The sequence below is a fragment of the Pseudoprimorskyibacter insulae genome (assembly GCF_900302505.1).
Lineage (GTDB): Bacteria > Pseudomonadota > Alphaproteobacteria > Rhodobacterales > Rhodobacteraceae > Pseudoprimorskyibacter > Pseudoprimorskyibacter insulae.
The window spans coordinates 56,143-112,651 of record NZ_OMOJ01000005.1; the positions used below are offsets into that span (position 1 = coordinate 56,143).

Here is a 56,509-nt window from a genome sequence, read left to right on the forward strand (position 1 = left end):
ATATCGGCGCCAGCTTCAGCAGCAGCCTGAATCTGGGCAATTGTGCCTTTGATGTCAGTCGTTACCGTATTGGTCATAGTCTGAACAGTGATCGGCGCATCGCCGCCAACCGGCACATTGCCCACCATGATCTGACGCGATTTGCGGCGATAAATATTGCGCCACGGGCGCACGTGGTTCAGAGACATGGCGATTTCCTGTCAGAAACAAATCTATGGTGCCAAAGCGCAGCGCCCGGCGTGCGTCACCCTAGCCAAATATCGCGGGGGTTCAATGCGCCGAGGTCAATCAGCCGCAGGGGAGACCAGAGATGCGTCCAAATTGGCAAGCACACGCTGCAAATCGCCATCGGCGGTGATATCGGCAACCTGATAACTTTGCTGCAAAGTGTCCGGCCCAAGCGCAATGTTCTTGGTAACCACACCGCTTGGCCCAGCCGGTCCAAACACACGACCATTCACGGCAAAATAAATCGCGCCGGATTCTCCCACGCGCAAGGCGGCAGGTTCTTCGGTCGCAGGCGCGATCCATGTGTCGCCGGCATTCATGATGCCTTCGTAGATCACGGATCCATCAGCGCCGCGCACCCGCACCCACGCCGGGCGCACCGCAACCATCATCACACCCTGCGCACCGTCTTGCAGCACTTTCGGCTGCGCCGGCGCATGCGCATCAGTGTTGCGCAGATCGGCCAAGACGCCGGACAGCGCCTCATCCTTGGTGACATCTGCCGGACGGTAGGCCGCAGCGAGAACGTAAGGATCAAGTTTCAGATCGGTGATCGATTGACCGCTGCGACCGGCAGGACCGTAGGTCTGACCGTTCATCGCAAAATAGAGCGCGCCGGATTCGCCAACACTCAGCCGCGGGGTGCCCAGTTCGGCCGGAACCGTCCAGGTATCACCCGGCTGCATGGTCGCCTCATAGACAACGGCGTTGTTGGCGTCGCGCACACGCACCCAAGCGGGACGGGCCGCAACCAATGTCAGCTTGTCGCCATCCAGAACCGAGGTGCCGGCAACCGCAGCCGAGGCGAGATCAACCTCAGGCAAGCCGGGAGTTTTGGCCGCAGCAAAAGAGCCGACAGAATTCGGGTCCAAGGTCGAAATCGGGGCATCCCGCGCGACCAAAACCGGCACATCCAAGGCCTGCGGGCGATACAGGCGATCCATCATATCACTGCGCGGCGGCGTAAACACACCGCTGGCGGCAATCGCATCATCGGCGGCAGGTTCGGCAACCACGGTGGTCAGCGGATCAAGATCGGACAGAACAATCGGCGTCTGTTCCACCGGCGACACCTGAACGCGCTGAACTTCCTTCAGCACGGACCAGCCGCCATAGCCAATGCCAACAATCAACCCGATCAGAACCAAAGACGACCCAATCGCCCCCGGTTCAATCGAGGAAAAAAAGCCATCATTGGCAGGCGTAAACGGCATGCGCGGATCCATCAACGGATCGCGCGGGCCTTTGTTGGACTTGATCCCTTGCGCCGGAACAACCGCCTTACGGCTAGAGGCCTTGTCGGACATGCCATGCGCGGTTGAAAAACCGCTTTCGGCACAAAAAGCCGCGAAGGTTTCGTCCGCGTCAAGGTTGAGGTAGCGCGCATAGGATCGCACGTAACCTGCGATAAACCCTGGCGTTTCAAAAACGTCAGGGTCGCAATTTTCAATCGCAGCGATGTAAGTGGCCTTGATCCGCAAATCACGCTGAACGTCCAGAAGGGACTTGCCCATCGTGGCCCGTTCACCGCGCATGATGTCGCCGAGTCGGAGTTCAAAATCGTCAAAGCTTTTCGGCTCTGCGATATCTTCCTTAACCTCGCGCTGGGTTTTCCACCCGATCACCATGCCAGCTGCCCCATTTCCACCAACTGTCGATACGTGCCTGTTTTACGCGGCCCGCTTCGATTCGTGCTGCGCTTGTTATTTACAACACCCTAGCACATCGCAAGAAACTTTGTAGCGTTCGGCGGTTTAGGCACTCAGTTCGGCACGATTCAGCGCACAGTGGCTCCAAAGCTCGTCCATAGCGCGAATAAGATGGTCAATCTCAGCCGGGCCGTGAACGGGCGACGGGGTAAAGCGCAGCCGCTCAGTGCCACGCGGAACCGTTGGAAAGTTGATCGGTTGGACATAAATGCCGTAGCCTTCCAGCATCATATCCGACAACTTCTTGGTGTGCTTCGGATCGCCAACGATCACCGGCACAATATGCGAGCCGTGGTCGATGATCGGCAGGCCCATGCCCTTGAGGCGGGTCTTCAGGATCTTGGCTTGGGTCTGGTGCCTATCGCGCAGCTTTTGTCCTTCGGAGGTCTTCAGGAAGGCAACCGAGGCCGCCGCCCCAGCCGCAACCGCAGGCGGCAGCGAGGTGGTGAAGATGAACCCCGGCGCATAAGACCTGATCGCGTCACACATTTTTTCAGATGCCGCAATATAGCCGCCCATCACGCCATAGGCCTTGGCCAGCGTGGCGTTGATGATGTCGATGCGGTGCATCAAGCGGTCACGTTCGGCCACGCCCGCGCCGCGGGGGCCGTACATGCCAACGGCGTGCACTTCGTCGATATAGGTCAGCGCGCCGAATTCATCGGCCAGATCACAGATTTCTTCGATCGGACCAAAATCGCCGTCCATCGAATAGACCGATTCAAAGGCGATCAGCTTGGGCGCGTTCGGATCGTCGGCCTCCAGCTTGGCGCGCAGATCGGCGATATCGTTGTGCTTGAAGATACGCTTGGCCCCACCGTTGCGGCGGATGCCTTCGATCATCGAAGCGTGGTTCAGCTCATCCGAATAGATGATCAGACCGGGGAAAAGTTTCGGCAATGTGCTAAGGGTCGCATCATTGGCGATATAGGCAGAGGTGAACAGAAGCGCCGCTTCCTTGCCGTGCAAGTCGGCCAGTTCGGCCTCGAGGCGCTTGTGATACACCGTGGTGCCCGAAATGTTGCGCGTCCCGCCCGAGCCCGCGCCCGTGGCGTCAATCGCTTCGTGCATGGCGGCCAGAACAACCGGATGCTGGCCCATGCCCAGATAGTCGTTGCCGCACCAAACGGTGATCGGCTTTTCGTCGCCCTTAGCGGTGCGCCAAGTTGCGTGAGGGAACTGACCCTTCTTACGCTCGATATCAATGAACGTGCGATAACGGCCTTCTTTGTGAAGGGCGTTCAGGGCGTCGTCGAGTTTCGCGGTGTAGTCCACCGTACTCCTCCTGTGCTTAGGGCTGTCCCTCAGGCAGCGATCAGCGGATTGTGTCCGCATTCAATTTTATGAATGGATACTAAAGGTGCATCCTCATGGCAACTCTTTTGGTGCGGACCAAGCGTCGCATCTTTGATCTCGGTCAAATGGCGGCAATAGGCAACTGCGACTTTCGCGGCAATCCGAAAAATTCCCGCCTCGGCGTCGCTTATCGGAAACTCGCGTTTCTGTCCCATCACATCCTCTTGATCCCATGCGTCTCTTGCCGCACCGCAGCAGAACACGCAAAACCAACCGGCGGTTTGGCGCCCCTGCAGGTCATAGGTACGGATGCAATGCCCAAAGATTGAACAGATCGGGCGAAATTCGCCATTTCCGAATGCACAAAATGGGCGGAAATGCCCCCCATAGGCAGGAGTTCCATACTCGACGCGGACGCAAAATGCCTCAAATCTGACATCAGACGTTTTTTACATCACATTCATTTTTCGGGATTTTTCATGTTTGACACCTTGGGACATGCCAACGCGCCCCCGGTCCTGTTGATGGTCGCCACAATCGGGCACATCATAATGGTCCTGGGCATGCGCCATAGCACGCGCGGCTTTGGATTTCTGGGCGCGGCCGTCGCGGCCATCGGGTTCGGCCTCGCCTTTCTGGCGGAAATCCGGCTGCTGCACAGCACCGAAATCGCGCAGCTCTATATTCTGGCGATCTGCGCTGAGACCTTCGTGGTTCTGGGGTTTGCCGCATGGGTCGGGGATGAGGCAAAGCCGCGCCGGGATCTGGCCGCCTGCGTGGTGATGGCCGGATTGATCGCTGCCACAACGTGACCGGCTGGACAGCGCCAAGGGCCGTGATACGGTCGGATCATCAAACGAACGGAGATCCGAATGTCGCTCGACGCCACCCTTGCCCGCATCGATTCTGACCTGCCACAGGCCACCGAACGCCTGTTCGAGCTGTTGCGAATCCCGTCCATCTCAACCGATCCGGCCTATAAGGACGATTGCCAAACCGCCGCCGATTGGCTGGTCGCCGATCTTGAATCCATCGGCGCGACTGTCAGCAAACGGCATACCCCCGGCCATCCGATGGTCGTCGGCCACATCGACGGCAAAGGCCCGCACGTTCTGTTCTATGGTCACTACGATGTGCAGCCAGTCGATCCGCTGGACCTATGGGACCGTGATCCGTTTGACCCTGAATTGCAGGACACCCCGAACGGCAAAGTGATCCGCGCGCGCGGTTCCAGTGATGACAAGGGCCAGCTGATGACCTTTGTTGAAGCCTGCCGCGCCTGGAAAGCGGTCAATGGCACCCTTCCCTGCAAGATCACCTTCTTCTTTGAAGGCGAAGAGGAATCGGGCTCGCCCTCGCTGATCCCGTTCATGAAGGACAACGCGGACGAGCTGACCGCCGATATCGCCCTGATCTGCGACACCGGCCTGTTTGACAGCCGTGTTCCGGGCATTGTCACCATGCTGCGCGGGCTGCTGGGCGAAGAGATCACCATCACCGGCCCATCCAAAGACCTGCATTCCGGCATGTACGGCGGTGCGGCGATGAACCCGGTCCGCGTTCTGTCGAAAATCATCGCCAGCCTGCATGACGACACGGGGCGCGTCACCGTTCCGGGCTTTTATGACGGCGTGCCGGACCTGCCCGAAGACGTGGCCGCGCAATGGGAGGGACTGGGCTTTGACCATACGGCATTTCTGGGCGATGTCGGCCTGAGCCATCCGGCGGGCGAACAGGACCGCACCGCGCTCGAGATGATCTGGTCGCGCCCCACCTGCGAAGTGAACGGCATCAAGGGCGGCTACACCGGCGACGGGTTCAAGACCGTTCTGCCGTCAAAAGCCAGCGCCAAGATCAGCTTCCGCCTTGTTGGCACCCAAGACCCGCACAAGATCCGCGAAAGCTTCCGCGCCTATGTCAAATCCATGCTGCCCCCCGATTGCGAGGTCAGTTTCCATGGCCACGGCGCTTCGCCTGCCTCGCAAATGCAGACGGACAACCCCACCTTCCCCAAGGCGCTAGAGGCGCTGAGCGAAGAATACGGGATGGCGGCGGCCTATATCGGCTGCGGCGGTTCGATCCCGATTGCGGGCTATTTCAAGAACTACCTTGGGATGGATGCGCTTTTGGCGGGGTTCGGCAAAGACGACGACCAAATCCATTCCCCGAATGAAAAATACGATCTGGAAAGCTTCCATAAGGGCATCCGCAGCTGGGCTCGGTTGCTGGCGCGGCTCTGATGCGCTTTACGTAAAGTCAAAAGTAGCGCCTATTCTATCGAAGGGTGGATGGGCGCCTTTTGATTACACCATATAAGGAAAATTTTAACCTTTACGGCAAGTTCCGCGTGCTTGCCGCAATCTGACCACATTCCAATTTCATAGATTCGCGCATGGGACGGTCATTTCGCAAACAGACACGCGCGGATTTTGCTGTGCGGTTGGACAAGGTAGAGCGGCGTTTTGAAGCGCAGCTGCCCCGTCGCATGCGTCGTGATCGTGGCGGCAATCACATGCGCCTTTACACCACCGCCAGCTTTGTCTGGACTTGGGTTGTGTTGAAGACGGCGGGTGATCCGGCCGGGACCAAGGCATGGTTGATGGATCGCGGCGTGCCGCAGGATGATCTGCAACTGGGCATGGCCGCGATTGCCGCAGCACTGACCGTGTCCTTTGTTCTGCTGATCAAGCACATCCTGACCGGACTTCTGCGCGCGCGCGGGTACTATGACAGCGGCGCAATCCTGATGGGCTTTGCCGTGGCGCTGACGCTGCAAACAATCCCAACCGACACTTATCGTGCAGGCTACAACCTGATAGGCGACGACGCACAAGAGGCCCTGTCCCGCGTTCAGACCCGCGCCCGCGATATTGATTGGACCACGGTCATCAACACCGCATCAGACGTCACCACGCAGGCAAACTTGCGCGGTGGGTCGCAAGAGGTCAAAAAGGTACGGCTGGACTAATTCGAAAGGCCCGCCATGACCGACGCTGCCTCTTTGACATTTGCCAATGGCGATCAAACCGTCGCCTATGACGTTTCAGGTAATGGCCCGCCTGTTTTGCTGCTCCACGGGTTCCCGCAGACCCGCGCCATGTGGCGGCCCATCGCGGCGCAGCTTCGAACCCGCTTCACCGTGATCACCGCCGATCTGCGCGGCTATGGCGATAGCAGTGCGCCGCCCCGGATGGAGGACATGAGCTTTCGCGCCATGAGCGATGACATGATCGCCCTGATGGCGCATCTGGGGCATGACAGGTTTCATCTGGTTGGCCATGATCGCGGCGCACGAACCGCGCACCGGATGGCGCTGGATCATGCCGGGGCCATTCAGACTCTGACCGTGATGGACATCGTGCCGACGCATCTTCTGTTGGACCAAATGACCACGCCCATTGCCCGCGCCTATTACCACTGGTTCTTTCTGGCCCAGCCCGCGCCCTTGCCCGAAACCATGATCGGCCATGACCCAGACGCCTATTTCGAGCGCTGTCTTTTGGGCTTTGGCAAAGCCGAACTGAGCGATTTTGACCCCGTGCTGTTGGACGACTATCGCCGGGCATGGCGCGACCCGCGGAAAATCGCCGCGATGTGCAATGATTATAGGGCGGCGATTGATGTGGATTTCGCGCTGGATGCCGCCGACCTGAACCGCCGCGTCACCTGTCCGTCGCTGGTGCTGTTCGGCAAGGATGGCGCAGTGGCCCGCACATTGGACGTGGGCGCGACATGGCTGGACCGGCTGACCGAGATGCAGGCAAAGCCCATACCCGGCGGTCATTTCTTTCCCGATCAATACCCAGATGAAACCGCGCAGGCGCTGCTGGACTTTTTGCCCGGCTGATCACTGATCGGACAGCACCATCGACACCGGCACCATGGCGATGGTGCCTGCCCGGTCCTGCAAACCCCAGATCACCAAGGATGACAGGGTGTCGGGCTGCATCCGGCCCAGCATGACCACGCCGCCGGTTTCATTGCGGGCACGGAACGCCGCCTGATCAAGGAACCGGCGGATCACCCGCCCGTCCTGCCCGGCCCCGTCGAAATCGCGAAACACACTGGCAGACGGCACACCGTTCTTGGCGGCAAGTGACTGCGCGGTGTTCAGGCCCTTGGGCTGCATCACCAATCCATGCCCGCTGGAAAGCGCGATCTCGGCCACTTGTTCGGCCATTTCGCGCGTGGCCTGAAAGCCAGCGCCGACGCCCTCCATGATCCCGACCGACTCTGGCACCGCGTTCAGCGTCGCGGCCAACGCGACCTCAATATCGGCGGGCAACGCGCCTTGCGGAATGTTCGGCACGGCCAATACTTCGACCCCTTGCGCGCGATAGGCCTGCATGATCGCGGTCGCGTCAATCATCGTGGCATCAACGGCGACAGTGACAGGGATCGGGAAGGCGGCCAGCGCCTCAGGGCCGACGGAGCTATTGGCATCATGCAGCAGAACAATCGCCATGCGCGGCAAGGCCGGGTCCACCTCAATCGGTTCGGCGAATTTCACCAAAGGCGGCGCGTTCGGGTCAACGTCATCCAAGGGCAAGCTGCCGTCCGAAGGCGGCGCCTCAGGCGCGGCGGCGGTGCCGATGCTGGGCAAACGGCCCGTCGGCACTGCCCCTTCGCGGTCAGTCAAAGTGCCCGCAGGCCGACCGATGCGCGGCGCGGTTTCCCCTGACGGGCGGCGGATCACCGGCGCGGGGTCAGCCTCGGGCATGTCTGGCTCAATCGTGGCAGGGGCGACAGGATCCGGTGCCACGACAGCGACGTCGGGCGTAACCACTGGCGCGGGAATGGGCGCAGGTGCCGGGTCTGGTGCGACTATGGTCGCCGGAGGCGCGGCCAGCGCGTCCACTTCGGGGGCGGTTGCAGGTTCAGGTTGCTGCACAGCAGGCGGCGGCGTGACTTGCGCGGTAGGCAATGCCTCGGGCGCTTGGGTCGCCGGGGCCTGAGGTACGGAAATCCGTTCCGGCGCGGCGGGCTGTGCGTTCTCAACCACAGGCACAGCTTCAACGGTTTGCGGCGCATCCGTCATCGCAGGCGCATCGCCAACCGCAGGCATCGCGGCACCAACCTGTGCATCGGGCGCAACATCCTGCGCTTCGGCGACGGGCATCGGCGCGGGTGCGGGGCTTTCCGGCGTCTCATCCCCTGTGGCACTGGCGACCGGCAAGGCGCTTTCGCTTGGCAAGGTCGGCTCAGACACCACATCCGCATCTTTCGGCTTCGGCGCAGCGGCCTGCGCCTCGGGGGCTATCGGGCTGGCCTCTTCGACGGCATTGGTGTCCATCTCGGCCATCGGCGCGGCCTCAATCGCGGCATCGGGTGCAGGGGCAACCGGGGCCTCGCCGACAGGGGCATCGGCCAATTCGCTTTCGGTCATCGGGGCCGGTTCGACAATCGGGCGCGGTGCAGATAGCGCCTTGAGCCGTTCGGGCAGGCCAATCATCAAAGACGCGCCGCCAGCCACAACTGCCGCAACGGATGTTCCGACCAAAAGACCCCCAAGAAATCCCCGTGCCATAGCTCTTCCTCACTCTCCTGCGCCTTGTCCCTGCGCAATTGCCGTTGACCCTTGACGGTCCGACGGTGGCCTGTGCATGTATAGCCCGATGTGCCCAAAGACGACAGCCCCCCGAAGGACAACAGAACATGCTTCTGCTCATCGATAATTATGACAGTTTCACCTACAACCTTGTTCACTATATTGGCGAACTTGGCACTGAGGTGAAGGTTGTTCGCAACGATGCGCTGAATGTGCAAGAGGCGATGGCGCTGAAACCGGCAGGAATTCTGCTCTCGCCCGGGCCGTGCGACCCCGATCAGGCTGGCATTTGCCTGGCCATTACCGCCGCTGCCGCCGAAACGCGGATGCCGCTGATGGGTGTCTGCCTTGGTCACCAGACCATCGGGCAAGCCTTTGGCGGCAAGGTCGTTCGCCATAGCCAGATTGTTCACGGCAAGATGGGCACCATGCATCACACGGGCAAGGGCCTGTTTGCGGGCCTGCCCTCGCCCTTTGAGGCGACGCGTTATCACTCGCTGGTCGTAGAACGCGATAGCCTGCCCGATTGCCTAGACGTCACCGCCCATCTGGAGGACGGCACCATCATGGGCCTGCAACACAAGGAATTGCCGATCCACGGCGTGCAGTTCCACCCCGAGTCCATTGCCTCGCAGCATGGGCACGCATTGATCCAGAATTTCCTGAACGAATTGAAGGTACCGGCATGAGCGACGCGATGAAGCCCCTGATCTATGCCGCCTCGGAAGGCCCGCTGAGCCATGCGCAAGCGGTAGAGGCATTTAATCTGCTGTTTGACGGGGCCGCAACGCCCGCCCAAGTGGGCGGTTTCCTGATGGCAATGCGCGCGCGCGGTGAAAGCGTTGCCGAATACGCCGCCGCCGCCGAAGTGATGCGCGCCAAGTGCGTGCCGGTTGCCGCCCCTGCGGGCGCGATGGACATCGTTGGCACCGGCGGTGATGGGCTGGGCACGCTCAATATCTCGACTGCGACGGCCTTTGTTGTGGCGGGCGCTGGCGTGACGGTGGCCAAGCACGGCAACCGGAACCTGTCGTCGAAATCCGGCTCGGCCGATGCGCTGGGGCAAATGGGCATCGACGTGATGAAAGACGCCGCCGTTGTCGAACGCGCGATCCAAGAGATCGGCATCGGGTTCATGATGGCCCCGATGCACCACCCAGCGATGAAACACGTCGGCCCCGTTCGTGCCGAACTCGGCTGCAAGACGATCTTCAATATTCTTGGCCCCCTTACCAACCCCGCAGGCGTAAAGCGCCAGCTGACCGGGGCTTTCGCGGTCGACCTGATTTTCCCGATGGCCGAAGTGCTGCAACAGCTCGGCTCGGAAAAGGCGTGGCTGGTGCATGGCTCGGACGGCTCGGACGAGATTGCGATCACCGGCGAAACCGCCGTCGCCGCGCTGGAAAACGGCAAGATCACCTCGAAAACCCTGCACCCCGAGGATGCGGGCCTGCCCGTTCATCGCCTGCGCGATATCCTTGGCGGCACGCCTGAAGAAAACGGACTGGCCTTCAAAGCGCTGCTTGAGGGCGAAGCCTCGGCCTATCGTGATGCGGTTCTGCTGAATACCGCCGCCGCGTTGGTGATTGCCGATAAGGCCGCCGATCTGAAGGAAGGCGTGGCCATGGGGATCGAGAGCATCGATTCCGGCGCCGCCAAAGCCAAGGTCGAGGCTCTGGCCAAAGCCACCCAAGCCGCGTGATCCTAGACAGCGGAGCACCGCGCCCCCCGGCTATCGAGGCCGGGCGCCACGGGCATGATCGCGCATGCGATAAGGCAGGGGCGACCAATGTCTAAGGCCGCTGCGATGACCCCGCCCGCCGCGTGGGGCCACCTGCCGTTCTGGGCAGACCGCCTACCGCAGATCGAGGCCGCGCTGGCCGCAGACGACCGGGTGATCTTGCCGCCCGCCAATCAACGCTTTGCGGCGCTGGCCCGATGCGCCCCCGATGCCGCGCGCGTGGTGATCCTTGGTCAAGACCCGTACCCAACGCCCGGCCACGCGCATGGGCTGGCCTTTTCGGTTGAGCCGGACGTGCGCCCCCTGCCCCGCAGTTTGACAAACATTTACAAAGAGATGGACGCCGATCTTGGCGCACATCCTGACACCGGCGATCTGCGTTTTTGGGCCGATCAAGGCGTTTTGTTGCTGAACACCTGCCTGACCGTTCCGGCAGGCAGCGCGGGGGCCCATGCCAAGCTGGGCTGGGCCGATCTGACCGCGCAAGTTCTGGCGCGCCTGTCGGACAAGCCCCGTGCTTTCTTACTTTGGGGCGGCCATGCACAGAGCTTTGCCAAGCACATCCAAGGCCCCGATCACCTGATCCTGCAATCGGCACACCCATCACCGCTTTCGGCGCGGCGCGGCTTTTTCGGCTCGCGCCCCTTTTCCCGCATCAACGACTGGCTTACACATCAAGGCCAACAGCCCATCAACTGGACACGCCCATGACGACGACGATCCTCGACAAAATCAAAGCCTACAAGCTTGAGGAAGTGGCCGCCGACAAGGCCGCAAAACCGCTTTCGGACGTAGAAGCCGAGGCCCGCGCCGCCAGCCCCGTGCGCGGCTTTGGCAAGGCGTTGCGCCGCGCGCAGGAAACAGGCTACGGCCTGATTGCCGAGGTTAAGAAAGCTTCCCCCTCCAAAGGGTTGATCCGCGCCGATTTCGACCCCGCCACGCTGGCCCGCGCCTATGAGGCGGGCGGTGCAACCTGCCTTTCCGTGCTGACAGATACGCCCAGTTTCCAAGGGGCCAAACCCTTCCTTGTTGAGGCCCGCAGCGCGACCAGCCTGCCCGCGATCCGTAAAGATTTCATGTACGACACTTATCAAGTGGCCGAGGCCCGCGCACTTGGGGCCGATTGTATCCTGCTGATCATGGCCAGCCTTTCGGACGCGCAAGCGGCTGAGCTTGAGGATGCGGCAATGGGCTGGGGCATGGATGTGCTGATCGAAACGCACGACGCCGAGGAAATGGAACGCGCCCTGCGCCTGAAATCCGATCTGATCGGCGTCAACAATCGCAACCTCAAAACCTTTGAAACCAGCCTCGACACCACGCGTGATCTGGCGAAAATGGTCCCCAATGATCGCCTGCTGATCTCAGAAAGCGGGCTGTTCAGCCGCGAAGATCTGGCCTCGATGGCCGCATCCGGCGCACGCAGCTTCCTGATCGGCGAAAGCCTGATGCGTCAACAGGACGTGACCGCCGCAACCCGTGCGCTACTGTCCGATCCGGTGCTGGCATGAGCGGGCTGACCCATTTCGACGCCAAGGGCGACGCGCATATGGTGGACGTGTCGGACAAGGCCGTCACCAGCCGGATTGCCGTGGCCGAAGGCTACATTAAGATGGCGCAAGAAACCTTTGATATCATTTCAGAAGGTCGCGCCAAGAAGGGCGATGTGATCGGCGTTGCCCGTCTTGCTGGCATCATGGGTGCCAAAAAGACATCGGACCTGATCCCGCTATGCCACCCGCTGCCGATCACCAAAGTCGCGGTTGAATTCACCCAAGACCCGGGCCTGCCCGGCCTGCGGATCGAGGCGACTGTCAAGACCACCGGCCAGACCGGGGTTGAGATGGAGGCGTTGACCGCCGTTTCGACCGCGGCCCTCACCGTCTACGACATGTCCAAAGCCGTCGACAAAGCGATGGAGATCGGCGGCATCCGCGTGGTCCTGAAAGACGGCGGCAAATCCGGACGCTATGAGGCATCATGAGCAAGGGCCGGTCGCTTGAACTTTACTTCGTCGATGGCCGCCCCGAGGGAATGCTGACGGCGGAGGTGTTCAACTGGACCGGCCATGTTCTGCGCATCCCGCGCCTGACGCTATCGGACGGGCTGTCGCGGGCCGAGGCACGCCAAACCGGTGTCTATATCCTGATCGGTGAAAACCACGACGGCCCGCTTGCCTATATCGGTGAGGCCGAAGATATGGCGACCCGCCTGCGCCAGCACGCCAAGGAAAAACCGTGGTGGGATCAGGCGGTGTTGATTACAACGGCGGGCGATGCGTTGCACAAGGCGCATGTGAAGTATCTGGAAAGCCGTTTGGTTGAGACCGCGCTTGATGCCGCCGCGATGCGGATCGAGAACGGCAACACGCCGCCCCGGTCCAGCCTGAACGAGGCCGCAACGGCCAATATGGAAAGCTTTCTGGACACGCTGCATATGGTCCTGCCCGCCATCCGCGTCGATCTGTTCCAGAGCGGCAAGCGGACGGCTGATAAGTCTTCGTCAGATGCCCTACCCGAGAAAGACATTCAACGCATTGACCGTTCAGAAGTTTTTGAGTGCAGTGTTCAAAAGCTAGGAATAACAGCGAGGGCGAAAAGAGAAGGCGAACACTTCGTAGTTTTAGAACGCTCCTTCGCCGTGACCGCCTGGCGCTCATCGCCAGATCACCACTATAAAAAGTTACATCAACACTTGTTGAGTACTGGAATTTTGGCGACTGCCACCGATCATTGCGAGTTCACACAAGACTATGCATTCAAAAGTCCGTCGGCGGCTGCCGCCGTTGTCAAAGGGCAAGCAGGAAAACCTTCGGATTGGAAACTCCCAGACGGGCGCACCTATGCCGAGTGGGAAGAAGACGAACTGAACAAGGCCACATCATGATCTCTGTCACCGAAGCGCTTGACCACCTGTTTGCCTTGGCCGCCCCCTTAGGCGTCGAAGAGGTGCCGCTGATCCAGGCGGCGGGCCGCGTTCTGGCGCGGGATGTTTTGGCCAAGCGCACGCAGCCGCCGTTTCCGGCCTCGGCGATGGATGGCTACGCGGTCGTCTCGGCGACCAACGGCCAGACCATGACCGTGATCGGGGAATCCGCCGCCGGGCATGGCTTTGACGGCGCGGTCGGCGACGGTCAGGCCGTGCGCATCTTTACCGGCGCGCCGGTGCCGACGGGCGCGACCCGCGTGGTGATCCAAGAGGATGTGACCCGCTCCGGCGACATGATCACCATCAATAGCGCCGAGGACAGCAGCAACATCCGGCCCGCTGGCACCGATTTCGCCGAAGGCACCGCCCTGCGCGCGCCGCGCATCCTAGGTCCAAACGATGTGGCGCTGATGGCCGCGATGAACATCGACCTTGTGCCAGTGGCCCGCCGCCCCAAGGTGGCGCTGATTTCAACCGGGGATGAGCTGGTGATGCCCGGTGAGGTGCCCGGCCCCGACCAGATTATCGCGTCAAACACCTTTGGCCTGCACGCGCTTTTGGCCGCCAACGGGGCAGAGCCGCGCATCCTGCCGATCGCCCGCGACAATGCCGCTTCGCTCAAAACCGCTTTTCGTCTGACGGATGACGCCGATCTGGTGATCACCATTGGCGGGGCCTCAGTCGGCGATCACGATCTGGTGGCCGATGTGGCCGCCGATCTGGGGATGGAGCGGGCGTTTTATAAGGTCGCGATGCGCCCCGGCAAACCGCTCATGTCCGGGCGGCTGAATGGCAAGATGATGATGGGCCTGCCCGGCAATCCTGTCTCGGCCATGGTCTGCGGGCATGTGTTTGTTCTGCCCGTTGTCCGCGCGATGCTTGGGCTGGGAAAGGCCCCTGCCGCGCGGATGACCGCCACTTTGGCCGAACCGATTGACGCCAACGGGCCGCGCGAACATTACATGCGGGCGGTGCTGGGTGCCACGGGCATTCGCAGCTTTGAGCGGCAGGACAGTTCCTTGTTGTCGGTTCTGGGGCAGGCAAATGCACTGCTGATCCGCCCGCCGCATGATCCTGCACAAGCCATCGGGGCGACGGTGCCTTACCTGCCGATTTAACCGGCCATTAACCAACCCGTGCGACACCGGACAGGCGCCCCTAGAAATGTGGGGCCCTTGTGACCGATTGCGTTTTACGCACCAGATGTTGACACAAAACAAGAACATGCGTAGAACAAAACAAAACAAAACAGACGGAGGCAGCGCATGTTGACAAAGAAACAGCTCGACTTGCTGGATTTTATCAATCGCAGGATGCAGCGCGATGGCGTGCCGCCCAGCTTTGATGAAATGAAGGATGCGTTGGATCTGAAATCCAAGTCGGGCATTCATCGTCTGATCACCGCATTGGAAGAACGCGGGTTTATTCGCCGTCTGGCCCACCGTGCCCGCGCGATTGAGATCGTGAAACTGCCCGATAGCATGGGCGGCCAGCCTGCCGGGTTTACGCCGCGCGTGATTGAAGGCGACCGGCCCGATACTGCTCCTGCCGCCACGCGTGAGGTGGCAAGCCTTGATGCGCTGGAACTGCCGCTGATGGGGCGCATCGCCGCCGGTGTTCCGATTGAAAGCATCGAAGACGCGCCGCCGCAGATCACCGTTCCGGGCCAGATGCTATCGGGGCGCGGCCGCCACTATGCGCTTGAGGTCAAGGGCGATTCCATGATTGAGGCCGGGATCAACGACGGCGACGTTGTGGTGATCCGCGAAACCTCTAGCGCCGATAATGGCGATATCGTTGTCGCGCAGGTCGAAGGCTATGAAGCCACGTTGAAACGCTTCCGCCGTAGTGGCGATAGCATCGTGCTTGAGGCGGCGAACCCCGCCTATGAGCCGCGCATCCTACCGGCTGGCCATGTTAAGGTGCAGGGGCGTCTGGTTGGGTTGATCCGCACTTACTGACCTTTGTGCCCATAACCTGCGGCCCGCCATTTGGGCCGCAGACGAGATGCGCAAACCACCGCTTTCTGGGATGATCGCAATTGCGCCGGTTTGCTTTAGCATCTTCGGGCCGATGGTCGTGCACCCTGTCGCTGGCAACGGTTCCGATGTGACGACCAAATCTCCGGGCTGGCAGCCCAGAAAAGCTGCGGCGCTGCGTTTTCCGTGGACATGGATCAACCGCGCCCCAACGCGCCCCGGCAACCCGCCATCCCAAAGCGACGACGACTGATCCCGGCCAAGGCCTTGGCCATCGTTTTCCAACCAGATCTTGGCGACAAAGCTATCGCCCTTGGGCCGGGACACCGCCCGCCCTTCGGCTGTCATGACGCCGACCAACCCACCGCCTTCGGCCACCAAGATCGCGGGGCGCACGCCCGTCATCCATAGCGCCCCGGCCACGATGACCGGCACCGCACCCGCCCATCGCAACCGCCCTTGCCACAGCAGCACAAAGCATGCGCCCAAAGTCAGGATCGGCAGCACCATCGCTGGCGGTGCCATGATCGCCCCCACCGCGCCGGGCCAAGACGAGACGGTGGCCGCAACGGTCAAGATCCACTCAAGCCCCCAGCCCATCACCCAAAGCGGCACGGCCTCTAAGCCGAAGGGCATCAGCAGAACCGCGATCAGCCCAAAGGGCATGACCAATAGCCCCATCAGCGGCACCGTCAAAAGGTTGGCCAGCAACCCGTAATGCGAGACTTGGTTAAAATGCGCCATGGAATAGGGCGCGGTGGCCAGCCCCGCCACGGCCGAAGTCAGAACCAACGACACGCCCCAGCGCCGAAGTCGCCCTTGACCCGGGCGAACCGCGCCCAGCACAGCGACCAAGGCAGATGTGGCGGCGAAGGACATCTGAAACCCCGGCGACAAAAGCGCCTCAGGCCGGAGCAGCAGAACAAGCATTGCGGCAAAGGCCACCGCGCGAAAGGTCAGCGCCCGGCGGTCCAGCAGAACGCCGACCAACACAACGGCCACCATGATAAACGCCCGTTCCGTTGCGACGTTGCCGCCAGACAGCGCCAGATAGCCCGCGCCCGGAACCAGAGCGACAGCCGCCGCCAGCTTTTTGGCGCGCAACCGGTCGCCGAACAGCCCGACAAGGGCCAGTCGCAACGCGGCGAAGACCGTGCCAACAAGCAGCCCCATATGCAGGCCGGATATCGCCAGAAGATGCGCGATATTGGTTTGCCGCAGATGGCGCAACACATCAGGGCTCAGCCCGCTACGATCCCCGGTGATCACGGCGGCGGCAAAGGCCCCGGCCTGCCCCGACAGCACGTTTTGCACCCTCTCAGACAAGGCCCAGCGTGCGCGGGCGACGGGCATTTTCCCTTGGTGCGGCATCAAAATCATCACCGGCGTGCGTGTATAGCCCACCGCGCCAAGCCGCAGAAACCAAGCGTGCCGACGGAAATCAAAGCCGCCCGGTTCCACCGCGCCACCGGGGGGCGATAGATGGCCGGTCATTTGCACAACCTGCCCCGGTTGCAAGTCGGGCATGTGCCATTCGCCGTGCAGGGATACGCGCACGCGGTCGGGCACTGAACGGGCATCGCGCCGCGCCAGAACCACATCGCGCAGGGTCAGGCGCAGAGCATGGCTGGCCGAGCGGTCAATCGCCACCAGTTGCCCGGTGATCGGCCCGTAGTAATGCCCCTTTAGAACGGGCGCAGATACATAATGCGCCCGCAGCCCAGCCCAACCGGCCCCAAGCAACACAAGCGCAATGGCCAAGGCCAACGGCCGCGCGGTCTCTGGCAACCAGACCACCGCCACGGCCATGCCAAGGCCGACACCCATCAAACCGCATAAAACCGAAAACGCAGGCTCCACCGGCAGGGTAAAATACCCAGCAATCCCGCAGGAAAACACCACCGGCACCCATGGAAACAGATGCCCCCGCTGCGCCTGCAACACCTGCCACACCATTGAAAGCCAGCCCGCCATGCTTGTGCCTTTGCTGAGGGATGGGTAAGGACAGGGCCAACGCTAGACCCATTATGGTTTCCGAAAGGTTAACCCGCCCATGACCGAGATCGTCACCCGTTTCGCCCCCTCCCCGACCGGATATCTGCATATCGGCGGCGCCCGCACCGCGCTGTTCAACTGGCTGTTCGCGCGTGGTCGCGGCGGTAAGTTCCTGCTGCGCATCGAAGACACGGACCGTGAACGGTCGACCCCTGAGGCCACTGCCGCCATTCTGAAGGGCATGGATTGGCTGGGGCTGGACCATGACGGCGAGGTGATCAGCCAGTTCGAACGCGCGAGCCGCCACGCCGAGGTCGCGCATGAGCTGCTGGCCAAGGGTGCCGCGTATAAGTGCTTTGCCACGCAGGATGAAATCCAAGCCTTCCGCGACGCGGCGCAGGCCGAAAAACGCTCGACCCTGTTTCAAAGCCCGTGGCGCGATGCCGACCCGGCCACGCACCCCGACGCACCTTTCGTGATCCGCCTGAAGACACCGCAGGACGGCGAGACCGTGATCGAAGATCAGGTGCAAGGCACTGTGCGCATTCGCAACGATCAGCTTGACGATATGATCCTGCTGCGCAGCGACGGCACCCCGGTCTACATGCTGGCAGTGGTTGTAGACGACCATGACATGGGCGTCACCCATGTCATTCGCGGCGATGACCACCTGAACAATGCCGCCCGCCAGATGGGGATCTATACGGCGATGGGCTGGCCCCTGCCCGTCTACGCCCATATCCCGCTGATCCACGGCCCCGACGGCAAAAAGCTGTCCAAGCGCCACGGCGCGCTTGGCGTCGAGGAATACCAGAAGATGGGCTATCCCGCCGCAGGCATGCGAAACTATCTGAACCGATTGGGCTGGAGCCACGGCGATGATGAATTTTTCACCGATGCGCAGGCCCGCGACTGGTTCAACCTTGAGGGAATCGGCAAAGCCCCTGCGCGTCTGGATTTCAAAAAATTGGAAAACTTGTGCGGTCAGCACATTGCGCAGTCGGACGATGCTGCGCTGCTGCATGAAATCGTCGCATACCTGGATGCGACAGATTTGCCCGCCCTGACAGATGCACAGGCCGAAAACCTGCAAAAAGCGATGTACTGCCTTAAGGAAAGGGCGAAAACCCTGCCGGAACTGCTGGAAAAAGGCCATTTTGCGCTAATCAGTTCGCCGGTTGAACCCGACGAAAAAGCGGCAAAATCGCTTGACCCTGTATCCCGTGGTATACTGTCTTCATTGACGCCGCACTTGCAAAATGCTAGCTGGTCGCGAGACGAATTGGAGGAGGTCACATCCCGCTTCGCTGAGGCGAACGGGACGAAATTCGGAAAGCTTGCAGGCCCCCTTCGGGCCGCGTTGGCAGGCCGGGCTGTGACCCCGAGTGTATTCGACATGATGCTTGTCCTGGGCCGCGATGAAACGCTGACGCGGCTGGCCCAGGCCTCGACCACCGGGGAAGAGTGACGCCACGGCCTTACCCTTCTTTCATGGTCAGACACCTAGTATCCCCTGCGTGATCCGCGCGGGGGTTTCAGATGAAGGGACTTAGAATGGCTGATACGACCAAAACTGCGACGCTGACGCTGGACGGCAAATCCTACGAATTGCCTGTTCACTCGCCCACCGCTGGCCCGGACGTCATTGATATCCGCAAGCTGTATGGCACCGCTGGCGTTTTCACCTACGACCCCGGCTTCACCTCAACCGCGAGCTGCGACAGCACGATTACCTTCATCGACGGCGAAGAAGGCGTTCTGCTGCACCGTGGCTACCCGATCGACCAGCTGGCCGGCAAATCGCATTACCTCGAAGTTTGCTACCTGCTGCTTTACGGTGAACTGCCGACCGCGGCCCAGCTTGAGAAGTTCGAAACCACGATCACCCGTCACACGATGATCCATGAGCAGATGCACAACTTCTTCCGTGGCTTCCGCCGCGATGCGCATCCCATGGCAACCATGGTGGGTGTGATTGGTGCCATGTCGGCCTTCTACCACGACTCGACCGACATTTCGGACCCGCGCCAGCGCGAAATCGCGTCGCATCGTCTGATTGCCAAGATGCCGACCATCGCTGCGATGGCCTATAAGTACTCGATCGGTCAGCCCTTCGTGTATCCGCGCAACGATCTGGATTACGCGGCCAACTTCATCCACATGTGCTTTAGCGTTCCGGCCGAGGAATATCAGGTCGATCCGATCCTGAGCCGCGCGATGGACCGCATCTTTACCCTGCATGCGGACCACGAACAGAACGCCTCGACCTCGACCGTGCGTCTGGCATCGTCCTCGGGTGCGAACCCGTTCGCCTGTATCGCCGCTGGCATTGCTTGCCTCTGGGGTCCGGCACATGGCGGCGCCAACCAGGCTTGCCTCGAAATGCTCAAGGAAATCGGCACCGTCGATCGCATCCCCGAGTATATCGCGCGCGCCAAGGACAAGAACGACCCGTTCCGTCTGATGGGCTTTGGTCACCGCGTCTATAAGAACATGGACCCGCGCGCGACCGTGATGAAAGAGTCGGCTGACGAAGTTCTGGAACTGCTGGGCGTCGAAGACAACCCGCTGCTTCAGGTCGCCAAAGAGCTGGAACAGATCGCGTTGAACGATCCCTACTTCAAAGAGAAGAAGCTGTTCCCGAACGTCGACTTCTATTCCGGCATCATCCTGGAGGCCATGGGCTTCCCGACCTCGATGTTCACCCCGATCTTCGCGCTGTCGCGCACCGTCGGCTGGATTTCGCAGTGGAAAGAGATGCTGAACGATCCGCAGAACAAAATCGGCCGTCCGCGTCAGCTGTATCTTGGCAGCACCCTGCGCGACTATGTCGACATCGAGGATCGCGGCTAACACCGCCCCTTTTTCAACGAATCAAATCGGCCCGATCTGTTTCAGATCGGGCCTTTTTTGTGGCAAGCCGCCACAATTGAACCAAATTGATTGGTTCCATTTAGCCTCCAAAGATTGCAAATACTCTTTTGACGTTTCGGACAATTCCGTTCGAATGGGCCAATTGTGTTAATTATATGGCGGAAACACACTGTTTCCCCCAAATTGCGCCACATTCGTGCGGAATTAAGGCAAGTCTAAACTCGAAATTGCCTTATTCCCCACCGCAATGGAGCCCAACAATGACCGATCAAACTCAGGAAGTCCTGCTAGGCTGTGACCCTCAGGTTCGCGTTGTCGTCAGCGAAGACGAGGGCAACCTTTTCATCCGCGTTTACGCCGAGAATGAAGAGGTGACCGATATTGATGCGCTGCTGTTTAATTTGAATGACGATGCCAAAGCCGGCGATCTGACGATTTATCCCGATGTCGACGTGAAAGAGATCACCGACTTCACCGTCTCGCCCGGCAGCATGAACCAGATCAACAACGGCGCCCAAACCAAAGACGCCTATGACGTGCGCGTCGAGTTCGGCCAAGAACCTTATGGCACGCTGGGCGACACCGACACCGCCGCCTTCACCCTGTATATGGACAGCGATCAACCGCTGAGCTTGGCCGACATCGATTTCGGCAACATGACCGCCATCATCAACTCGGACGGCGGCAACGGTCTGGCCCTGACCAACAATGGCGGCAACGGCGCAGATGCCACCTATGAAACCGTCGTGACCAAGGTCATGAGCGAAGACTTCGAAAACATCTGGGCGCCCAAGCAGTCGGCCAACATCGACAGCGATGACAACTGGGCGATCAAGAACGGTCAGGCCTTCACCAACGGCTGCAAGGACGGCACGTTGGAGTTTGGCGAGGTCAAAGCCTGCGCCCCCGTCGCCCTGTCGCTGGACATGCGCGCCGAAGGCCTGTGCAACTTCGAACAGGACGGCTGCTATGCCGACAGCCTGCGCCTTGAGGTGCAGATCGACGGCGGCGACTGGGTTCTGCTGGACGAATTCCGCATCAATGACGACAACACCGCGATGGTTGGTTCGGAAACCGGCCAGTGCTTCACCGGCGACATGACCAACATCTGCTATTCGGGCGGCGTTCTGGATGGCGCGCAGGATAGCGTTCAGTTCCGCATGGTGTCGGACATCTCGGCCGCCAACGAACAGATCTACATCGACAACGTCGAAATCCTGACCACCGAAGACGTGCTGGTCGAAGACGAACCGGAAACCACGCTGGTTGACGTTGTGGGCATGGACGAAGACTTCGAAGGCATCTGCGATCCGGCGCAGTCGGACAATATCGTCAGCGATGGCAACTGGGCGATCCGCGGCGGCGAAGCCATGACAAACGGCTGCAAAGATGGTGAGCTGCTGTTCGACAAGGTTGAAACCGCCTGCAAGGCCGCGATCTCGCTGGATATGCGCGCGGAGGGCCTGCGTAACTTCGAAAACTGCGGCTGGGGCACCGACAAGGTCAGCCTTGAGGTGCAGATCGATGGCGGCGACTGGCAGCTGCTGGACACATTCATGATCAACGACGCCAAGACCGCTCTGGTGGGCTGTGAGACCGGTCAAAGCTTTGGCTGCGACGCCACCACCCTGACCTATTCGGGCGGCGTGCTGGATGAGGCCACCGAAAGCGTGCAGTTCCGCATCGTGTCGGACATCACCGCGTGGAACGAAAAGGTCTATGTCGACAACGTCGAGATCATGACCACCGAAGAGGTGGCGGTCGAGGATGACACCCAGCCGATCACCGAAGATTTCGAAGGGGCCAGCGCTGGCGATACCGCCGACACCCAGTTCGAGAATTTCACCGTGTCGGCGCAGCGGGCTGGCGATGATGACGCCTCGGAAAACGACGCGATGATCTTTGACACCAACAACCCGACCGGCGGCGACTGGGATCTGTCCTACACCGATCAAGGCAACGCGCTGATCATCTCGGAGGACAACGATGAATGCGATCCAGATGACAACGCCTGCGGCGGCACCATCTCGTTCGAATTCACTACCCCCGCTGCGGTTCTGAGCCTGAACGTTCTGGACGTCGAAGAAACCGGCGGCGCGATTGACCTCTATGACGTCAACGGCGGCCTGATCAAATCGGTTGAGATCCCGGCGGCAGGCAACAACAGCGCGCAGACCATCGACATCGATGCTCGCGGCGTAGCGGCGATGGATGTGCATCTGGTCGGCTCGGGCGCGGTTGATGATCTGACCTACATCCCCGAAGCGGGCGGCGACGATTGCGAAACCGGCGATGACTGCGATCAATACGCCGTCACCTATGACGACTGGGTCGCGCCCACTGCCACCCCCGAGGAAGAAGACGACATCCAACTGCCCTGGCAGGAAGAGGAAGAAGAGGACGAGCTGGCCGACATTCAGTTCATCTAATCGGGCAGCCGGGGTCAAATTCGACCCCGGCGCGCCGCTCGATTCGCAAATAAGGCAAAATCGGACGCAATTGGGGCGATCCGGTTCTGCCACCTATTACCTAAAGTGAAGACAATAATTAAATATTACACTTATTAATTCCAAAACGAAAATTAGAAAAAGGCATCGGCGGCCAAATTTGGGCCAAATCGGGCGAATTGGGGCAGTTCTGGCCAATTAGGGCGGAATTGTGTTGCCCCATGCCCAGATTGTGACGCATATACGTTTTGGGGGCACCGTTAACTCGGAGCCAAATAAAATGTTCAACTTCGCATGCATCACCAAGCCGGCTGCAACTCTGGATCTGGGCTGTGATAAATCCATCAAGCTCTCGATCTTTGAAGATCAGGGTTCGCTCACTTTCCTGATGAAGCCCACGCTTAAAGGCATCTCGCCGGAGGCCATCAACGGCCTGTGCATGAACTTTTCCGAAAACTGCGATGTTGAAGACGTGACCATCTACCCCGAGGTTGCCGTTCAAGACGTCACCCCGATGGAAAACGACGACTGCCTGCGCGGCAGCGGTAAAAGCGCCGAAGATTTCGACATGGCCCTGCGGTTTGGCTCCACCGCAGGTTCGAGCGAAGGCGAGACCACCGAAGTTGGCTTCACCCTGTTTGCAAACTGCGGCAAGGATCTGTCGCTCAAGGACATCGACCTGAAAAGCATTGGTGCTGCTTTCGAAGATGACCGCGGCGAAAACGCATGGGTGTGCGGCGACGACGAAGCGGAAACCGATGGCGACGACGATCATGGCGACCGTCACCACGGCGGCCGCAAAGGTCACCACGACCGTGATGACCGCGACGACCGTGACTGCGGCAAGGATCGTGACGAGCGCGAAGAAGACACCCGCGAAGAAAAGACCTGCGACAAGACCGAAGAAGATGCTCCGGTTCAGGAAACCGAAGAAGTGATCGCAGAAGAAACCACCGAGGAAGAAACCTGCACCCCGGACATGGAAACCCCGGTTGTTGAAGAAACCCCGGTTGTTGAAGAAGTATGCCCGCCGGAAATGCCGGTAGCCGACGAAGAGGAAGCCGACATTCAGGAACTGATCCGCTTCATGTTCAACGGCGAAGAAGAAGACGAGCAGATGGAAGAAGAAGCCGACCTGTCGATGGAAGACGAAGTCGACTTCCTGTTCTGATTTGTCCGATCCCAAGTGAAAACGGCGGGCCCATCAGCCCGCCGTTTCGCGTTTTACCGGCCTTCGTATTTGGCCGGGCGCTTTTCCAGGAAGGCCATGATGCCTTCTTTGAAGTCCCGCGTCTTGCCGCAGCTGCCTTGCAGCCGAGCCTCAAGCGCCAATTGTTCGTCGATCGTATTGTCAAACGACGCCCACAGAGCGGTTTTCAGATGGCGATACGCCTCGGACGGGCCTTTGGCCAGATGCGCCGCGCGGGCCTTCCAATGCGCCTCAAACGCGTCATCGGCCACCGCTTCCCAGATCAAGCCCCAGTCATCGGCCTGCTGCGCGGTGATCTTTTCGGCAAACAGCGCCGCCCCCATGGATTTGGCCAGCCCCATCTGACGCGGCAAGAACCACGTGCCGCCTGCATCCGGGATCAGGCCGATCCGGGTAAAGGCCTGAAGGAAAAAGGCGCTTTGCGTCGCAATCACCACATCGGCCACAAGGGCAAGGTTCGCCCCTGCCCCCGCAGCGGCACCGTTCACAGCGCAGATCGTCGGCACCGGGCAATCAATGATCGCCCGAAGCATCGGCACATATTCGTCGCGCAAGGTACGCTCCAGATCAAGATTGGCGGCATTGCCACCGTCGCTCAGATCCTGACCCGAACAAAAAGCGCCGCCCGTTCCGGTCAGAACCACCACGCGCCCATCACGCCCGCCCTGGCGGACCGCATCGGTGATTTCGGCGCGCATTTGGCTGCTCAAGGCGTTCATCACCTCGGGCCGGTTCAGGGTGACAACGGCCACATCATCGGTCAGGTCGTACTGGATGGTATCGTAGTTCATGGGTCTCTCCGACATTGGCTTTGGCCGCATCAAACACTGAACCGATCAGTTTGGCAAAGCGAAACGCGGCGTCAGTTTTGGCCCGATTTACGGCGCGCCAGAACCGCGCGAATGACCAGCCGCGCCTCAGGGCTTGGCCCTTGTTCGACGCGATGATAGGCGCTGCCGTCGATGTTGCGACTGGCCAAGCGATGCTCGATCAATCCGCGGCGGATCTGCGCGGCGTCGCGAAACGCGGTCAGCGTGTCAATCCGCTGGCTGATCTGGCGTTCGGTCATCGCCTCGCGTGGTGGAAGCTGCGCCCAAACCGCCCAAAGGCACAGCCCCTGAAGGCTGTGTTTTCCCGGCCAACGCAGCATCAAACCGGCATCGTCAAACAGCCGCAGCGCACGTTCCACCCGGCGCAGATCGGCTTGCGGCTGCGGTTCGTGCCGCGCCCGTAGATGCTGGTAATTGCGATACCCCGCCGCGCGGGCAATATGGCCCAGCATTTCGGCGTGGCTCGGGCTGCCCTCCAACGACGAACGCAGCGCCTTGGCAAAGTGGGACAGGTCGGGAATCGTGAGTTCAATCACGTCACGTGTCATAAGATCACCTCAGATCGGGATGCCGTCCCCTAACGGGGTGGAGGTCCGCCCTTGTCCGATGCCATCCCCAAGATGTCTCGGTGTCTTAAAACGCAGGTTTAGCCGTGGGCGGCGCCTAGGTGAACTGCGGACCAAGGCCCTGATACCATAGGTTGCGCGCCCTGTCAGCCCTTCAATATTTCGTCCAGACGCGTCTGTTCTTCGGCACTCAACCCGTCAACAGGCTGCGGGGCCGAGGCCCGGCGGCGGATGTATACCATGGCCAAAAGCGCGGCGATCACAAACAGGATCGGACCTGCCGCCCAAAGCAGCCAGTTGCCCCCCGCCGTGGTCGGCTTCAGCAGGACAAATTCGCCATAGCGCTCGACCACGAAGTCAACGACCTGCTCATCCGTATCGCCTTCTTCCAGACGGTCACGCACCAAAATCCGCAGATCCCGCGCCAGCGAAGCGTTGGAATCGTCGATGTTTTCGTTCTGGCACACAAGGCAACGCAGCCCCTTGGAAATCTCACGTGCCCGCGCCTCAAGCGCCGGATCTTGCAGAACTTCGTCGGGCTGCACGGCGATGGCTACATTGGCCAGCATCGCAAAAATCAGCGCAAGGACGTAGGGTGGGTTTCTAACCCACCGCTTGGAAATAACTGTCATTCTGCGGGCACTCCTTCCGGGGCTTTGCGGGCACCTGCGGCCACGCGGGTCCGGCGATCCGACAGGCTCAGCCCGCCGCCAAGCGCCATCAGCAGACACCCGGCCCAGATCCAGTTGGCCAGCGGTTTGATATAGGTGCGCATGGCCCAGCCGCCGTTGTCCTGTTCGTCGCCCAGCACCACGTAAAGGTCGCGCATGAAACGGTAATCAATCGCGGCCTCGGTCGTGGGCATCTGCGCGACAGGATAGTTGCGCTTTTCAGGATGCAGGGTCGCAACGAAGGCCCCGTCCTTGGTCGCATTGACCGTCCCTGTGGTCGAGAAATAGTTGGGCCCTTGAATCTGCTGAACATCCGTCAGGGTCAGCTCAAACTGGCCAACGGTGAACGGCTCATTCAACTGAACGGTGCGGATGTCCTCCACCTCCCAAGCCATAAGCCCGGCAATGCCCAGCATCGTCACCCCAAGACCGCCATGGGCCACGGCCTTGCCCCAATCGGCACGCGGCAGGCGCAAAAGACGGGTCAAATCACGGCTGCGGCCGGTGCGCGTGTAAAGGTCGGTCAAAGCCCCGGCGACAACCCAAGTGCCCAAGAACACCCCAATCGGACCCAGCAGTGTTTTGCCCGACTGCATCGCCCAAGCCAGACCGCCCAAGGCAACGGCCAAAGCCAAAGCCGGGTAAAGCACCGGGAAGCTGCGCGACAGGTTGGCCCGTTTCCACGGCAAGATCGCCCCGATTGGCAGGATCAGCCCCAGAACGATCATGAAGGGGGTAAAGGCCATCTCAAAGAACGGCGCACCAACGCTGAGTTTACGGTCAAAGAACATCTCGGCCACCAAAGGCCAGATCGTGCCGATGAACACGACGAAGGAACTGACCGCCAAAAGGATGTTGTTCGCGACAAGCGCGCTTTCACGGCTGACGACCCCAAAGACGCCCTTCGCCTCCATCACATTGGCACGGGCCGCAAAGAGCGTCAGCGCACCGCCGGTGAAGAAAGCCAGAATCAGCAGGATGAACACCCCGCGCTCAGGATCATTGGCAAAGGCATGGACCGAGGTCAGAACGCCCGAGCGCACGATAAACGTGCCGATCAGGCTAAAGCCAAAGGCCAGAATCGCCAGAAGGATCGTCCAGCTTTTCAGGCTCTCGCGCTTTTCGACCACGATGGCCGAATGCAGAAGGGCCGCCGCGAACAGCCAAGGCATAAAGCTTGCGTTCTCAACCGGATCCCAGAACCAGAACCCGCCCCAGCCCAGCTCATAATAGGCCCACCAAGACCCAAGCGCGATACCGATGGTCAGGAAGATCCAAGCCGCCAGCGTCCAGGGCCGCACCCAGCGCCCCCAAGCCGCGTCAACCCGCCCTTCAATCAAGGCGGCGACGGCAAAGCTAAAGCAAATGCTCAGCCCCACATAGCCAAGATACAGAAACGGCGGGTGGAACGCCAAACCGGGATCTTGCAACAGCGGGTTCAGGTCCTGCCCGTCAAAGGGCGGCACGGCCATGCGCAAAAACGGGTTCGATGTGAACAGGATAAAGGCCAGAAAGGCCACGCCGACCGCCGCCTGAACCGACAAAACCCGCGCCCGCAGCGTCGGCGGCAGGTTGCCCCCAAACCATGCGGCCATCGCCCCAAACAGCGCCAGGATTAGCACCCACAGCAGCATTGACCCTTCGTGGTTCCCCCAAACACCGCTGATTTTATACAGCATCGGCTTGGCCGAATGGCTGTTCAGCACCACCAGACGCAGGCTGAAATCCGAGGTGACAAAGGCATGGGTCAAAGCCGCAAAACTGGCTCCAACCAGTAGAAACTGCGATGTGGCCGCAGGCTCGGCAACGGCCATCCATCCGGGCCAGCGCTTATAGGCACCAACCATGGGAACAACGGCCTGAATACAGGCCACAAGAAACGCGAGGATCAGGGCAACATGGCCAAATTCTGTAATCATGACACAGGTTATAATCCGCGCGTTGCGGCGGGCCAATGGGATTCACGCCCGCCCGCCGATCACATTGTCGCGCCCTCGCGCCGCCAGTCGGCCAGCGCAGGGTTGGCATCCGGCACGGCGCCGCCCTCCTCCAAGGCCTGAACCGTCCGCGCCACCGTTGGCGCCATGGCAACTGTCTGCACCAAATCGCGCTGAAACGCCTGCCCTTTGGCCTGATGACGCGCGCCAAAATAGAATGACACGATCACCCCAAGCAGCCACCAAAGCGGCTCTGGCACCAGCGAAATCCCGGCCATCCGCGCGGCGAACCACACCGGATCCACCATCGCCGCCACGAACAGCCCCAAAGTGCCAAGCGCCAAAGCCGGGCGCGGCAACCGGTTCACCCCATCCATGAACCGGTCAAACCGTCCGCGCTCGTCGGGGCGAAACTCTTGCGCGAATTGCTGCATCGCCGACCCGTGACGGCCCGCATTGCGCCCGGCCTCCGCCTCGGCATTCACTTGGAACACCTCAATCGTTTCGCGCAGCGCATTGCGTCCGCCGCCAAACAGCGTGTTCAATATCGCCTCAATCATCCCCATGACGCCACCCGCGCCTGAAATTCGGCGTCGCTCATATGGTATTGCTTTGACACAAAACTTTCAGCACGGCGTACCCACCCGCCCTTGCCACCGTCCCGACGCCGGGCAAATTTTCGAAGCGCAGGCCGCCGGTCCGCCAGACGTAAGTAATAACTCCGCCGCGCAATCCCATAGGCATCCACAAACCGCTCAGGCGCACGGGCATAGGCCCGGTCTACCGCCGCCAGCGTCTGCGGCCCAAGCGCCCCATCCACCGCCACGTCAAACCCCATGTCGCACAGCAGCCGTTGCAGCAACCGCACCGCTTGGGCCCCGGCATTGACCTGCATGTCAAACACTGTGGGTTGGAGCCCTTCCGGCAACCGGTCCAAACCCGGCTTGTGAAAGTAATGCTCAAGATAGATCTCGGCCGCCTGATCTGGCCCAAGTTTGCGCAAATCGGCCACCGTCACCGCGCCATCCCCGTCCATATCGCGCCCAAGTCGCCGGAGTGTGCCAATCGTCACGCCGTAATTCGTCGCCCCGCCCGGATCGTCGGGATCGTTCACAAACCCGCCTTCCCGCTCGACAATCTCTTGCGCCATCTGGCGCAGCCGTTCCGATACAGCCATTTTCAGCCTCTTGCCCAGTTACCTCTGAACATCAGCCTGCGCCCAAATTGGTTAACCGCCCCTGCCCGGACCGCGCGGCACCCCCTGTTATTTTCTGACCAAAAAATATCCCCGCCGGAGGCTCCGACGGGGACGCAATCAACAACGATGAAAAGCTGGGGTCAGCTTTCAGGTTCGACGTAGACGCCTTGTTCCTTCAGCGCATCGACCACTTCTTTGGGCATATAGGTCTCATCGTGCTTGGCCAAAATCTCGCTCGCCTCAAACACGCCGTTCACATAGCGCCCCGTGCCGACCATCCCCTGATTTTCGCCGAACAGATCCGGCAATATCCCCGAGAACACCACCGGCACCGAGGCCCCGCCATCGGTCACGTTAAACGAGATCACCTCACCCTGACCGCGCAGCAAGGTGCCTTCCTCGACCAAACCGCCAATGCGGAACACTTCATTGGATTTGGGCGGGCTTTCGACCACTTGGCTGGGCGACCGGAAGAAGTTGATGCCGTCCTGAAAGGCATAGCCAATCAGCGCAACCGCCACCACCAAGGACACCGCCGCAAGGGCGATCACCTGAATGCGGCGTTTTTTCTTCAGCGATTTCAAGGCCATTATGGTCTCCTGATCGGGTTATGGGAAACAGGGCGCCAGCATCAGACCGGCGGTTTCCTCTTCACCTAACATCAAATTCGCATTTTGCAATGCTTGGCCCGAACTGCCCTTGCACAGGTTGTCCAGCGCGGCGACCACGATGGCGCGGCCTTCGATCCGGTCGCCGGTCACACCGATATGCACAAAGTTCGACCCACGGATGTTATGCGTGCTGGGGGTTGCGCCGAACGGCAGAACCTCGATGAACGGCTCGTCCTTATAGGCGTCGACCAGTGTCTGATAGACGGCTTTCGGATCGCCCTTCACATAGCCCGTCGCCAGAATACCCCGGTTCACCGGCATCAGGTGCGGCGTGAACTGGATGCGCACCGGTTCGCCCGCCAAGGCGCTGAATTCCTGATCGAATTCGCCAAGGTGACGATGCGTGCCGCCGACCGAATAGGCGTTATAGCCTTCGCTCAGCTCGGCATGCAGCAGGTTTTCCTTCAGGCTGCGGCCTGCGCCTGAAACGCCGCATTTCATGTCCAGAATGATGTCGTCCAGCGCAATGACCTTACCGGCAATCAAGGGACGCAGAATGAACTGCCCCGTTGCGGCGTTACAGCCCGTGCCCGCCACCAGACGCGCGCCTTTAATCTCATTACGATAGAATTCGGTCAGGCCATAGACCGCCTCTTTCTGGGTCTCAATCGCGATATGCGGGTTGCCGTACCACTTGGTGTATTCCTCAGGATCGCGCAGCCGGAAATCCGCCGACAGATCGACGATCTTCAGATGACCCGGCAGTTTTGAGATCACTTCTTGGCTGGTCTTATGCGGCAGCGCGCAGAAACACAGGTCGATCTGGTCAAAGTCAATCTCTTCCCAAGTCACCAGCGCCGGCAGATCCAGATGTCGCAGATGCGGGAACACGTCAGCCATCGACTGGCCAGCCTTCGAATTGGCCGCCAAGGCCTTGATCACAAAGGACGGATGCGTGGCCAACAGGCGGATCAATTCTGCCCCGGTATAGCCAGACGCCCCAATGATTGCGATATTCTTGGTCATGTCATCTCCTGCGGGGCCCGACGGACCCTCTGCTAGTTTGGCTCTTTCTGGGCGATATCGCCCAGAAATTCAATCAGGCCTTTTGAAACGTGATCTTGCGTTTCAGAAATTGCGTCGCGCGGTCCGACACCTTTTTCGGATCGCCCGTGGTCAGGAACATCGACTCGGTTCCACTGCCGATCATCTCGGGCCGACGGGTCAGGTAATCGGCCAGCGATTCTGCCACGATATTGGCCTGCGAATAGACCTGCACATGCTCCCCCAGCGCCTCTCGGAACTGGTCAGCCATCAGCGGGTAATGCGTGCAGCCCAGAATAGCCGCCTCGGGGTCGGGCATTTTGCGAAGCAAGGCGTCCACATGGCTATGCACCAAGGCTTCGGCCAGGATCATATCGCCGTCTTCAATCGCATCGACCAAGCCGCCGCAGGCCTGCGCCTCAACATCCACACCGATGGCGCGGAACGCCAATTCACGCTGAAACGCGCGGCTGCGCACAGTGGCGGGGGTGGCAAATAGCGCCACGTGCTTGACCGCGACCTCACGCGGGGGTGAGTTATCGCCCCACTGCCGTTCTGTCAGCGCCTCGATCAACGGAACAAACACACCCAAGGCACGCTTGCCCGGCGGCAGCCAGCTTTCCTGCATTCGGCGCAGCGCCGCTGCCGACGCCGTGTTACAGGCCAAAATCACCAGATCGCAGCCCGCATCCCAAAGCCGTTCGGTCGCAGCGCAGGTCAGGTTGTAGACGTCATCGGCGTCGCGCACGCCATAGGGCGCATGCAAATTGTCACCGAAATACACAAAAGGAACGTCTGGCAAACGTTTGGAGACAGCCTCCAACACCGTCAGACCGCCCAGCCCGCTATCAAATACACCTACTGCCATGGTGCGCCTTTCCGGGGTCTTCAGGCCCCTGCCGAAACTGTTTTTGTCATTACAAACCCAGTCATAATGCGCGGTGGCGACCAGCAAAAGGGCCTTTGCACCCGCCAGCGACAAAACGCAGGCGGGTGCGGCAGTTATTCGGCAGCGATACGGGTCGGCGTTCCGCCTGCGCGGATCAGGGCCAACAGGGCCTCCCGGCGCTTGGCGGCCTTGGCCTCATTGGCCTGTTTGACCGGGCCAAAGCCGCGAATTTGCAGCGGCAAACGGGCCAGTTCCTCAATCGCGGCACGGGTTTCGTCGGTCAGAAGCGGCGTCACCTCGTCCATGTCCCGCTCATATTGGCGGATCAAACCACGCTCCATCCGCCGCTCATCGGTGTATCCGAACACATCCAGCGGCGTGCCACGCAGCGATTTCATCCGCGCCAGCAGTTTTAGCAGCGGCAGCATCTTTTCCGAGAACTCACGTTTCTTCGGACGCCCGTCGCTGCCCATCTTCGACAGGATCGGCGGGGCCATGTGGAACGACATGGAAAAATCACCGTCGAACTGCGTTGCGGCCTTGGCCCGCGATGACAGAAGCAAACGCGCAACCTCGTATTCGTCCTTATAGGCCAAGACCTTATGATAGCCTTCGGCCATCGCGGCCTGAAGCCCTGCATCCTCAACTTTGTCCAAACGCTTGCGATAGCGCCGCGCAAGTCCGCGCCCCTGATACTCGGTCAAATGCGCCTCACGGAAGGCGGCCTTGTCCTGCGGCGCAGACGGCAGCGCCACCACCGACGGGGCAATCAACTTGGCCGCGGCCTCAGGATCAACCACCGCCCAACGCCCGATTTCAAAGGCCCGCTGGTTCCGTTCAACCGCCGCGCCGTTTAGCGCAACCGCGTCCAGAATGGCCTGCCGCGACAGGGGCACCAGCCCGTTCTGCCACGCCGCGCCCAGCATCATCATGTTGGAAAAGATCGAATCTCCAAGCGTCACCCGCGCCAGTTCGGACGCATCGAACAGCCACAGCCGATCCTTCAGACGCGCTTGCAGCGACAGCTCCAACTGGTCCGATGGCAGGGTAAATTCGGTGTTGCGGGTGAAATCGCCGGTGATGATTTCATGATTGTTCACCACCGCCCCAGCGGAGCCAACACGCAACAGACCAAGCGTCTTGGCCCCGGCGCTGACCACCAGATCACCGCCGATCAGCGCATCGCATTCGCCCGTGGTCACGCGAATGGCGTTGATATCCTCGGGCCGGTTGGCCAGACGGCAATGGATGTGCACCGCGCCGCCCTTTTGCGCCAGCCCGGCCATTTCCATCATGCCCGCGCCTTTGCCGTCGATCTGCGCCGCTTGGGCCAAGACCGCGCCGATGGTGACAACGCCTGTACCGCCAACGCCGGTGACCACCACATTGAACGTCCCATCGATCGCAGGCAAGGCCGGTTCAGGCATGTCCGGCAGCGTCAGATCGGCGGTTTCCACCTTCTTCAGCCGCGCTCCCTCGACCGTCACGAACGACGGGCAAAACCCTTTGAGGCAAGAAAAATCCTTGTTGCAGCTGGATTGGTCAATCGCCCGTTTCCGCCCCAGTTCGGTTTCCACCGGCAGGATCGACACACAGTTCGACTGCACCCCACAATCGCCGCAGCCTTCGCAGACATCAGTGTTGATGAACACGCGCCGATCCGGGTCCGGGAAGGTGCCGCGCTTGCGACGGCGGCGCTTTTCGGCGGCGCAGGTCTGCACATAGACAATCGCCGACACGCCCGTTGTCTGGGCAAAGCTTTTCTGAACGCTGTCCAGTTCCGCCCGTTCTGAGATTTCAACGCCTTGCGGGAAAGACTTTACATCCAGCCCTTCCTTTTCGTCATGCACCACGGCTATGCGCTTGACGCCCATGGCCTTCAACTCGGACACGATCTGCTGCGGTGTCAGCCCGCCATCGTTGGGCTGACCGCCTGTCATAGCGATCGCATCGTTGAACAGGATCTTATAAGTGATTGTCGTATCAGCCAAAAGCGCGGCGCGGATCGCCTGAACGCCCGAATGGTTATAGGTGCCGTCGCCCAGGTTTTGGAACACATGCGGGCGGTTCGAAAACGGTGCCTCGCCGGTCCAATTGGCCCCTTCACCGCCCATATGCGTAAAGCCCGAGGTCGACCGATCCATCCATTGCGCCATGAAGTGGCAGCCAATTCCAGCATAGGCCCGGCTGCCCTCAGGCACTTTGGTCGATGAATTGTGCGGACAGCCCGAACAGAAATACGGCAGACGCGACGCCAGCTCCTGCGCGTTATCGGCGGTCTTGGCGACATCCAGCGCCTCCAACCCTTGGCGGACACCATCGGTGCAGCGCCCTTCCTCATCCAAAATTTTCCCAAGATGCTGAGCGATATCAACAGGATCAAGCGCCATCTTCGTCGGGAACAGAACCTTGCCGTTCTTCATCCCGCCATAAACCCGCCGGCCTCGGCGATTGTCGAACAGCGCCTCTTTGATCTGCACTTCGATCAGCTTGCGCTTTTCCTCGACCACAACGATCAGGTCCAGCCCTTCGGCCCATTCGTTGAAGCCCTTCATATCCAGCGGCCAGACCTGACCAACCTTATAGGTGGTCAGCCCAAGACGCTCGGCCTCGGCCTCATCAATGCCCAGCAGATCCAGCGCATGAACAAGGTCCAGCCAGTTCTTACCGGCCGCCACAAAGCCGATCTTGGCCCCCGGCTTCCCCCAGACACGACGGTCAATTTTGTTCGCATAAGCAAAGGCTTCGGCGGCGTGGCGCTTGTAATCCAGCAGCCGTGCCTCTTGGATAAAGCGGTCATCCACCAGCCGGATGTTCAGCCCGTCCTTCGGCATGTCGAAATGCGGGGTGACGACCTGAAACCGGTCCGGACGCCCATCCACGACCGAGGTCACCTCAACCGTGTCCTTCATCACCTTCAGACCGGCCCAAACGCCCGCAAACCGCGACAGCGCGAAGCCGTAAATCCCGTAGTCCAGAATTTCCTGAACGCCCGCAGGCGACAGAACCGGCATATAGGCATCGACCAGCGCAAATTCTGATTGGTGCAGAACGGTGGAGGATTCGCCGGTGTGGTCGTCGCCTAGGGCCATCAAAACCCCGCCATGCGCAGAGGTGCCCGCCATATTGGCATGGCGCATGACATCGCCAGACCGGTCAACCCCCGGCCCCTTGCCGTACCAAAGGCCAAACACACCATCGTATTTGCCCTCGCCGCGCAGTTCAGCCTGCTGGCTGCCCCAAAGCGCCGTCGCGGCCAGATCTTCGTTTAGACCTTCGCGGAACAAGATGTTGGATTGCTTAAGATATTTCTCGGCCCGGTGCATCTGCATATCAACCGCGCCAAGCGGCGATCCGCGATAGCCCGTGACATAGCCGGCGGTGTTCAGCCCCGCCGTTTTGTCCCGATGGGCCTGCATCAGCATTAGGCGAACCAATGCTTGTGTCCCATTCAACAGGACATTCCCCTTGGACAGATCGAACCGGTCTTGCAAAGTGATGCTGTGCTGGGTCATACCGCGCCTCCCTAACCGCGCCATGATCGGCTTTTCATCAGAATAGGTCACAAACCCTGACCAAAACAAGGAATATTGGTAAATTTCCCGTATCTTAAGCTGAAATCTTCTTAAAGTTTTCACAGATGTCTGTAGACAAGGTACGAAATTTGCAAAGTGTACGCCATGGACTGGGATAAGCTAAGAATCTTTCACGCGGTTGCCGATGCCGGCAGCCTGACACATGCGGGCGAAGCGCTGCATTTGTCGCAATCTGCTGTCTCACGCCAAATCCGCGCACTGGAAGAGTCACTGAACACCACGCTGTTTCACCGTCACGCACGGGGACTGATTCTCACCGAACAGGGGGAACTGCTGTTCGACGCCACCTCGTCGATGCTCAAACGGATTGATGCCGCCACCGCCCGTATTCGCGACAGCGAAGAAGAGGTGTTTGGCGAATTGCGTGTGACCACCACGGCGGGGTTCGGCTCGCTCTGGCTGGCGCCGCGCCTGCCCAAGTTCTACGAAAAATACCCCGACATCCGCATTGACCTGATGTTGGAAGAACGGGTTTTGGACCTTCCCATGCGAGAGGCCGACGTTGCCATCCGCATGAAAGAACCAAGCCAAGCAGACCTGATCCGCAAGCGCCTGATGTCGGTGCGCATGCGCCTGTATGCCTCCCCCGAATATCTGGCCAAGAATGGTGAGCCTGAAAAGCTTGAAGATCTGTCGACACATCGTCTGATATGTCAAAGCCCGTCTTCGGCGCAGGTCGGGGCTGGTCTGAACTTGATCCAAGAATTGATGACCTACGACGTTCGATCAACGCTGACCGTCAACAACTACTTTGGCGTGTTGCAGGCCGTGATCCACAACCTCGGGATTGGAGTGTTGCCGGATTACATCATTGAGGACTTCCCCACCGTGGTCCGCGTTCTGCCCGAGGTCGAAAGCGTCGAGGTGCCGGTGTTCTTGGCCTATCCCGAAGAATTGCGACAATCCAAACGAATTCAGGCATTTCGCGATTTTGTCCAGGATGAGATTTTCGCCCATCGCCGCCAATTGAGGGCAATGGGCGAAGAATAATCCTTAGCCATGCATTAGATGCATAGCGGACATGATGCACCTGCGGCATATAAAACCTTGATCGACTCGGAACTGAACATTAATTCAGCTTTCGAACGATGAAACGCGCATTTGCGCATCATCTTCATACCTCCCTGTTGGACTTCGGCCGAGCTTTGTGCTCGGCCTTTTTTCTTTCTCCCCCTCCGACCTGCCAAACGCCCGTGATATCACAGGGTCGCACAAGCGCATTTTCGTCTGCGCCTCAGATTCGGAGCACTTCATGTCCCACAAATTTCAATGCGATTGCGGCCAAACCAAATGGTCCATCAAGTCCGATACGCCCGGCACCGCGCTAATTTGCTATTGCACCGATTGCCAAAACGCCGCGACCCATCTTGGATCGCAAACCACATTGGACTCGGCGGGCGGCACGACGATTTATCAGGCTATGCCCTCGGACATTACATTTGAGGCAGGTTTCGATACCGTTAAGATGTTCATGCATCGACCCGATGGAATTTTCCGCTGGTATGCCGGGTGCTGCAACACGCCTATCGCCAACACGTTGAAAACCACAAAGATCCCCTTTGCCGGATATGTGCTGCCTGCGGGAAATACCGCCTTTGGCAGTAACCCACCGCAAGTCATGACCAAATCCGCGCTTTCGCCGATCAAGCAGCACGGCTTTGCCAAGGTCGGCTTTGGTGTCATCAGTCGCGGCTTGATGGCAAAGCTGCGCGGCAACACGTCCGGCGCGCCCTTCTTTGTGGGCGGTGTCCCGGTACGAGATCCCGAAGTGCTTTCGAAAAGCTAGGCCCCACCGCAACGCACCATTGTCCTTGGCCAGCAGTTGCCCTAAACGGAGCGCAATTCCAAGCCTGAGGACACGCCCATGCAAGTGCAAGAGCCCGCCATCACCGAAGACCTGATCGCTTCCCATGGCATCAGCCCCGATGAATATGCCGAGATCCTGCGCATTCTGAACCGAGAGCCGAGCTTTACCGAGCTGGGCATCTTCTCGGCCATGTGGAACGAACACTGTTCTTATAAGTCCTCGAAGATCCACCTGAAGAAACTGCCGACCACCGGCCCGCAGGTCATTTGCGGCCCCGGCGAAAACGCGGGCGTGGTCGATATTGGCGATGGTCAGGCCGTGGTCTTCAAAATGGAAAGCCACAACCACCCGTCCTACATCGAACCCTATCAGGGTGCGGCAACCGGCGTTGGCGGCATTCTGCGCGACGTGTTCACCATGGGCGCACGTCCCATCGCAGCGATGAACGCGCTGAGCTTTGGCGAAAAAGACCACCACAAGACCCGCCAACTGGTGCATGGCGTGGTCGAAGGCGTGGGCGGCTATGGCAACTGCTTCGGCGTTCCGACCGTGGGCGGCGAAGTGCGCTTCCACCCAGCTTACAATGGCAACTGTCTGGTCAACGCCTTCGCGGCGGGTCTGGCCGATGCCGACAAAATCTTCTACTCGGCCGCCTCGGGCGTTGGTCGTCCGGTCGTGTACCTTGGCGCGAAAACTGGCCGTGACGGCGTTGGCGGCGCGACCATGGCCTCGGCCGAATTTGACGAAACGATCGAAGAAAAGCGTCCCACCGTTCAGGTTGGCGACCCCTTCACCGAAAAGCGCCTGATGGAAGCCACGCTGGAACTGATGCAGACTGGCGCTGTGATCTCGATCCAGGATATGGGCGCGGCGGGCCTGACCTGCTCGGCGGTGGAAATGGGCGATAAGGGCCAACTGGGCATTCGCCTTGATCTGGAAAACGTCCCCCAGCGCGAAGCCAATATGACAGCCTATGAAATGATGCTGTCCGAAAGCCAGGAACGCATGCTGATGGTCCTCGACCCGGCGAAAGAGGCCGAGGCCCGCGCCGTGTTCGAAAAATGGGATCTGGATTTCGCCATCGTGGGCGAGACGATCTCCGAAGACCGCTTTTTGATCATGCACAATGGCACCTGCATGGCCGACCTGCCCCTGTCGAAACTGGCCTCTTCGGCCCCTGAATATGACCGCCCGTGGGTTCCGACCGAAGCCGTGGCAGACATGGCCGACGTGCCGGGCATCGACCCGATTGACGGGCTGAAGGCGCTGATCGGGTCCGTGAACTACTGCGCACGTCAGTGGGTCTATGAACAGTATGACTCGATGGTGATGGGCGACACGGTCCGCAACCCCGGTTTCGGCGCTGGCCTGATCCGCGTGCACGGAACCGGCAAGATGCTGGCCTTCACGTCGGACGTGACGCCGCGCTATGTGCGGGCCAACCCGGTTGAGGGCGGCAAGCAGGCCGTGGCCGAAGCCTATCGCAACCTGACCGCCGTGGGTGCCAAGCCGCTGGCCACCACCGACAACCTGAACTTCGGCAATCCCGAAAAGCCGCAGATCATGGGCCAGTTCGTGGGCGCTCTGGACGGGATCGGCCAAGCCTGCCTTGCGCTGGATATGCCGATCGTGTCGGGCAACGTCTCGCTTTACAACGAAACCGATGGCACGCCGATCCTGCCGACGCCGACTATTGGTGCGGTGGGCCTGGTGGCCGCCGACGAAACCCCGATCATCGGTACCGCCCGCGAAGGCCATGTCGCCCTTCTCGTGGGTGACACCGCCGGCCATCTGGGCCAATCGGCCCTGCTGGCCGAGGTGTTCAACCGCGAAGACGGCGATGCGCCCCATGTCGATCTGGACGCCGAGCGCCGCAACGGTGACTTCATCCGCGCCCAGCGTGACCTGATCCGCGCCTGTACTGACCTGTCTGACGGCGGTCTGATCATGGCCGCCTTTGAAATGGCCGAAGCCTCGAACGTTGGGGTCGCTTTGGATGATGCAGACACCGCAACACTCTTTGGCGAAGATCAGGCCCGCTACCTGATCGCCTGCAACTTCGATCAGGCCGAGGCGCTGATGACGGAAGCCGCGAAAGCCGGCGTTTCGATCAAATCGGTGGGCAAATTCACCGGCGATGCCTTCAAGGTTGGCAGCACCGAGGCGCCAATGGCGGATCTCAAAACGATCTACCGCGGCACCTTCGCGGACACCTTTGCCTAAGAAATTCAGGGCGGCCTACGGGTCGCCCTTTTTATCTGTTCCGTATCTGGTGCCCCATGTCTGAACACGCTTATGCGGTCAAAGGCGATTGCGCGAATTGCGCGGCGCTGTGCTGTATTGGGCTGGCCATCGACAAGGGCACCCGCTTTGCCATCGACAAACCGGCAGGCGTGCCCTGCCCCAATCTGGATGGCCACCTGTGCCGCATCCATGCCGATCTGGATGCACGCGGTTTTGGCGGATGCACCGCCTATGACTGCCAAGGCGCGGGTCAACGCGTCACACAGGAACTTTTTGACGGGGCCGACTGGCAAGACGACCCGCGCCTGATTGCCCCGATGATGGACGCGTTCCGCGATCTGCGCACGCTGCACCAAATGCTGGCCTTGCTGGCCGTCATCCTGCCGCGCCTGCCCGAAGATGACGCCCGCAAAATATCGGACCTTGCCGCACCGATGATGGAACCTTTGACACCGGCAACTGCAAAGGCACTTGCCACCGGGCCGCTGCCGGACCAGATCAAATCGGCACTACGCGCCTTTCCCCAACTGCTGCGGCCATGACTGCCCCTTGCAGCGCCCACTGCATCGGCTTAGATTTCCAGTTAAACCAAAACGGAGACACGCAATATGGCGATGCAGGCGCAGGACATTGAACAGCTCATTCGGGCCAGCTTTCCCGATGCTCAGATTGAGGTTCAGGGCGACGATGGCCAACATTTCGCCGCCATGGTCATTGACGAAAGCTTCCGTGGCAAGAACCGCGTCCAACAGCAGCGGGCCGTTTATGCCGCGCTGAAAGGCGCGATGGATGGCCCCGCAGGCGCGTTGCATGCATTGGCGCTGACCACCAAAGCCCCCGAGTGATCGAACACATATGGGCGCAATCGCGATTGTACCCTGATTGGATATGTCAAGCTGACCCCTTATATCCGGGTCAACAAGGAACGGCTGGAGCGCCGGAAGGACAAAGAAAATGACTGACGCGAAAACCCAAATCGACGAAACCGTCAAAGCCAATGACGTGGTGCTGTACATGAAAGGCACCAAGGAAATGCCGCAGTGCGGTTTTTCCAGCCGTGTCGCCGGTGTTCTGAACTACATGGGCGTTGACTACAAAGACGTGAACGTTCTGGCCGACGAAGGCATTCGTCAGGGCATCAAGGACTATTCCGACTGGCCGACCATCCCGCAGCTTTACGTCAAAGGCGAATTCGTCGGCGGCTGCGACATCATCACCGAGATGACCCTGTCGGGCGAGTTGGACACTTTGTTTGAGACCAATGGCGTCGGCTACAACAAAGAAGCCGCTGACAAGATCCGCGAAGCCAACGGCTGATCTGTCCCAGATCCAAAACAAAACGCCCCGGCCTATGGCACGGGGCGTTTTTTGTTAATTTCCGCTGGCGCGTTCTTCGATGGCGGCGGCTAAGGCTTCGGCCCGTGCGGCGATTTCGGCCATCGTGTCGGTCACCCCCGCAGGCAGAACCGGCACCTCAACACGCTCCGGCGGTTTTTCGCGCATCTCGCTCAGTTCATTCTGAAGAACGGCAACCCGATCCTCTAGTTCGCGCATTTTATCCTCAAGACCGGCGGTTTTATCGGCCAGCATCAGCCCCGACATCAACAACATCCGTCCCTCGGGAACGCGGCCAATCTGGCCGACAACGGCACTGGCTTCGTTGTCGAGCATCTTGGCAGCTGCCAGCAGAAAATGCTCTTCACCCTCTTGGCAGGCCACTTCGAAACTGCGCCCACCGATGTTGATTTCGACCTCAGGCATGCCCGCCTCCGTTTTGATAGATCATTGTGCCGCCTCGGCCAAAGGTTCCAGAACGGCCAGCGCCGCTTCAAGACTTGCCTGATCGGCTTCGCGCGCGGCGCGCAGGGCCTCAAGCTCTGTCTGGAGCGATGTGTTGATCGCCGCCGCATCCGCAACACCGGCTTCCGCCGCTTCGCGCAGGGCGGCGTTGTTTTCGGCCAAAGCGGCATTCTTCTTTAGAAGCAATGACATACGATCATCAAGTGTTTGAAACGTGCCGTGCAGCATGCCCAATTCAGCCCGCACCGCCGCCAGTTCCGATTGCAGGGCATTGACCTGTTGTTCCTGCTTTTCGCGAATGGCTTTGACCCGCTCTTCCAACTGGGCATTTGCGGTGCGTTCTTCATCCAGCGCTGATTTCAGTGCCTCTACTTCGCCGGGATCTATCGCAGGTGTCGCGCTTTGCACCGCCTCAAGCCCACGGCCAATCCGGTCAAGCGCAGTGGTGATGCGCTGCTCCAGCTCAACGATATCGGTCATCGATTGCCCCTTTGCCACGTTTGGCGCCTTGAATCCCCGCCAAAGCGAATCATTCAGGCCGTTCTTTGCAAAAATTCTATCAAGCATGGCCGAAAATTGCGCCCCCCTTTAACCTCAGTAGGTTACAAGGCGAGCTTAAGATAAGGCGTGACTGACAAAATTCTGCATACTTGCACTTCGCCGCGACGCTGGTATGAGCGTCATCGCTAACACCCCGGATAAAAGGAACGTTGTCCCGTGGATATCCAAGAGCTGCGCACCGCGCATCCCGAACACTGGAACAAAGCCGCCGCAATCCGCGCTCTGGCGCTTGACGCTGTGGCGCAGGCGAATTCTGGCCACTCGGGCATGCCGATCGGCATGGCTGACGTTGCCACGGTCCTGTTTGAAAAGCACATGAAGTTTGATGCCGCAGCCCCCGAATGGGCGGACCGCGATCGCTTCATCCTGTCGGCCGGTCACGGCTCGATGCTGCTATATGCGCTGCTGTATCTGACCGGGGACGCCGAGATCACGCTCGATCAGGTCAAGAACTTCCGCCAGATGGGCGCGAAGACCGCAGGCCACCCGGAAAACTTCCTGGCCAAGGCGATTGAAACCACCACCGGCCCGCTGGGTCAGGGCGTCTCGATGGCGGTTGGCTTTGCCATGGCCGAAGAAACGCTGCGCGGTCAGTTCGGCAAGAACGTCGTCGATCACCACACCTATGTGATCGCCGGTGACGGCTGCCTGATGGAAGGCGTCAGCCAAGAGGCGATCGGCATCGCGGGCCGCCAGAAGCTGGGCAAGCTGATCGTCCTGTGGGACAACAACAACATCACCATCGACGGCACCGTTGATCTGTCGGACCGCACCGACCAGATCAGCCGCTTCAAGGCATCGGGCTGGCATGTGCAGGAAATCGACGGCCACGATCCGGTTGCCATCGACGAAGCGATTGCCGGGGCCAAGAAAGCCTCCAAGCCGTCGATGATCGCGTGCAAAACGCATATCGCCCTCGGCCACGCCGCGCAGGACACCTCCAAGGGCCATGGCGCGCTGACCAACGGCGACCAGAACGCCGCCGCCAAACAGGCCTGGGGCTGGACCGCTGCGCCTTTTGACATCCCCGCTGACATCAAGTCGGCTTGGGAAGCGATTGGCAGCCGTGGTGCCGCGGACCGCGCCGAATGGCAGGACCGTCACGACAAACTGTCCACCGCCCGCCAAAAGCTGTTTGGCCGCGTGATGGACCGCGATGTGCCGACCAAGCTGAGCGCCGTGATCAAAGCGCTGAAGAAACAAGCCTCGGAAGACAAGCCCAAGGTCGCGACCCGCAAGGCATCGGAAATGGTGCTGGAAGTCGTCAACCCGATCATGCCCGAAACCTTCGGCGGCTCGGCTGACTTGACCGGTTCGAACAACACCAAGACAGGCGGTCTGGGTGTGTTCGACGAAACCAACCGCAAGGGCCGTTACGTCTATTGGGGCATTCGCGAACATGGCATGGCCGCTGCCATGAACGGTATGGCGCTGCATGGCGGCATCCGCCCCTATGGCGGCACGTTCATGTGCTTTACCGACTATGCCCGCCCGGCCATGCGTCTGGCCGCGCTGCAACAGATCCCGACCGTGTTCGTTATGACCCACGACAGCATCGGCCTTGGCGAAGATGGCCCGACTCACCAGCCGGTGGAACATCTGGCCATTAGCCGCGCGACCCCGAACACCTATGTGTTCCGTCCCGCCGATCTGGTGGAAACCGCCGAAGCCTGGGAAATCGCGTTCAGCTCCAAGACCACGCCGTCGGTTTTGTCGCTGACCCGTCAAAACCTGCCGACTGTACGGACTGAACACAAAACCAAGAACATGACCGCCCAAGGCGCCTATGTTCTGGCCGAAGCCGACGGCAAGCGTCAGGCGATCCTCATCGCCACCGGCTCGGAAGTGGAAATCGCGCTGCAAGCCCGCGACCTGCTACAGGCCGAAGGCATTGGCACCCGCGTCGTGTCGATGCCCTGCTGGGAGCTGTTCGAAGAACAGGACGAAGCCACCCGCCGCCGCGTTCTGCCCGCAGGCCCCGTCCGCGTTGCGGTCGAAGCTGCTGGCCGCATGGGCTGGGATCGCTGGCTGTGTGGTGAAAACGGCAACCGCAAGAAAGCCGGGTTCATCGGCATGGACGGCTTTGGCGCATCCGCCCCGGCAGAAGAGCTGTATGTCAAGTTCGGCATCACCGCCGAGGCAACGGCCGCCAAAGTGCGCGCGCTGCTGTCGGGCGAAGACACCGGCCTGTAAGGCACCTGTCACCCAATCAAAAAGGGGCCCAAACGGGCCCCTTTTCTTTTGCCTGAGTGTGTTAACTCACATCCGGCATTTCTTGTTCTGCATCGCGGTGTGCAACGCATCCGCTTCGCCCTTGGCCGTTGCAAGGCGCGTGGCTTCGGCATCATTGCCATCCATGGCGAAAACAGCCGGCCAGAACAGAATCCAGGTCACGGCTTCCATGTTCTTGTCGTGCTTATAGGATTTGTCCACTTTGGTGGTCAGATCTTCAATGCTGGCCCGCAGACGGCGGTCTTCTTCGCGAAGCTGCGAACAGTTCAGCCCTTGGTATTTCGAAGACGGGACATAATTGACTCCCACCTCAGTCGATTTTTGCGCATCTGAACAAGCTGATAGGCCCATGCTGGCTACAATCAATGCAACTGCTAAATTCCGCACCTCAAACTCCTTAAAATTGGTCGCAGTGCGGTCATTTGCCGATGATTGACGCCAGTCAACGTCAGACCATAAAAAGTGCCCCACAAGGGGGCACTTCAATTTAAAGAGTAGTCATCTTGCAACAGATCAATGATCGGCTGCGGCTTTTTTGCCAAAAATGCCCGCCCAGATCGGGGCGATGATCTTGGTGCCAATTGGTATCAAAATGAACCCGAGCACCAACCCCAGAACCCCGTCCAGTGCGGCAGTGGTGATCCATTCGGCTGCGCCCATCAGGCTTTCTGGGACTTTTTGACCGACAAAAACAGCTGCGTCGTGGATGATATGTTCCGGCACATGCCAGCCCAGTTCGGCCAACCCGTGCACAATGATCGACCCCCCAACCCAGATCATCGCCGCCGTTCCGATGATCGTCAGCAGGCGCATCAGCACCGGCATCGCTTTGACGATTCCCCGGCCAATGCCGCGCGTGATCCCCAAGCGTCCAACTCGTGCCAGCCACAGGCCAATGTCATCCAACTTCACGATCAGCGCGACCGAACCATAGACAACAACCGTAATCAGCACCGCAACCGCCGCCAGCGTCGCCGCCTCCATCCAGAAGGTGCTTTGGGGAATGGCCGCGAGCGAAATCGTCATGATCTCAGCCGACAGGATGAAATCGGTCTTGATGGCCCCTTGGACCTTTTGTTCTTCTAGGTGCGCGGGGTCGCCGATGTCATGGCTTCCGTCAGGCCCGCCGTCATGGTCGCCATGCGGGCCAAGCACATGGGCCACTTTTTCAGCCCCTTCAAAGCATAGGTACGCCCCGCCCAGCATCAACAGCGGCGCAATCAGCCACGGCGCAAAATTGGCCAGCAGCAAACCCACAGGCAGCAGAAAAACCAGTTTGTTGATGATCGAGCCGCGCGCGATTTTCCAGATGATCGGCAATTCGCGCTTGGCCTCGAAGCCTTGGACGTATTTCGGCGCAACAGCCGCATCGTCGATCACCGCGCCAGCCGCCTTGGACCCGGCCTTAACCGCCTGCCCCATCACATCATCCACCGAGGCCGCCGCAATCTTGGCGATTCCCGCCACATCATCCAGCAATGCCAGCAATCCGCTCATCTTCGTCTCCTTGCCTGTCGCGCCCAAACCCTAGCCCATCGGGCGAAATCTTCAACGCCACCTTGTCTGCGCTAACTGATTCTGGGCATTTTTCTGCGTTTGCGAAAACGTTACCGCAAACCCTGCCCGACCGTTAGCGCCACCAGCCAAATGTGACACAGGTTTATCGCTAACATGCTGGCAGAACACATTTTTTTCCTTTTTCCAAACACAATGCGCGCCTATGTAGTGTCCAACTCGGACATGCAGGAGAGCAGAGCCATGACTGTCACGGTAGGTATCAACGGATTTGGCCGCATTGGCCGCTGCACGCTGGCACATATTGCGGAAAGCGCGCGCAACGACGTTCAGGTCGTCAAGATCAACGCCCCCGGCCCGCTTGAAACCCACGCGCACCTGCTGCGGTACGACAGCGTGCATGGCCGCTTCGGTGGCAACGTCACCGTCAAGGAAAACTCGCTTGATCTGGGCCGTGGCCCGATTGACGTGATGTCGACCTACGAATTGAACGAACTGGATTGGGATGGCTGCGATGTTGTTCTGGAATGCACCGGCAACTTCAACGACGGTCTGAAGGCAAACGCCCACCTGGATCGCGGCGCGAAAAAAGTTCTGATCTCTGCTCCTGCAAAGAACGTTGATCGCACCGTCGTCTATGGCGTGAACCACCGCGATATGCTGGCGGATGAGCGTATGATCTCGAACGGGTCGTGCACCACCAACTGCCTTGCTCCGCTGGCCAAAGTTCTGGACGAAGCCATCGGCATCGAATCCGGCATCATGACCACCATCCACAGCTACACCGGCGACCAGCCGACGCTGGACCGTCGCCACAAAGATCTGTACCGCGCCCGCGCCGCAGCCATGGCGATGATCCCCACCTCGACCGGCGCTGCAAAGGCTCTGGGCGAAGTGCTGCCGAACCTGAAGGGCAAGCTGGACGGGTCCGCCGTGCGCGTTCCCACCCCGAACGTCTCGGCTGTGGACCTGACCTTCTACGCCAGCAAAGAAGTCACCGTTGCTGACGTGAACGAAGTGGTCGCCGAAGCCGCCGCAGGTCGCATGGGCATGGTTCTGGGTTATGACCCCGAGCCCAAGGTTTCCATCGACTTCAACCACACCACGCAATCGTCGATCTTCGCCCCCGACCAGACCAAAGTCACCGGCGGCCGTCTGGTGCGCGTGCTGGCATGGTACGACAACGAATGGGGCTTCTCGGCACGTATGGCCGATGTTGCCGCTGCAATGGGCCGCTTGATGCACTAAGCTGCGCCCACCCGGAAATTGCCCAAGGCCTGCCATATCGGCGGGCCTTTTGCATTCTACCCTTCCGGCATACGGCACATCCAAGGTGACTTGGCCGCCGAAACCTGCCATCACAAGGCCAGACAGACCGGAGCCGCCCCCCAATGACCAATCGCATTGCCCTTGTCCTTGGCATCGCCATCGTGGCCGCCCTGACAGTGGATCATATGATCTACGGCAACGATCACGCGATTTTTCTGGGCAAGCGCCTGTTCGACCTGATCGAATGGCTGGCCTTCTGGCGCTGATCGGAAACCTTCCCCCGCAGAATTTGATGAATTGACCGTGCAGGCCCCGGACTTACGCTTGACTTTAGCGCTACCATTTGATTGTTAGCGGTAACAAGATTCATCCCGATTTCCCGGAGGGAGAGCCCAATGACAGTCAAGGTCGCCATCAACGGATTTGGCCGGATCGGACGCAATGTGCTGCGCGCCATCATCGAAAGCGGACGGACCGATATCTCGGTCGTTGCCATCAACGATCTGGGACCAGTGGAAACCAACGCCCACCTGCTGCGCTACGACAGCGTGCATGGCCGCTTCCCGGCCGAGGTGAAGGTCGATGGCAACACAATCGACGTAGGCCGCGGCCCGATCGAAGTGACCGCCATCCGCAACCCCGCCGAGCTGCCCTGGGGCGATGTTGACGTCATTCTGGAATGCACCGGCATTTTCACCTCGCGCGAAAAATGCCTGCCGCATCTGGAAACCGGTGCAAAACGCGTGTTGATCTCGGCCCCCGGCACCGATGCAGACAAAACCATCGTCTACGGCGTGAATCACAACACCCTGACCGCTGATGACCTGATCGTATCCAACGCGTCCTGCACCACGAACTGCCTGTCGCCGGTGGCCAAAGTTCTGAACGACACCATCGGCATCAAGCGCGGCTTCATGACCACCATCCACAGCTACACCGGCGACCAGCCGACGCTGGACACGATGCACAAGGATCTGTACCGCGCCCGCGCCGCAGCCCTGTCGATGATCCCCACCTCGACCGGCGCCGCCAAGGCCGTAGGTCTGGTGCTGCCCGAACTGAACGGCAAGCTGGACGGCGTGGCCATTCGCGTGCCAACCCCGAACGTGTCGGTGGTTGACCTGACCTTCGAAGCCGCGCGCGACACCACCGCCGAGGAAGTGAACGAAGCCATCCGCGCCGCCGCAAACGGCCCGCTGAAATGCATTCTCGGCGTCACCGATGAAAAGCTGGTCAGCCAGGATTTCAACCACGATCCGCATTCGTCGATCTTTGCGACCGATCAGACCAAGGTCATGGACGGGTCGATGGTGCGTATCCTGACGTGGTACGACAATGAATGGGGCTTCTCGAACCGGATGGCGGACACCGCCGTTGCGATGGGCAAGTTCCTGTAACCTGCCCCCTGCCCAACCAAAACAAAAGCCCCGGCCATTGTGCCGGGGCTTATTGCATTTCAGTGGGCCATGCATTTTCTGCAACGCGGCAATCGCAAAACCCCATCTACTTTCTGCGTCGCAGCATATCTATGTTAGGGCTATCAGAAACGCATGACACCAGGAGTTGACCATGCAGATTGTCGAAACGCTCCGCGCCCGCATCGCACGCCACCGTCAGTATTCCCGCACCCTGAGCGAGCTGAAGTCCCTGCCGATGTCGATCAAGACCGATCTTGAGATCCTTGGCCGCGAAGAACAGCTTGCCCGCAAAGCGGTTTACGGCGCCTAATCAGGTCTGCCCAAACCGCTCTTTCAGGGCGGTATTGACGCGCGGCGTTACAAATTTGCTAACGTCGCCGCCAAGCCGGGAAATCTCTTTCACCAGTTTTGACGCGATTGCCTGATGGCGGGCTTCTGCCATCAGAAACACCGTTTCAATACTGTCATCCAGCGCCCGGTTCATACCAACCATTTGAAATTCATACTCGAAATCCGCGACGGCCCGCAGGCCGCGCACGATCACCTGCGCGTTCACATCGCGCGCGCAATCGATCAACAGGTTTTCGAAAGGATGAGCGATGATCTCGGTGCCGGTCTGTTCTGACAAGCTTGCACATTCAGATTCGATCATCGCGACCCGTTCTTCCAGCCCGAATAGCGGGCCTTTGTCACGGTTGATCGCAACCCCGATCACCAAGCGGTCCACCAATGCCGAGGCCCGCCGGATAATGTCGATATGACCCAATGTTATTGGATCGAACGTTCCGGGATAAAGACCAATGCGCATCAGACCCCTCCTTTTGGTCAGCCTAGAGGGACGCAACATTATTGCGCGGGCAAATGCAACCCATTTAACGTAATAACCCAGATTTTTCTGCGATGCGGCAAGGGCAACCCCTGCCGCATCGCCCGGCCATCAGTGGCCCATAATCATGCCTTCCAGCGCCGAATTCTCCATGGCGAGCTGTCCAAGCCGTGCTTTGACCACGTCACCAAGGGTGATCAGGCCAACCAACTTGCCATCTTCGACCACGGGCATATGGCGGAACCGGCCTTCGGTCATCTTCGACAGAATGTCATCGGCATTGTCCGCGCGGGTGCAAGTCACCAGTTTGGACGTCATAAAGGTTTCCACCGTCGCCGTCAGACAGCTGCCGCCGCGCCGCGCCAGTTCGCGGACAATGTCGCGTTCCGACAAAATCCCCGCTGCCGTATCACCGCCGTCCGGTGAAATGACCACCGTCCCGATCCGCCGCTCTGCTAAGATTTTCGCCACTTCTGAAATCAGCGTCCCCGGCGGCACGGTGACAACACCGTCGTCGGCCTTGGATTTGAGGATTTGCAGTACTTGCATCGTGAACCTCCTCTTTTCTCGATTTGCATACCCCAGCGTCATCCGCGGCGCGACATTCTGTCAAGCAAGACATTCAAGTCTTGCAGTTTCTGCGCGTATTTCCCCGACCAAAGTCTCAGCAAACCGGTTCAAACGTTCCAAACGACGGTCATCCGAGTGTCGAACGAGATAAAAAGACCGGGTCAAAGACACCTCATCAGGCAGAACCCGCACCAGATCCGGGGCCATGGGCAGGGCAAAGTCATGAACGATTCCTATTCCAACCCCCTGCCGGAGCCAGTGAAACTGCACCGCGACCGAATTGGACGCCAGCGACACATGCTCCACCCCAAGGTCGGCCAGATAGTCCAGTTCCTTGTCAAAAATCATATCCGGGATGTAGCCGACAACCTTGTGCCCAGCCAAATCCTCGATTCGATTGATTGGCGGATGGGTGTCCAGGTACTGGCGCGTTGCAGCCAGATGCAGCCGGTAATCGGTTAGTTTCTGTACAGTCAGCCGCCCCGCCGTTGGTGCCGAAACCGCGATCGCCATGTCAGCTTCGCGCTTGGACAGGTTCACCACGCGCGGCAAGGCGACGATCTGCACCTCTAGGTCTGGGTTATCGGCGATGATGCGGGCGCAGACCTGTGGCAATAGGAAATTTGCGCAACCATCCGGCGCACCGATGCGGATCTGCCCCGATAGCCCTTCGGTCGTCCCTGCCACGGCTTCGCCCGCCGCTTGCATGGCCTGCTCGGCCTCCTCGGCGTGGCCCTGCAACCGCGCGCCCGCATCCGTCAGCGCATAACCCTGCGGAGACTTGGCGAATAGCGGCGTGCCGAGCCCCTGTTCCAGCCGGGCAACGCGCCGCCCGACCGTGGCCGGGTCCATCCGCAACACCCGCCCCGCCGCGCTAAGGCTTTCGCCCCGCGCCACGGCCAGGAAAATCCGCATGTCATCCCAACTGTCCATCGGCACACCTTTGCATTATTGCAAAACAACAATGGAAACTTGCCTGTTTTCGCAGCATTTTTGCAAGACTAATCTGCCCGCAACGCGCAATTCTTACGGAGGAGTGAACCATGGAAGAACTCTCGCATTTTGTGAACGGTGCCCGCGTCAAAGGCACCTCGGGCCGGTTTACCGATGTCATGAACCCCGCCACCGGCGAAGTTCAGGCCAAGGTGCCGCTGGCCACGGTCGAAGAAATCAACGACATCATCGCCAAAGCCGCTGAGGCTCAGGTCGCATGGGGTGCCACCAACCCGCAGCGCCGCGCCCGCGTGATGATGAAGTTCGGTCAGCTGATCAACGAACACATGGACGAACTGGCCGAGCTGGTCAGCCGTGAACACGGCAAAACCCTGCCCGACGCGCGCGGCGATGTGCAGCGTGGCCTCGAAGTGGTTGAGGTCTGCATGGGCGCGCCGAGCCTGCTGAAAGGTGAATTCACCGACGACGGCGGCCCCGGCATTGACCTTTATTCCATGCGTCAGCCGCTGGGCGTGGTTGCGGGCATCACACCGTTCAACTTCCCCGCGATGATCCCGCTGTGGAAAATGGCGCCCGCCATTTCCGCCGGCAACGCCATGATCCTCAAGCCGTCCGAGCGTTGCCCCTCGACCGCGCTGCGTCTGGCTGAACTGATCACCGAAGCCGGTCTGCCCGAGGGCGTTCTGCAAGTGGTGAACGGCGACAAAGAGGCCGTCGACGCGCTGCTGGACAACGACACCATCCAAGCGGTTGGCTTTGTCGGCTCGACCCCGATCGCGCAGTATATCTATGGCCGAGCGGCGGCGAACGGCAAGCGCGCTCAGTGCTTTGGCGGTGCCAAGAACCACATGATCATCATGCCCGACGCAGACATGGACAAGGCCGCCGATGCGCTGGTCGGTGCCAGCTATGGCGCGGCTGGCGAACGCTGCATGGCGATCTCGGTCGCGGTTCCGGTCGGCAAGGAAACCGCCGATACGCTGATCGAAAAGCTGATTCCGCGCATCGAAAAGCTGAAAGTCGGCCCCTACACCGCGGGCGACGACGTGGACTACGGCCCCGTCATCACCAAGCAATCGCAAGAGCGGATCAAAGCGCTGATCACCTCGGGCGTGGATCAAGGCGCAACGCTGGTGCGCGATGGCCGCGACTTCAGCCTGCAAGGCTATGAGAGCGGCTTCTTCGTCGGCCCGACCCTGTTCGACAACGTGACCCCGGACATGGACATCTACAAAGAAGAAATCTTTGGCCCGGTCCTGAGCCAGGTGCGCACCGACAACTACGAAGAGGCGCTGAAGCTGACCATGGACAACCCCTATGGCAACGGCACGGCGATCTACACCGCCGATGGCGACACCGCCCGCGACTTTGCGCACCGCGTGAACGTTGGCATGGTCGGCATCAACTTCCCGATCCCGGTGCCGCTGTCCTACCACACCTTCGGCGGCTGGAAGAAATCGGCCTTCGGCGATCTGAACCAATACGGCCCTGATGCCTTCCGGTTCTACACGAAAACCAAAACCGTCACGGCGCGTTGGTTCTCGGGCATCAAAGAAGGTGGCGAATTCAACTTCAAGGCAATGGACTGATTGCTCTGAATTTGGTAATTTTAAATGCGCCCGGTTCCCGCCGGGCGCATTTTGCTTGGAGTGATACGTGCCGGTCGATTATAAGATCATCCCCCAACAAGGGGTCGTTTTTGTCCGCTATTCGGGCTTTGCCCGGATGGAAGAAACCGGTCGAGCCTTGGGCCAATACCTGCAAGACCCCAGCTATGTCCCCGGCCAAAAGCAACTGGTTGACCTGTCCGAAGTCACCGAAGTCGAACATAATTTTCCCCAATTGATGGAAATGCAGGCCCGCAAGCTCGACATTTTCCTAAGCGACAAGGGCCAGACCCTAATCGCCTATCATGCGCCGAACGACATATCGCTGGGCATGTCGGAAATGATCCTGAAATCATGGGACGGCATCTCGGGCATTGTGGCCCGCGTGTTCCGCACCGAGGAAGATTGCCTGCAATTCCTTGGGGTTGACGCCGTGACCTTCACCGCTTTGGTCGACGCCGACTAACTTCAAAGCTTGCGTTGTCCCGCCCGGATCGCTCAAATACCTGAGTGGAGGGCATACCCATGACAGAACCTGATTTCACGCTTGGCATCGAAGAAGAATACCTTCTGGTCGATCTTGATAGCCTGATGCTGGCCGAGGCCCCGGACGGGCTGATGGAGGCTTGCGCGACTGAGTTGCAAGGCCAGGTCAGTCCAGAATTTCTGCAATGCCAGATCGAGATCGGCACCAAGGTCTGCACCGATATCGCCGCCGCGCGCGAAGATCTGCGCCGCCTGCGGGCGACGGTGGCCAAACACGCCAAGGCGTTCAACCTTGCCCCCATCGCTGCCAGTTGCCACCCCGCCGCCGATTGGAAGCTGCAACGCCACACCGACAAAGACCGCTACAACACGCTGGCCCATGATCTGGGCGGCGTGGTGCGGCGGATGCTGATCTGCGGGATGCATGTGCATGTGGGCCTAGGCGATGACCCGCTGCGCGCCGATCTGATGCGGCAGATGTCCTATTTCCTGCCGCATCTACTGGCACTTAGCACCTCGTCGCCGTTCTGGCAGGGGCAAGACACCGGCATGGCCTCGTACCGCATTTCCGTCTTCGACAACCTGCCCCGCACCGGCCTGCCCCCACAGTTTGACAACTGGCAGGAGTATGAACGCTCAGTCGCCGCGCTGGTCGATCTGGGCGTGATCGAGGACAGCTCGAAAATCTGGTGGGATCTGCGCCCGTCCTCGCGCTTTCCAACGCTGGAAACCCGCATCATGGATGTCAGCCCGCGCATGGAGCACGCGCTCTCGCTGGCGGCGCTAAACCAATGCCTGTTGCGAATGCTGTGGCGGCTGCGCGTGCGCAACCAACGCTGGCGGATCTATGAGAATTTCCTGATCGGCGAAAACCGCTGGCGCGCACAACGCTATGGCACCACCGAGGGCCTGATCGATTTCGGCCGCGGCGCCATCGTGCCCTTCCCAGAATTGATTGACGAAATGATCGAGTTGATCGAGGAAGACGCGGGCGTTCTGCGCTGTCTGCGCGAGGTGGAAAACGCTCGCGCCATCGCGATTGAAGGCACCTCAAGCCAACGCCAACGGGCTGCCGCCGCAGGGGCCCAAGACCATGATAGCGCTATGCGCGCGGTCGTGTCGCAACTGATCGAGGAATTCCACGCCGATCTCTGACCGATTGGTCGGCTTTTCCGATTGCACGGTTGCAAAACTCCTGCAACAATCCGTAATTAAACAGCCGTTCATTAAATCTGCCGAGGGAGGAGACACCGATGGATTTCGCGCTGACCGAGGAACAAACCGCCATCTTCGATATGGCTCACGCGTTCGGCCAAGACCGCATCGCCCCCAACGCCAAAGCATGGGAGGCCGCAGGCACCATTCCCAAGGAACTCTGGCCCGAAGTGGGCGCACTTGGCTTTGGCGGGCTTTACGTGTCCGAGGAATCGGGCGGCGCGGGCCTTGGCCGCCTCGATGCCACGCTGGTGTTTGAGGCGCTGTCGATGGCCTGCCCGTCGGTCGCGGCCTTCCTGTCGATCCACAATATGTGCGCCAAGATGATCGACACCTTCGCCAGCCAAGACCTCAAGGATCGCTACCTGCCCAAAGTCCTGACGATGGACACCGTGCTCAGCTACTGCCTGACGGAACCCGGCAGCGGATCGGACGCAGCCGCCCTCAAAACCCGCGCCGAGCGCACGAATGAGGGCTATAACCTGAACGGCACCAAGGCCTTCATCTCGGGCGGCGGCTATTCCGATGCTTATGTCACCATGGTCCGCACCGGCGATGACAGCCCGCGCGGCATCTCGACCGTGATCGTGGACGATGGCACGGCGGGCCTGTCCTTTGGCGGGCTTGAGGATAAGATGGGCTGGAAATCGCAACCCACGCGCCAAGTGCAATTCGACGATTGCGTGGTCTCCCATGACAACCTGATCGGCGAAGAAGGCGCAGGCTTTAAATATGCCATGGCCGGCCTCGACGGCGGCCGCCTCAATATCTCGGCCTGCTCGCTGGGCGCGGCGCAAACCGCGCTGAACCTGACGCTTCAATACATGTCCGAGCGCAAAGCCTTCGGCAAATCCATCGACCAGTTCCAAGCCCTGCAATTCCGTCTGGCGGATATGGAGATCGAGCTGCAAGCCGCCCGCACCTTCCTGCGCCAAGCCGCATGGAAGCTGGACACCGGCGCGCCGGACGCCACCAAATTCTGCGCCATGGCCAAGAAGTTCGTGACCGAAGCGGGCAGCAAGATCGTCGACCAATGCCTGCAACTGCACGGCGGCTACGGCTATCTGGCCGATTACGGGATCGAAAAACTGCACCGCGATCTCCGCGTGCACCAGATCCTCGAAGGCACCAATGAAATCATGCGCCTGATCGTCGCCCGCACCATGGTCGGCCGCTAACGCGCCCCGTCCCTGGTATTTTCTGACCAAAAATATTCCCGGGGGTCCGGGGGCAGCGCCCCCGGCCTCGGCCCGCCCAAAGCGAGACCTAAGCCCATGACAAACCCCGACGTCCAAATCCGCATCAATGGCCGCGCAGGCCACATCACCCTGACCCGCCCGCAGGCGCTCAATGCGCTGAACCACGACATGTGCACCGCCATCGAACAGGCGCTGGACGCATGGCGCGATGATCCGGCTGTGCACCTCATCATCCTCGACGCGACAGGCGAACGGGCCTTCTGCGCGGGCGGCGATATTGCCGCCATGTACAACGCTGGTAAGGCGGGCGACTATGACACACCCCGCAGCTTCTGGCGCGAAGAATACCGCCTGAATACCAAACTGGCCGAATATCCCAAACCCATCGTCAGCTTCCTGCATGGGTTTGTCATGGGCGGCGGCGTTGGGCTTGGCGGCCATGTCAGCCACCGCATCGTGGGCGAGTCCACCCAGATCGCCATGCCCGAATGCGGCATCGGCTTTGTGCCGGATGTCGGCGGCACCTATCGGCTTGCCCTCGCGCCCGGTCGCTTGGGTGAATATTTTGGCCTGACCGGCGCGCGCATGGGCCCTGCCGAGGCGATCCGCGCGGGCTTTGCCGATATGTTCATCCCCGAGGCCGACTGGCCCGAGTTGAAAAACGCGCTGGCCACCACCGGCAAACCCTCCGTCCTGATCCCGGCAACGCCCCCCGAAAGCACCCTGCCCGAGGACGACATCAACGCCCTCTTCGCTGGTGAGGCGCTGCAAGATATCCTCAACACCTTGCGCGCATCGGACAGCGAATTTGCCGCCAAAGCCCTCAAGACTTTGCAGCGCAACTCGCCCCTGTCGATGGCCGCTACGCTGGAAATGATCCATCGCCTGCGCAGCCCCTCTCTGGACATCCGCAAGGCGCTGGAGCTGGAATACCGCGTCAGCCACCGCATCATGGAACATGGCGACTTTATCGAAGGCGTGCGCGCGCAGATCATCGACAAAGATCGCACCCCCACTTGGAAACACGCGCTGGACAAGGTGCCCGCAGTCGATGTTTCCTTGCTGTTGCGCCCCTTGGGCAAAGAGGCTTGGACGTTTGAGGAGACCGGCATGAACATCGCATTTATCGGACTGGGCAATATGGGCGGGCCGATGGCCGCAAACCTGATCAAGGCAGGCCATAGCGTCACCGGCTTTGACGTGGCAGGCACCACGGTTGAGGGTGCACGCGTTGCCGCCAGCGCCGCCGAGGCCGCGAAGGGCGCCGATGTGGTCATCACCATGCTGCCCAATGGCGCAATCCTGCGTGCCGTCGCGGCGGATGTGATCCCGGCGATGACCCCCGGCGCGGTGTTGCTGGATTGTTCGACCGTCGATGTGGAAAGCGCCCGCGCCGTGGCCGATCTAGCCGCCGCCGCTGGCCTTGGCGCGCTGGATGCGCCCGTCTCGGGCGGGATCGGCGGCGCGGCGGCTGGCACGCTTACCTTCATGGTCGGCGGCTCGGATGAG

The 56,509-nt window shown here is 60.2% G+C and carries 55 protein-coding genes and 1 pseudogene (2 of these 56 running past the window's edge); 33 read left to right on the forward strand and 23 right to left on the reverse strand.

The annotated features are described in order from the left end of the window. From ispG to PRI8871_RS12555, 4 genes are all read right to left on the reverse strand, one after another. Positions 1-188, reverse strand: partial view of a flavodoxin-dependent (E)-4-hydroxy-3-methylbut-2-enyl-diphosphate synthase gene (ispG, locus tag PRI8871_RS12540; RefSeq protein WP_108886579.1) — the start only. 940 nt of this gene lie to the left of the window's left edge; 188 of the gene's 1,128 nt are visible here — the first part of the coding sequence; it begins with the start codon at positions 186-188; its stop codon lies beyond the left edge, outside the window. Positions 189-284: 96 nt separating this feature from the next. After that, the gene (locus PRI8871_RS12545; RefSeq protein WP_108886580.1) at positions 285-1,856 is read right to left on the reverse strand and encodes a helix-turn-helix domain-containing protein; all 1,572 of its coding nucleotides are present in this window, start codon (positions 1,854-1,856) and stop codon (positions 285-287) included. Positions 1,857-1,982: 126 nt separating this feature from the next. Beyond that, on the reverse strand, positions 1,983-3,212 hold the full coding sequence (hemA, locus tag PRI8871_RS12550) for a 5-aminolevulinate synthase (RefSeq protein WP_108886581.1): 1,230 nt from the start codon (positions 3,210-3,212) through the stop codon (positions 1,983-1,985). A gap of 29 nt (positions 3,213-3,241) precedes the next feature. Then, a complete protein-coding gene (locus PRI8871_RS12555) occupies positions 3,242-3,448 on the reverse strand; it encodes a hypothetical protein (RefSeq protein WP_108886582.1) in 207 nt (68 codons plus the stop codon). A 264-nt stretch (positions 3,449-3,712) separates the two neighbouring features. On the opposite strand from PRI8871_RS12555, the gene PRI8871_RS12560 reads away from it, so the two are divergent. The 4 genes from PRI8871_RS12560 to PRI8871_RS12575 all read left to right on the forward strand — a co-directional run bounded on the left by PRI8871_RS12560 (position 3,713) and on the right by PRI8871_RS12575 (position 7,080). Next, positions 3,713-4,045 carry a hypothetical protein gene (locus tag PRI8871_RS12560; RefSeq protein ID WP_108886583.1) on the forward strand — a complete coding sequence of 111 codons (333 nt, stop codon included), beginning with the start codon at positions 3,713-3,715 and terminating at the stop codon, positions 4,043-4,045. Between the two features lie 60 nt (positions 4,046-4,105). After that, the gene (locus tag PRI8871_RS12565; protein WP_108886584.1) at positions 4,106-5,473 is read left to right on the forward strand and encodes a M20/M25/M40 family metallo-hydrolase; all 1,368 of its coding nucleotides are present in this window, start codon (positions 4,106-4,108) and stop codon (positions 5,471-5,473) included. Positions 5,474-5,718: 245 nt separating this feature from the next. Continuing rightward, positions 5,719-6,201: a hypothetical protein gene (locus PRI8871_RS12570; RefSeq protein WP_181389461.1), complete on the forward strand. Its 483-nt coding sequence runs from the start codon at positions 5,719-5,721 to the stop codon at positions 6,199-6,201. Positions 6,202-6,216: 15 nt separating this feature from the next. After that, complete coding sequence (locus PRI8871_RS12575) at positions 6,217-7,080, forward strand: alpha/beta fold hydrolase (RefSeq protein WP_108886586.1); 864 nt, start codon at positions 6,217-6,219, stop codon at positions 7,078-7,080. On the opposite strand, the gene PRI8871_RS12580 is transcribed toward PRI8871_RS12575, so the two are convergent. Continuing rightward, a complete protein-coding gene (locus tag PRI8871_RS12580; RefSeq protein ID WP_108886587.1) occupies positions 7,081-8,760 on the reverse strand; it encodes a divergent polysaccharide deacetylase family protein in 1,680 nt (559 codons plus the stop codon). It lies immediately after the preceding gene. A gap of 128 nt (positions 8,761-8,888) precedes the next feature. On the opposite strand from PRI8871_RS12580, the gene PRI8871_RS12585 reads away from it, so the two are divergent. The 8 genes from PRI8871_RS12585 (at position 8,889) to lexA (ending at position 15,411) form a co-directional block, all read left to right on the forward strand. After that, on the forward strand, positions 8,889-9,470 hold the full coding sequence (locus PRI8871_RS12585; RefSeq protein ID WP_108886588.1) for an anthranilate synthase component II: 582 nt from the start codon (positions 8,889-8,891) through the stop codon (positions 9,468-9,470). Further along, positions 9,467-10,483 carry an anthranilate phosphoribosyltransferase gene (trpD, locus tag PRI8871_RS12590; RefSeq protein ID WP_108886589.1) on the forward strand — a complete coding sequence of 339 codons (1,017 nt, stop codon included), beginning with the start codon at positions 9,467-9,469 and terminating at the stop codon, positions 10,481-10,483. The genes PRI8871_RS12585 and trpD overlap by 4 nt, the downstream gene beginning before the upstream one ends. A 105-nt stretch (positions 10,484-10,588) precedes the next feature. Further along, positions 10,589-11,233 (forward strand): uracil-DNA glycosylase, encoded by a 645-nt coding sequence (locus tag PRI8871_RS12595; protein ID WP_108886590.1) that lies wholly within the window; start codon positions 10,589-10,591, stop codon positions 11,231-11,233. Beyond that, positions 11,230-12,033: an indole-3-glycerol phosphate synthase TrpC gene (gene trpC / locus PRI8871_RS12600; RefSeq protein ID WP_108886591.1), complete on the forward strand. Its 804-nt coding sequence runs from the start codon at positions 11,230-11,232 to the stop codon at positions 12,031-12,033. The genes PRI8871_RS12595 and trpC overlap by 4 nt, the downstream gene beginning before the upstream one ends. Then, positions 12,030-12,506, forward strand: a complete 477-nt coding sequence (gene moaC, locus PRI8871_RS12605; protein WP_108886592.1) for a cyclic pyranopterin monophosphate synthase MoaC — start codon at positions 12,030-12,032, stop codon at positions 12,504-12,506. Before trpC ends, moaC begins: the two co-directional genes overlap by 4 nt. Next, complete coding sequence (locus tag PRI8871_RS12610; protein ID WP_108886593.1) at positions 12,503-13,408, forward strand: GIY-YIG nuclease family protein; 906 nt, start codon at positions 12,503-12,505, stop codon at positions 13,406-13,408. The genes moaC and PRI8871_RS12610 overlap by 4 nt, the downstream gene beginning before the upstream one ends. Beyond that, positions 13,405-14,568: a molybdopterin molybdotransferase MoeA gene (locus tag PRI8871_RS12615; RefSeq protein WP_108886594.1), complete on the forward strand. Its 1,164-nt coding sequence runs from the start codon at positions 13,405-13,407 to the stop codon at positions 14,566-14,568. Before PRI8871_RS12610 ends, PRI8871_RS12615 begins: the two co-directional genes overlap by 4 nt. A gap of 147 nt (positions 14,569-14,715) precedes the next feature. Next, positions 14,716-15,411 (forward strand): transcriptional repressor LexA, encoded by a 696-nt coding sequence (gene lexA / locus PRI8871_RS12620; protein ID WP_108886595.1) that lies wholly within the window; start codon positions 14,716-14,718, stop codon positions 15,409-15,411. Here lexA and PRI8871_RS12625 read toward each other — a convergent pair. After that, positions 15,352-17,403, reverse strand: coding sequence for a ComEC/Rec2 family competence protein (locus PRI8871_RS12625; RefSeq protein ID WP_108886596.1), 2,052 nt, complete (start codon positions 17,401-17,403; stop codon positions 15,352-15,354). The two genes, lexA and PRI8871_RS12625, sit on opposite strands and share 60 nt — an antisense overlap. 79 nt (positions 17,404-17,482) lie before the next feature. Here PRI8871_RS12625 and gltX point away from each other — a divergent pair, with 79 nt between their 5' ends. The 4 genes from gltX to PRI8871_RS12645 all read left to right on the forward strand — a co-directional run bounded on the left by gltX (position 17,483) and on the right by PRI8871_RS12645 (position 23,916). Next, entirely contained in the window at positions 17,483-18,892 is a 1,410-nt protein-coding gene (gltX, locus tag PRI8871_RS12630) for a glutamate--tRNA ligase (RefSeq protein WP_108886597.1), read from the forward strand. Between the two features lie 86 nt (positions 18,893-18,978). Then, positions 18,979-20,277, forward strand: a complete 1,299-nt coding sequence (gene gltA, locus PRI8871_RS12635) for a citrate synthase (RefSeq protein WP_108886598.1) — start codon at positions 18,979-18,981, stop codon at positions 20,275-20,277. 281 nt (positions 20,278-20,558) lie between these two features. Next, positions 20,559-22,727 carry a hypothetical protein gene (locus PRI8871_RS12640; protein WP_108886599.1) on the forward strand — a complete coding sequence of 723 codons (2,169 nt, stop codon included), beginning with the start codon at positions 20,559-20,561 and terminating at the stop codon, positions 22,725-22,727. A 298-nt stretch (positions 22,728-23,025) separates the two neighbouring features. Then, complete coding sequence (locus PRI8871_RS12645) at positions 23,026-23,916, forward strand: hypothetical protein (protein WP_108886600.1); 891 nt, start codon at positions 23,026-23,028, stop codon at positions 23,914-23,916. A 53-nt stretch (positions 23,917-23,969) separates the two neighbouring features. Here PRI8871_RS12645 and PRI8871_RS12650 read toward each other — a convergent pair whose 3' ends face one another. The 10 genes from PRI8871_RS12650 to PRI8871_RS12695 form a co-directional block, all read right to left on the reverse strand. Beyond that, positions 23,970-24,746 (reverse strand): enoyl-CoA hydratase-related protein, encoded by a 777-nt coding sequence (locus PRI8871_RS12650; RefSeq protein WP_108886601.1) that lies wholly within the window; start codon positions 24,744-24,746, stop codon positions 23,970-23,972. Positions 24,747-24,817: 71 nt separating this feature from the next. Beyond that, the gene (locus PRI8871_RS12655; RefSeq protein ID WP_108886602.1) at positions 24,818-25,333 is read right to left on the reverse strand and encodes a DUF2087 domain-containing protein; all 516 of its coding nucleotides are present in this window, start codon (positions 25,331-25,333) and stop codon (positions 24,818-24,820) included. 164 nt (positions 25,334-25,497) lie between these two features. After that, positions 25,498-25,983 (reverse strand): cytochrome c-type biogenesis protein, encoded by a 486-nt coding sequence (locus tag PRI8871_RS12660; protein ID WP_108886603.1) that lies wholly within the window; start codon positions 25,981-25,983, stop codon positions 25,498-25,500. Beyond that, a complete protein-coding gene (locus tag PRI8871_RS12665) occupies positions 25,980-27,941 on the reverse strand; it encodes a heme lyase CcmF/NrfE family subunit (RefSeq protein WP_108886604.1) in 1,962 nt (653 codons plus the stop codon). Before PRI8871_RS12665 ends, PRI8871_RS12660 begins: the two co-directional genes overlap by 4 nt. 59 nt (positions 27,942-28,000) lie before the next feature. Then, positions 28,001-28,525, reverse strand: coding sequence for a holin family protein (locus PRI8871_RS12670; protein WP_108886605.1), 525 nt, complete (start codon positions 28,523-28,525; stop codon positions 28,001-28,003). After that, the gene (locus PRI8871_RS12675) at positions 28,516-29,136 is read right to left on the reverse strand and encodes a holin-associated N-acetylmuramidase (RefSeq protein ID WP_245897860.1); all 621 of its coding nucleotides are present in this window, start codon (positions 29,134-29,136) and stop codon (positions 28,516-28,518) included. The genes PRI8871_RS12670 and PRI8871_RS12675 overlap by 10 nt, the downstream gene beginning before the upstream one ends. 161 nt (positions 29,137-29,297) lie before the next feature. Continuing rightward, the gene (ccmE, locus tag PRI8871_RS12680) at positions 29,298-29,747 is read right to left on the reverse strand and encodes a cytochrome c maturation protein CcmE (protein ID WP_108886606.1); all 450 of its coding nucleotides are present in this window, start codon (positions 29,745-29,747) and stop codon (positions 29,298-29,300) included. A gap of 18 nt (positions 29,748-29,765) precedes the next feature. Beyond that, the gene (argC, locus tag PRI8871_RS12685; protein WP_108886607.1) at positions 29,766-30,794 is read right to left on the reverse strand and encodes an N-acetyl-gamma-glutamyl-phosphate reductase; all 1,029 of its coding nucleotides are present in this window, start codon (positions 30,792-30,794) and stop codon (positions 29,766-29,768) included. A 73-nt stretch (positions 30,795-30,867) separates the two neighbouring features. Then, a complete protein-coding gene (gene murI, locus PRI8871_RS12690) occupies positions 30,868-31,680 on the reverse strand; it encodes a glutamate racemase (protein ID WP_108886796.1) in 813 nt (270 codons plus the stop codon). Between the two features lie 134 nt (positions 31,681-31,814). Next, entirely contained in the window at positions 31,815-35,216 is a 3,402-nt protein-coding gene (locus PRI8871_RS12695) for an indolepyruvate ferredoxin oxidoreductase family protein (protein WP_108886608.1), read from the reverse strand. A gap of 165 nt (positions 35,217-35,381) precedes the next feature. On the opposite strand from PRI8871_RS12695, the gene PRI8871_RS12700 reads away from it, so the two are divergent. The 6 genes from PRI8871_RS12700 to grxD all read left to right on the forward strand — a co-directional run bounded on the left by PRI8871_RS12700 (position 35,382) and on the right by grxD (position 40,665). Next, complete coding sequence (locus PRI8871_RS12700; protein WP_108886609.1) at positions 35,382-36,287, forward strand: LysR family transcriptional regulator; 906 nt, start codon at positions 35,382-35,384, stop codon at positions 36,285-36,287. 262 nt (positions 36,288-36,549) lie between these two features. Next, positions 36,550-37,083, forward strand: a complete 534-nt coding sequence (locus tag PRI8871_RS12705) for a DUF6151 family protein (protein ID WP_108886610.1) — start codon at positions 36,550-36,552, stop codon at positions 37,081-37,083. Positions 37,084-37,167: 84 nt separating this feature from the next. Beyond that, the gene (gene purL / locus PRI8871_RS12710; RefSeq protein ID WP_108886797.1) at positions 37,168-39,327 is read left to right on the forward strand and encodes a phosphoribosylformylglycinamidine synthase subunit PurL; all 2,160 of its coding nucleotides are present in this window, start codon (positions 37,168-37,170) and stop codon (positions 39,325-39,327) included. A gap of 56 nt (positions 39,328-39,383) precedes the next feature. Next, on the forward strand, positions 39,384-39,890 hold the full coding sequence (locus tag PRI8871_RS12715) for a hypothetical protein (RefSeq protein WP_108886611.1): 507 nt from the start codon (positions 39,384-39,386) through the stop codon (positions 39,888-39,890). A gap of 66 nt (positions 39,891-39,956) precedes the next feature. Continuing rightward, a complete protein-coding gene (locus tag PRI8871_RS12720; RefSeq protein WP_108886612.1) occupies positions 39,957-40,193 on the forward strand; it encodes a BolA family protein in 237 nt (78 codons plus the stop codon). A 109-nt stretch (positions 40,194-40,302) separates the two neighbouring features. After that, positions 40,303-40,665, forward strand: coding sequence for a Grx4 family monothiol glutaredoxin (grxD, locus tag PRI8871_RS12725; RefSeq protein ID WP_108886613.1), 363 nt, complete (start codon positions 40,303-40,305; stop codon positions 40,663-40,665). 54 nt (positions 40,666-40,719) lie between these two features. Here the strand turns inward: grxD and PRI8871_RS12730 are convergent, their stop codons facing one another. Further along, the gene (locus PRI8871_RS12730; RefSeq protein WP_108886614.1) at positions 40,720-41,109 is read right to left on the reverse strand and encodes a cell division protein ZapA; all 390 of its coding nucleotides are present in this window, start codon (positions 41,107-41,109) and stop codon (positions 40,720-40,722) included. A gap of 21 nt (positions 41,110-41,130) precedes the next feature. Further along, positions 41,131-41,628 (reverse strand): hypothetical protein, encoded by a 498-nt coding sequence (locus PRI8871_RS12735; protein WP_146188685.1) that lies wholly within the window; start codon positions 41,626-41,628, stop codon positions 41,131-41,133. Between the two features lie 237 nt (positions 41,629-41,865). On the opposite strand from PRI8871_RS12735, the gene tkt reads away from it, so the two are divergent. Further along, positions 41,866-43,902, forward strand: a complete 2,037-nt coding sequence (gene tkt / locus PRI8871_RS12740; protein ID WP_108886616.1) for a transketolase — start codon at positions 41,866-41,868, stop codon at positions 43,900-43,902. A 66-nt stretch (positions 43,903-43,968) separates the two neighbouring features. Here tkt and PRI8871_RS12745 read toward each other — a convergent pair whose 3' ends face one another. Both PRI8871_RS12745 and PRI8871_RS12750 read right to left on the reverse strand, forming a co-directional pair. After that, on the reverse strand, positions 43,969-44,250 hold the full coding sequence (locus PRI8871_RS12745) for a hypothetical protein (protein ID WP_146188686.1): 282 nt from the start codon (positions 44,248-44,250) through the stop codon (positions 43,969-43,971). A 204-nt stretch (positions 44,251-44,454) separates the two neighbouring features. Continuing rightward, positions 44,455-45,438 carry a DUF808 domain-containing protein gene (locus PRI8871_RS12750; protein WP_108886618.1) on the reverse strand — a complete coding sequence of 328 codons (984 nt, stop codon included), beginning with the start codon at positions 45,436-45,438 and terminating at the stop codon, positions 44,455-44,457. A 261-nt stretch (positions 45,439-45,699) separates the two neighbouring features. On the opposite strand from PRI8871_RS12750, the gene gap (PRI8871_RS12755) reads away from it, so the two are divergent. From gap (PRI8871_RS12755) to PRI8871_RS12765, 4 genes are all read left to right on the forward strand, one after another. Continuing rightward, positions 45,700-46,704: a type I glyceraldehyde-3-phosphate dehydrogenase gene (gene gap, locus PRI8871_RS12755; RefSeq protein WP_108886619.1), complete on the forward strand. Its 1,005-nt coding sequence runs from the start codon at positions 45,700-45,702 to the stop codon at positions 46,702-46,704. Positions 46,705-46,847: 143 nt separating this feature from the next. Next, positions 46,848-46,991: a hypothetical protein gene (locus tag PRI8871_RS19615; RefSeq protein WP_181389462.1), complete on the forward strand. Its 144-nt coding sequence runs from the start codon at positions 46,848-46,850 to the stop codon at positions 46,989-46,991. Between the two features lie 129 nt (positions 46,992-47,120). Beyond that, entirely contained in the window at positions 47,121-48,122 is a 1,002-nt protein-coding gene (gap, locus tag PRI8871_RS12760) for a type I glyceraldehyde-3-phosphate dehydrogenase (RefSeq protein ID WP_108886620.1), read from the forward strand. Between the two features lie 172 nt (positions 48,123-48,294). Beyond that, positions 48,295-48,453, forward strand: coding sequence for a glyceraldehyde-3-phosphate dehydrogenase (locus tag PRI8871_RS12765; RefSeq protein WP_245897861.1), 159 nt, complete (start codon positions 48,295-48,297; stop codon positions 48,451-48,453). Here the strand turns inward: PRI8871_RS12765 and coaD are convergent, their stop codons facing one another. The 3 genes from coaD to PRI8871_RS12780 form a co-directional block, all read right to left on the reverse strand. Beyond that, positions 48,454-48,951 carry a pantetheine-phosphate adenylyltransferase gene (coaD, locus tag PRI8871_RS12770; protein WP_108886621.1) on the reverse strand — a complete coding sequence of 166 codons (498 nt, stop codon included), beginning with the start codon at positions 48,949-48,951 and terminating at the stop codon, positions 48,454-48,456. Between the two features lie 129 nt (positions 48,952-49,080). Continuing rightward, positions 49,081-49,518, reverse strand: a complete 438-nt coding sequence (locus PRI8871_RS12775; protein ID WP_108886622.1) for a CBS domain-containing protein — start codon at positions 49,516-49,518, stop codon at positions 49,081-49,083. Positions 49,519-49,578: 60 nt separating this feature from the next. Further along, positions 49,579-50,472, reverse strand: coding sequence for a LysR family transcriptional regulator (locus PRI8871_RS12780; protein WP_108886623.1), 894 nt, complete (start codon positions 50,470-50,472; stop codon positions 49,579-49,581). A 110-nt stretch (positions 50,473-50,582) separates the two neighbouring features. Here PRI8871_RS12780 and PRI8871_RS12785 point away from each other — a divergent pair, with 110 nt between their 5' ends. The 6 genes and pseudogenes from PRI8871_RS12785 to mmsB form a co-directional block, all read left to right on the forward strand. Continuing rightward, positions 50,583-52,082, forward strand: a complete 1,500-nt coding sequence (locus PRI8871_RS12785; protein WP_108886624.1) for a CoA-acylating methylmalonate-semialdehyde dehydrogenase — start codon at positions 50,583-50,585, stop codon at positions 52,080-52,082. A 67-nt stretch (positions 52,083-52,149) separates the two neighbouring features. Beyond that, positions 52,150-52,566: a hypothetical protein gene (locus PRI8871_RS12790; protein ID WP_108886625.1), complete on the forward strand. Its 417-nt coding sequence runs from the start codon at positions 52,150-52,152 to the stop codon at positions 52,564-52,566. 59 nt (positions 52,567-52,625) lie between these two features. Next, entirely contained in the window at positions 52,626-53,741 is a 1,116-nt protein-coding gene (locus PRI8871_RS12795; protein ID WP_108886626.1) for a carboxylate-amine ligase, read from the forward strand. A 98-nt stretch (positions 53,742-53,839) separates the two neighbouring features. Continuing rightward, positions 53,840-54,979, forward strand: coding sequence for an acyl-CoA dehydrogenase family protein (locus PRI8871_RS12800; RefSeq protein WP_108886627.1), 1,140 nt, complete (start codon positions 53,840-53,842; stop codon positions 54,977-54,979). A gap of 96 nt (positions 54,980-55,075) precedes the next feature. Further along, positions 55,076-56,026, forward strand: a pseudogene (locus PRI8871_RS20175) (enoyl-CoA hydratase/isomerase family protein); the annotation flags it as partial. Positions 56,027-56,110: 84 nt separating this feature from the next. Next, positions 56,111-56,509 carry the start of a 3-hydroxyisobutyrate dehydrogenase gene (mmsB, locus tag PRI8871_RS20180; protein WP_306418460.1) on the forward strand. 474 nt of this gene lie beyond the right edge of the window, so the window shows 399 of its 873 coding nt (coding positions 1-399); it begins with the start codon at positions 56,111-56,113; the stop codon falls past the right edge of the window.

Excerpts from the sequence above, each read along its gene's own strand:
- PRI8871_RS12545 (WP_108886580.1), bottom strand. The coding sequence starts at position 1,856 with ATGGTGATCGGGTGGAAAACCCAGCGCGAGGTTAAGGAAGATATCGCA.
- PRI8871_RS12555 (WP_108886582.1), bottom strand. The coding sequence starts at position 3,448 with ATGGGACAGAAACGCGAGTTTCCGATAAGCGACGCCGAGGCGGGAATT.
- PRI8871_RS12560 (WP_108886583.1), top strand. The coding sequence starts at position 3,713 with ATGTTTGACACCTTGGGACATGCCAACGCGCCCCCGGTCCTGTTGATG.
- PRI8871_RS12565 (WP_108886584.1), top strand. The coding sequence starts at position 4,106 with ATGTCGCTCGACGCCACCCTTGCCCGCATCGATTCTGACCTGCCACAG.
- PRI8871_RS12570 (WP_181389461.1), top strand. The coding sequence starts at position 5,719 with ATGCGTCGTGATCGTGGCGGCAATCACATGCGCCTTTACACCACCGCC.
- PRI8871_RS12575 (WP_108886586.1), top strand. The coding sequence starts at position 6,217 with ATGACCGACGCTGCCTCTTTGACATTTGCCAATGGCGATCAAACCGTC.
- PRI8871_RS12580 (WP_108886587.1), bottom strand. The coding sequence starts at position 8,760 with ATGGCACGGGGATTTCTTGGGGGTCTTTTGGTCGGAACATCCGTTGCG.
- PRI8871_RS12585 (WP_108886588.1), top strand. The coding sequence starts at position 8,889 with ATGCTTCTGCTCATCGATAATTATGACAGTTTCACCTACAACCTTGTT.
- trpD (WP_108886589.1), top strand. The coding sequence starts at position 9,467 with ATGAGCGACGCGATGAAGCCCCTGATCTATGCCGCCTCGGAAGGCCCG.
- PRI8871_RS12595 (WP_108886590.1), top strand. The coding sequence starts at position 10,589 with ATGACCCCGCCCGCCGCGTGGGGCCACCTGCCGTTCTGGGCAGACCGC.
- trpC (WP_108886591.1), top strand. The coding sequence starts at position 11,230 with ATGACGACGACGATCCTCGACAAAATCAAAGCCTACAAGCTTGAGGAA.
- moaC (WP_108886592.1), top strand. The coding sequence starts at position 12,030 with ATGAGCGGGCTGACCCATTTCGACGCCAAGGGCGACGCGCATATGGTG.
- PRI8871_RS12610 (WP_108886593.1), top strand. The coding sequence starts at position 12,503 with ATGAGCAAGGGCCGGTCGCTTGAACTTTACTTCGTCGATGGCCGCCCC.
- PRI8871_RS12615 (WP_108886594.1), top strand. The coding sequence starts at position 13,405 with ATGATCTCTGTCACCGAAGCGCTTGACCACCTGTTTGCCTTGGCCGCC.
- lexA (WP_108886595.1), top strand. The coding sequence starts at position 14,716 with ATGTTGACAAAGAAACAGCTCGACTTGCTGGATTTTATCAATCGCAGG.
- PRI8871_RS12625 (WP_108886596.1), bottom strand. The coding sequence starts at position 17,403 with ATGGCGGGCTGGCTTTCAATGGTGTGGCAGGTGTTGCAGGCGCAGCGG.
- gltX (WP_108886597.1), top strand. The coding sequence starts at position 17,483 with ATGACCGAGATCGTCACCCGTTTCGCCCCCTCCCCGACCGGATATCTG.
- gltA (WP_108886598.1), top strand. The coding sequence starts at position 18,979 with ATGGCTGATACGACCAAAACTGCGACGCTGACGCTGGACGGCAAATCC.
- PRI8871_RS12640 (WP_108886599.1), top strand. The coding sequence starts at position 20,559 with ATGACCGATCAAACTCAGGAAGTCCTGCTAGGCTGTGACCCTCAGGTT.
- PRI8871_RS12645 (WP_108886600.1), top strand. The coding sequence starts at position 23,026 with ATGTTCAACTTCGCATGCATCACCAAGCCGGCTGCAACTCTGGATCTG.
- PRI8871_RS12650 (WP_108886601.1), bottom strand. The coding sequence starts at position 24,746 with ATGAACTACGATACCATCCAGTACGACCTGACCGATGATGTGGCCGTT.
- PRI8871_RS12655 (WP_108886602.1), bottom strand. The coding sequence starts at position 25,333 with ATGACACGTGACGTGATTGAACTCACGATTCCCGACCTGTCCCACTTT.
- PRI8871_RS12660 (WP_108886603.1), bottom strand. The coding sequence starts at position 25,983 with ATGACAGTTATTTCCAAGCGGTGGGTTAGAAACCCACCCTACGTCCTT.
- PRI8871_RS12665 (WP_108886604.1), bottom strand. The coding sequence starts at position 27,941 with ATGATTACAGAATTTGGCCATGTTGCCCTGATCCTCGCGTTTCTTGTG.
- PRI8871_RS12670 (WP_108886605.1), bottom strand. The coding sequence starts at position 28,525 with ATGGGGATGATTGAGGCGATATTGAACACGCTGTTTGGCGGCGGACGC.
- PRI8871_RS12675 (WP_245897860.1), bottom strand. The coding sequence starts at position 29,136 with ATGGCTGTATCGGAACGGCTGCGCCAGATGGCGCAAGAGATTGTCGAG.
- ccmE (WP_108886606.1), bottom strand. The coding sequence starts at position 29,747 with ATGGCCTTGAAATCGCTGAAGAAAAAACGCCGCATTCAGGTGATCGCC.
- argC (WP_108886607.1), bottom strand. The coding sequence starts at position 30,794 with ATGACCAAGAATATCGCAATCATTGGGGCGTCTGGCTATACCGGGGCA.
- murI (WP_108886796.1), bottom strand. The coding sequence starts at position 31,680 with ATGGCAGTAGGTGTATTTGATAGCGGGCTGGGCGGTCTGACGGTGTTG.
- PRI8871_RS12695 (WP_108886608.1), bottom strand. The coding sequence starts at position 35,216 with ATGACCCAGCACAGCATCACTTTGCAAGACCGGTTCGATCTGTCCAAG.
- PRI8871_RS12700 (WP_108886609.1), top strand. The coding sequence starts at position 35,382 with ATGGACTGGGATAAGCTAAGAATCTTTCACGCGGTTGCCGATGCCGGC.
- PRI8871_RS12705 (WP_108886610.1), top strand. The coding sequence starts at position 36,550 with ATGTCCCACAAATTTCAATGCGATTGCGGCCAAACCAAATGGTCCATC.
- PRI8871_RS12715 (WP_108886611.1), top strand. The coding sequence starts at position 39,384 with ATGTCTGAACACGCTTATGCGGTCAAAGGCGATTGCGCGAATTGCGCG.
- PRI8871_RS12720 (WP_108886612.1), top strand. The coding sequence starts at position 39,957 with ATGGCGATGCAGGCGCAGGACATTGAACAGCTCATTCGGGCCAGCTTT.
- grxD (WP_108886613.1), top strand. The coding sequence starts at position 40,303 with ATGACTGACGCGAAAACCCAAATCGACGAAACCGTCAAAGCCAATGAC.
- PRI8871_RS12730 (WP_108886614.1), bottom strand. The coding sequence starts at position 41,109 with ATGCCTGAGGTCGAAATCAACATCGGTGGGCGCAGTTTCGAAGTGGCC.
- PRI8871_RS12735 (WP_146188685.1), bottom strand. The coding sequence starts at position 41,628 with ATGACCGATATCGTTGAGCTGGAGCAGCGCATCACCACTGCGCTTGAC.
- PRI8871_RS12750 (WP_108886618.1), bottom strand. The coding sequence starts at position 45,438 with ATGAGCGGATTGCTGGCATTGCTGGATGATGTGGCGGGAATCGCCAAG.
- gap (WP_108886619.1), top strand. The coding sequence starts at position 45,700 with ATGACTGTCACGGTAGGTATCAACGGATTTGGCCGCATTGGCCGCTGC.
- PRI8871_RS19615 (WP_181389462.1), top strand. The coding sequence starts at position 46,848 with ATGACCAATCGCATTGCCCTTGTCCTTGGCATCGCCATCGTGGCCGCC.
- gap (WP_108886620.1), top strand. The coding sequence starts at position 47,121 with ATGACAGTCAAGGTCGCCATCAACGGATTTGGCCGGATCGGACGCAAT.
- PRI8871_RS12765 (WP_245897861.1), top strand. The coding sequence starts at position 48,295 with ATGCAGATTGTCGAAACGCTCCGCGCCCGCATCGCACGCCACCGTCAG.
- coaD (WP_108886621.1), bottom strand. The coding sequence starts at position 48,951 with ATGCGCATTGGTCTTTATCCCGGAACGTTCGATCCAATAACATTGGGT.
- PRI8871_RS12775 (WP_108886622.1), bottom strand. The coding sequence starts at position 49,518 with ATGCAAGTACTGCAAATCCTCAAATCCAAGGCCGACGACGGTGTTGTC.
- PRI8871_RS12780 (WP_108886623.1), bottom strand. The coding sequence starts at position 50,472 with ATGGACAGTTGGGATGACATGCGGATTTTCCTGGCCGTGGCGCGGGGC.
- PRI8871_RS12785 (WP_108886624.1), top strand. The coding sequence starts at position 50,583 with ATGGAAGAACTCTCGCATTTTGTGAACGGTGCCCGCGTCAAAGGCACC.
- PRI8871_RS12795 (WP_108886626.1), top strand. The coding sequence starts at position 52,626 with ATGACAGAACCTGATTTCACGCTTGGCATCGAAGAAGAATACCTTCTG.
- PRI8871_RS12800 (WP_108886627.1), top strand. The coding sequence starts at position 53,840 with ATGGATTTCGCGCTGACCGAGGAACAAACCGCCATCTTCGATATGGCT.